Source organism: Synechococcus sp. HIMB2401, assembly GCF_042883245.1.
In the GTDB taxonomy this organism is placed as follows: Bacteria; Cyanobacteriota; Cyanobacteriia; order PCC-6307; family Cyanobiaceae; genus Parasynechococcus.
Window position 1 is genome coordinate 368210 of sequence record NZ_JBDJKK010000001.1, and the last position, 49449, is coordinate 417658.

General features: G+C 60.1%; 79 protein-coding genes (1 of these 79 running past the window's edge). 43 read left to right on the top strand and 36 right to left on the bottom strand.

The genetic code is table 11. The features are described 5' to 3' along the window. Positions 1-85: 85 nt before the first annotated feature. Positions 86-247, top strand: coding sequence for a hypothetical protein (locus AAXE93_RS02325; RefSeq protein ID WP_170950619.1), 162 nt, complete (start codon positions 86-88; stop codon positions 245-247). A gap of 3 nt (positions 248-250) precedes the next feature. After that, complete coding sequence (locus AAXE93_RS02330) at positions 251-427, top strand: hypothetical protein (RefSeq protein WP_170951021.1); 177 nt, start codon at positions 251-253, stop codon at positions 425-427. Here the strand turns inward: AAXE93_RS02330 and AAXE93_RS02335 are convergent. Then, positions 421-570, bottom strand: a complete 150-nt coding sequence (locus tag AAXE93_RS02335) for a hypothetical protein (protein WP_170950618.1) — start codon at positions 568-570, stop codon at positions 421-423. The two genes, AAXE93_RS02330 and AAXE93_RS02335, sit on opposite strands and share 7 nt — an antisense overlap. Before the next feature lie 108 nt (positions 571-678). On the opposite strand from AAXE93_RS02335, the gene AAXE93_RS02340 reads away from it, so the two are divergent. After that, positions 679-2352: a protein adenylyltransferase SelO family protein gene (locus tag AAXE93_RS02340; protein ID WP_390127774.1), complete on the top strand. Its 1674-nt coding sequence runs from the start codon at positions 679-681 to the stop codon at positions 2350-2352. Then, positions 2349-2885: a DUF924 family protein gene (locus AAXE93_RS02345; RefSeq protein ID WP_390127776.1), complete on the top strand. Its 537-nt coding sequence runs from the start codon at positions 2349-2351 to the stop codon at positions 2883-2885. Before AAXE93_RS02340 ends, AAXE93_RS02345 begins: the two co-directional genes overlap by 4 nt. On the opposite strand, the gene AAXE93_RS02350 is transcribed toward AAXE93_RS02345, so the two are convergent. After that, entirely contained in the window at positions 2874-3053 is a 180-nt protein-coding gene (locus tag AAXE93_RS02350; protein ID WP_186510404.1) for a hypothetical protein, read from the bottom strand. The two genes, AAXE93_RS02345 and AAXE93_RS02350, sit on opposite strands and share 12 nt — an antisense overlap. 139 nt (positions 3054-3192) lie before the next feature. Here AAXE93_RS02350 and AAXE93_RS02355 point away from each other — a divergent pair, with 139 nt between their 5' ends. From AAXE93_RS02355 to AAXE93_RS02370, 4 genes are all read left to right on the top strand, one after another. After that, positions 3193-3510 carry a DUF3303 domain-containing protein gene (locus AAXE93_RS02355; protein WP_025362236.1) on the top strand — a complete coding sequence of 106 codons (318 nt, stop codon included), beginning with the start codon at positions 3193-3195 and terminating at the stop codon, positions 3508-3510. 30 nt (positions 3511-3540) lie between these two features. Then, positions 3541-4734 carry a glycosyltransferase gene (locus AAXE93_RS02360; protein ID WP_390127779.1) on the top strand — a complete coding sequence of 398 codons (1194 nt, stop codon included), beginning with the start codon at positions 3541-3543 and terminating at the stop codon, positions 4732-4734. Beyond that, positions 4704-5006 carry a hypothetical protein gene (locus AAXE93_RS02365; protein ID WP_390127782.1) on the top strand — a complete coding sequence of 101 codons (303 nt, stop codon included), beginning with the start codon at positions 4704-4706 and terminating at the stop codon, positions 5004-5006. Before AAXE93_RS02360 ends, AAXE93_RS02365 begins: the two co-directional genes overlap by 31 nt. Positions 5007-5095: 89 nt before the next feature. Further along, entirely contained in the window at positions 5096-5341 is a 246-nt protein-coding gene (locus AAXE93_RS02370) for an RNA-binding protein (protein ID WP_006850138.1), read from the top strand. Between the two features lie 24 nt (positions 5342-5365). On the opposite strand, the gene AAXE93_RS02375 is transcribed toward AAXE93_RS02370, so the two are convergent. Next, positions 5366-5632, bottom strand: a complete 267-nt coding sequence (locus tag AAXE93_RS02375; protein WP_390127785.1) for a hypothetical protein — start codon at positions 5630-5632, stop codon at positions 5366-5368. A 112-nt stretch (positions 5633-5744) separates the two neighbouring features. Between AAXE93_RS02375 and AAXE93_RS02380 the strand changes: the two genes are divergently transcribed. After that, positions 5745-5915 (top strand): hypothetical protein, encoded by a 171-nt coding sequence (locus AAXE93_RS02380; RefSeq protein WP_390127787.1) that lies wholly within the window; start codon positions 5745-5747, stop codon positions 5913-5915. Between the two features lie 196 nt (positions 5916-6111). Here AAXE93_RS02380 and sodC read toward each other — a convergent pair whose 3' ends face one another. Next, positions 6112-6648 carry a superoxide dismutase [Cu-Zn] SodC gene (sodC, locus tag AAXE93_RS02385; RefSeq protein WP_390127789.1) on the bottom strand — a complete coding sequence of 179 codons (537 nt, stop codon included), beginning with the start codon at positions 6646-6648 and terminating at the stop codon, positions 6112-6114. A gap of 85 nt (positions 6649-6733) precedes the next feature. On the opposite strand from sodC, the gene AAXE93_RS02390 reads away from it, so the two are divergent. Beyond that, complete coding sequence (locus AAXE93_RS02390) at positions 6734-6970, top strand: hypothetical protein (protein WP_115082512.1); 237 nt, start codon at positions 6734-6736, stop codon at positions 6968-6970. 457 nt (positions 6971-7427) lie between these two features. Next, the gene (locus AAXE93_RS02395; protein ID WP_115132735.1) at positions 7428-7781 is read left to right on the top strand and encodes a hypothetical protein; all 354 of its coding nucleotides are present in this window, start codon (positions 7428-7430) and stop codon (positions 7779-7781) included. 54 nt (positions 7782-7835) lie between these two features. Here AAXE93_RS02395 and AAXE93_RS02400 read toward each other — a convergent pair whose 3' ends face one another. Next, entirely contained in the window at positions 7836-8231 is a 396-nt protein-coding gene (locus AAXE93_RS02400; protein ID WP_390127792.1) for a YccF domain-containing protein, read from the bottom strand. Positions 8232-8296: 65 nt separating this feature from the next. Between AAXE93_RS02400 and AAXE93_RS02405 the strand changes: the two genes are divergently transcribed. The 3 genes from AAXE93_RS02405 (at position 8297) to AAXE93_RS02415 (ending at position 9767) form a co-directional block, all read left to right on the top strand. After that, positions 8297-9157, top strand: a complete 861-nt coding sequence (locus AAXE93_RS02405; RefSeq protein ID WP_390127795.1) for an SDR family oxidoreductase — start codon at positions 8297-8299, stop codon at positions 9155-9157. Positions 9158-9327: 170 nt separating this feature from the next. Then, positions 9328-9474, top strand: a complete 147-nt coding sequence (locus tag AAXE93_RS02410) for a hypothetical protein (RefSeq protein WP_390127797.1) — start codon at positions 9328-9330, stop codon at positions 9472-9474. Beyond that, positions 9474-9767, top strand: a complete 294-nt coding sequence (locus AAXE93_RS02415; protein WP_390127799.1) for a hypothetical protein — start codon at positions 9474-9476, stop codon at positions 9765-9767. Before AAXE93_RS02410 ends, AAXE93_RS02415 begins: the two co-directional genes overlap by 1 nt. Here the strand turns inward: AAXE93_RS02415 and AAXE93_RS02420 are convergent. Together AAXE93_RS02420 and AAXE93_RS02425 are read right to left on the bottom strand one after the other, a co-directional pair. Then, complete coding sequence (locus AAXE93_RS02420; RefSeq protein WP_390127801.1) at positions 9752-9973, bottom strand: hypothetical protein; 222 nt, start codon at positions 9971-9973, stop codon at positions 9752-9754. The two genes, AAXE93_RS02415 and AAXE93_RS02420, sit on opposite strands and share 16 nt — an antisense overlap. Before the next feature lie 148 nt (positions 9974-10121). Next, the gene (locus AAXE93_RS02425; RefSeq protein WP_390127804.1) at positions 10122-10508 is read right to left on the bottom strand and encodes a DCC1-like thiol-disulfide oxidoreductase family protein; all 387 of its coding nucleotides are present in this window, start codon (positions 10506-10508) and stop codon (positions 10122-10124) included. On the opposite strand from AAXE93_RS02425, the gene AAXE93_RS02430 reads away from it, so the two are divergent. Beyond that, positions 10508-10873 carry a hypothetical protein gene (locus AAXE93_RS02430; protein ID WP_390127807.1) on the top strand — a complete coding sequence of 122 codons (366 nt, stop codon included), beginning with the start codon at positions 10508-10510 and terminating at the stop codon, positions 10871-10873. The genes AAXE93_RS02425 and AAXE93_RS02430 overlap by 1 nt on opposite strands. 12 nt (positions 10874-10885) lie before the next feature. On the opposite strand, the gene AAXE93_RS02435 is transcribed toward AAXE93_RS02430, so the two are convergent. From AAXE93_RS02435 to AAXE93_RS02450, 4 genes are all read right to left on the bottom strand, one after another. Then, on the bottom strand, positions 10886-11146 hold the full coding sequence (locus tag AAXE93_RS02435; RefSeq protein WP_390127809.1) for a hypothetical protein: 261 nt from the start codon (positions 11144-11146) through the stop codon (positions 10886-10888). A 215-nt stretch (positions 11147-11361) separates the two neighbouring features. Then, positions 11362-11610 carry a hypothetical protein gene (locus AAXE93_RS02440; protein WP_390127811.1) on the bottom strand — a complete coding sequence of 83 codons (249 nt, stop codon included), beginning with the start codon at positions 11608-11610 and terminating at the stop codon, positions 11362-11364. 519 nt (positions 11611-12129) lie between these two features. Next, positions 12130-13515 carry a serine hydrolase domain-containing protein gene (locus tag AAXE93_RS02445; RefSeq protein ID WP_390127814.1) on the bottom strand — a complete coding sequence of 462 codons (1386 nt, stop codon included), beginning with the start codon at positions 13513-13515 and terminating at the stop codon, positions 12130-12132. 61 nt (positions 13516-13576) lie between these two features. Further along, positions 13577-13819 (bottom strand): hypothetical protein, encoded by a 243-nt coding sequence (locus AAXE93_RS02450; RefSeq protein WP_390127817.1) that lies wholly within the window; start codon positions 13817-13819, stop codon positions 13577-13579. Positions 13820-13989: 170 nt separating this feature from the next. Between AAXE93_RS02450 and AAXE93_RS02455 the strand changes: the two genes are divergently transcribed. Further along, positions 13990-14580 (top strand): nucleoside kinase, encoded by a 591-nt coding sequence (locus tag AAXE93_RS02455; protein WP_390127819.1) that lies wholly within the window; start codon positions 13990-13992, stop codon positions 14578-14580. Between the two features lie 450 nt (positions 14581-15030). On the opposite strand, the gene AAXE93_RS02460 is transcribed toward AAXE93_RS02455, so the two are convergent. After that, entirely contained in the window at positions 15031-15294 is a 264-nt protein-coding gene (locus AAXE93_RS02460; protein ID WP_390127821.1) for a hypothetical protein, read from the bottom strand. 182 nt (positions 15295-15476) lie between these two features. After that, positions 15477-15725, bottom strand: a complete 249-nt coding sequence (locus AAXE93_RS02465) for a DUF1651 domain-containing protein (protein WP_390127823.1) — start codon at positions 15723-15725, stop codon at positions 15477-15479. Between the two features lie 402 nt (positions 15726-16127). Here AAXE93_RS02465 and AAXE93_RS02470 point away from each other — a divergent pair, with 402 nt between their 5' ends. Further along, positions 16128-16412, top strand: coding sequence for a 2Fe-2S iron-sulfur cluster-binding protein (locus tag AAXE93_RS02470; RefSeq protein ID WP_390127825.1), 285 nt, complete (start codon positions 16128-16130; stop codon positions 16410-16412). Here AAXE93_RS02470 and nth read toward each other — a convergent pair whose 3' ends face one another. Beyond that, entirely contained in the window at positions 16413-17066 is a 654-nt protein-coding gene (nth, locus tag AAXE93_RS02475) for an endonuclease III (RefSeq protein WP_390127827.1), read from the bottom strand. Between the two features lie 188 nt (positions 17067-17254). Here nth and AAXE93_RS02480 point away from each other — a divergent pair, with 188 nt between their 5' ends. After that, on the top strand, positions 17255-18133 hold the full coding sequence (locus AAXE93_RS02480; RefSeq protein WP_390128656.1) for a metal ABC transporter substrate-binding protein: 879 nt from the start codon (positions 17255-17257) through the stop codon (positions 18131-18133). Beyond that, positions 18133-18888 (top strand): metal ABC transporter ATP-binding protein, encoded by a 756-nt coding sequence (locus AAXE93_RS02485; protein WP_114989297.1) that lies wholly within the window; start codon positions 18133-18135, stop codon positions 18886-18888. The genes AAXE93_RS02480 and AAXE93_RS02485 overlap by 1 nt, the downstream gene beginning before the upstream one ends. A 1-nt stretch (position 18889) precedes the next feature. On the opposite strand, the gene AAXE93_RS02490 is transcribed toward AAXE93_RS02485, so the two are convergent. Continuing rightward, positions 18890-19840, bottom strand: a complete 951-nt coding sequence (locus AAXE93_RS02490) for a glycerol acyltransferase (protein WP_390127829.1) — start codon at positions 19838-19840, stop codon at positions 18890-18892. Positions 19841-20285: 445 nt separating this feature from the next. On the opposite strand from AAXE93_RS02490, the gene AAXE93_RS02495 reads away from it, so the two are divergent. Beyond that, on the top strand, positions 20286-21110 hold the full coding sequence (locus tag AAXE93_RS02495; protein ID WP_011364450.1) for a metal ABC transporter permease: 825 nt from the start codon (positions 20286-20288) through the stop codon (positions 21108-21110). 24 nt (positions 21111-21134) lie between these two features. Here AAXE93_RS02495 and AAXE93_RS02500 read toward each other — a convergent pair whose 3' ends face one another. From AAXE93_RS02500 to AAXE93_RS02520, 5 genes are read right to left on the bottom strand one after another with little or no spacing between them, the layout of a single operon-like run. After that, on the bottom strand, positions 21135-21290 hold the full coding sequence (locus AAXE93_RS02500) for a hypothetical protein (RefSeq protein WP_186497687.1): 156 nt from the start codon (positions 21288-21290) through the stop codon (positions 21135-21137). A gap of 13 nt (positions 21291-21303) precedes the next feature. Continuing rightward, on the bottom strand, positions 21304-21504 hold the full coding sequence (locus tag AAXE93_RS02505) for a hypothetical protein (RefSeq protein ID WP_006851769.1): 201 nt from the start codon (positions 21502-21504) through the stop codon (positions 21304-21306). A 55-nt stretch (positions 21505-21559) separates the two neighbouring features. Next, entirely contained in the window at positions 21560-22348 is a 789-nt protein-coding gene (locus AAXE93_RS02510; protein ID WP_390127832.1) for an ABC transporter ATP-binding protein, read from the bottom strand. Then, positions 22338-22769, bottom strand: coding sequence for an NUDIX domain-containing protein (locus AAXE93_RS02515; RefSeq protein ID WP_390127834.1), 432 nt, complete (start codon positions 22767-22769; stop codon positions 22338-22340). The genes AAXE93_RS02510 and AAXE93_RS02515 overlap by 11 nt, the downstream gene beginning before the upstream one ends. Then, on the bottom strand, positions 22769-23284 hold the full coding sequence (locus AAXE93_RS02520) for a hypothetical protein (RefSeq protein WP_390127836.1): 516 nt from the start codon (positions 23282-23284) through the stop codon (positions 22769-22771). The genes AAXE93_RS02515 and AAXE93_RS02520 overlap by 1 nt, the downstream gene beginning before the upstream one ends. A 17-nt stretch (positions 23285-23301) precedes the next feature. Between AAXE93_RS02520 and AAXE93_RS02525 the strand changes: the two genes are divergently transcribed. Beyond that, complete coding sequence (locus AAXE93_RS02525; RefSeq protein ID WP_114989292.1) at positions 23302-23493, top strand: hypothetical protein; 192 nt, start codon at positions 23302-23304, stop codon at positions 23491-23493. On the opposite strand, the gene AAXE93_RS02530 is transcribed toward AAXE93_RS02525, so the two are convergent. After that, the gene (locus tag AAXE93_RS02530; RefSeq protein WP_114989374.1) at positions 23477-23662 is read right to left on the bottom strand and encodes a hypothetical protein; all 186 of its coding nucleotides are present in this window, start codon (positions 23660-23662) and stop codon (positions 23477-23479) included. The genes AAXE93_RS02525 and AAXE93_RS02530 overlap by 17 nt on opposite strands. Before the next feature lie 65 nt (positions 23663-23727). Between AAXE93_RS02530 and AAXE93_RS02535 the strand changes: the two genes are divergently transcribed. The 9 genes from AAXE93_RS02535 (at position 23728) to AAXE93_RS02575 (ending at position 29763) form a co-directional block, all read left to right on the top strand. Continuing rightward, the gene (locus AAXE93_RS02535) at positions 23728-24222 is read left to right on the top strand and encodes a hypothetical protein (protein ID WP_390127839.1); all 495 of its coding nucleotides are present in this window, start codon (positions 23728-23730) and stop codon (positions 24220-24222) included. Beyond that, positions 24219-24440, top strand: coding sequence for a chlorophyll a/b-binding protein (locus tag AAXE93_RS02540; protein WP_115009146.1), 222 nt, complete (start codon positions 24219-24221; stop codon positions 24438-24440). Before AAXE93_RS02535 ends, AAXE93_RS02540 begins: the two co-directional genes overlap by 4 nt. 3 nt (positions 24441-24443) lie before the next feature. Next, a complete protein-coding gene (locus tag AAXE93_RS02545; RefSeq protein WP_390127842.1) occupies positions 24444-25100 on the top strand; it encodes a class I SAM-dependent methyltransferase in 657 nt (218 codons plus the stop codon). A 78-nt stretch (positions 25101-25178) separates the two neighbouring features. Continuing rightward, the gene (locus tag AAXE93_RS02550) at positions 25179-25361 is read left to right on the top strand and encodes a hypothetical protein (RefSeq protein WP_115132715.1); all 183 of its coding nucleotides are present in this window, start codon (positions 25179-25181) and stop codon (positions 25359-25361) included. Positions 25362-25745: 384 nt separating this feature from the next. Continuing rightward, on the top strand, positions 25746-26255 hold the full coding sequence (locus AAXE93_RS02555; protein ID WP_390127844.1) for a hypothetical protein: 510 nt from the start codon (positions 25746-25748) through the stop codon (positions 26253-26255). A 4-nt stretch (positions 26256-26259) separates the two neighbouring features. Next, positions 26260-26529 (top strand): hypothetical protein, encoded by a 270-nt coding sequence (locus AAXE93_RS02560; RefSeq protein ID WP_390127846.1) that lies wholly within the window; start codon positions 26260-26262, stop codon positions 26527-26529. Beyond that, positions 26526-26720 carry a hypothetical protein gene (locus AAXE93_RS02565; RefSeq protein ID WP_390127848.1) on the top strand — a complete coding sequence of 65 codons (195 nt, stop codon included), beginning with the start codon at positions 26526-26528 and terminating at the stop codon, positions 26718-26720. Before AAXE93_RS02560 ends, AAXE93_RS02565 begins: the two co-directional genes overlap by 4 nt. Positions 26721-26776: 56 nt before the next feature. Further along, positions 26777-29290: a DUF3987 domain-containing protein gene (locus AAXE93_RS02570; RefSeq protein WP_390127850.1), complete on the top strand. Its 2514-nt coding sequence runs from the start codon at positions 26777-26779 to the stop codon at positions 29288-29290. A gap of 269 nt (positions 29291-29559) precedes the next feature. Continuing rightward, complete coding sequence (locus tag AAXE93_RS02575) at positions 29560-29763, top strand: hypothetical protein (protein WP_390127852.1); 204 nt, start codon at positions 29560-29562, stop codon at positions 29761-29763. 21 nt (positions 29764-29784) lie between these two features. On the opposite strand, the gene AAXE93_RS02580 is transcribed toward AAXE93_RS02575, so the two are convergent. Further along, positions 29785-30339, bottom strand: coding sequence for a tyrosine-type recombinase/integrase (locus AAXE93_RS02580; RefSeq protein WP_390127854.1), 555 nt, complete (start codon positions 30337-30339; stop codon positions 29785-29787). A 600-nt stretch (positions 30340-30939) separates the two neighbouring features. Here AAXE93_RS02580 and AAXE93_RS02585 point away from each other — a divergent pair. Together AAXE93_RS02585 and AAXE93_RS02590 are read left to right on the top strand one after the other, a co-directional pair. Beyond that, complete coding sequence (locus tag AAXE93_RS02585) at positions 30940-31419, top strand: hypothetical protein (RefSeq protein ID WP_390127856.1); 480 nt, start codon at positions 30940-30942, stop codon at positions 31417-31419. Then, positions 31416-31853, top strand: coding sequence for a hypothetical protein (locus tag AAXE93_RS02590; protein WP_390127858.1), 438 nt, complete (start codon positions 31416-31418; stop codon positions 31851-31853). Before AAXE93_RS02585 ends, AAXE93_RS02590 begins: the two co-directional genes overlap by 4 nt. Positions 31854-32084: 231 nt before the next feature. Here the strand turns inward: AAXE93_RS02590 and AAXE93_RS02595 are convergent, their stop codons facing one another. Then, entirely contained in the window at positions 32085-33179 is a 1095-nt protein-coding gene (locus tag AAXE93_RS02595) for a hypothetical protein (RefSeq protein WP_390127860.1), read from the bottom strand. Further along, complete coding sequence (locus tag AAXE93_RS02600) at positions 33179-34222, bottom strand: hypothetical protein (protein WP_390127861.1); 1044 nt, start codon at positions 34220-34222, stop codon at positions 33179-33181. Before AAXE93_RS02600 ends, AAXE93_RS02595 begins: the two co-directional genes overlap by 1 nt. Before the next feature lie 268 nt (positions 34223-34490). Here AAXE93_RS02600 and AAXE93_RS02605 point away from each other — a divergent pair, with 268 nt between their 5' ends. Both AAXE93_RS02605 and AAXE93_RS02610 read left to right on the top strand, forming a co-directional pair. Continuing rightward, a complete protein-coding gene (locus AAXE93_RS02605) occupies positions 34491-35210 on the top strand; it encodes a lipase family alpha/beta hydrolase (protein WP_390128658.1) in 720 nt (239 codons plus the stop codon). 18 nt (positions 35211-35228) lie between these two features. Continuing rightward, positions 35229-35573 (top strand): molecular chaperone DnaJ, encoded by a 345-nt coding sequence (locus tag AAXE93_RS02610; RefSeq protein ID WP_115132713.1) that lies wholly within the window; start codon positions 35229-35231, stop codon positions 35571-35573. Between the two features lie 25 nt (positions 35574-35598). On the opposite strand, the gene AAXE93_RS02615 is transcribed toward AAXE93_RS02610, so the two are convergent. After that, complete coding sequence (locus tag AAXE93_RS02615; RefSeq protein WP_006849913.1) at positions 35599-35721, bottom strand: hypothetical protein; 123 nt, start codon at positions 35719-35721, stop codon at positions 35599-35601. A gap of 611 nt (positions 35722-36332) precedes the next feature. Between AAXE93_RS02615 and AAXE93_RS02620 the strand changes: the two genes are divergently transcribed. After that, positions 36333-36482: a hypothetical protein gene (locus tag AAXE93_RS02620; protein WP_186510432.1), complete on the top strand. Its 150-nt coding sequence runs from the start codon at positions 36333-36335 to the stop codon at positions 36480-36482. A gap of 1 nt (position 36483) precedes the next feature. Here AAXE93_RS02620 and AAXE93_RS02625 read toward each other — a convergent pair whose 3' ends face one another. The 5 genes from AAXE93_RS02625 to AAXE93_RS02645 all read right to left on the bottom strand — a co-directional run bounded on the left by AAXE93_RS02625 (position 36484) and on the right by AAXE93_RS02645 (position 38538). Continuing rightward, positions 36484-36738: a hypothetical protein gene (locus AAXE93_RS02625; protein ID WP_390127864.1), complete on the bottom strand. Its 255-nt coding sequence runs from the start codon at positions 36736-36738 to the stop codon at positions 36484-36486. Between the two features lie 17 nt (positions 36739-36755). Then, positions 36756-37109 carry a hypothetical protein gene (locus AAXE93_RS02630; protein ID WP_390127866.1) on the bottom strand — a complete coding sequence of 118 codons (354 nt, stop codon included), beginning with the start codon at positions 37107-37109 and terminating at the stop codon, positions 36756-36758. Between the two features lie 247 nt (positions 37110-37356). After that, positions 37357-37917 (bottom strand): DUF1543 domain-containing protein, encoded by a 561-nt coding sequence (locus AAXE93_RS02635; protein WP_390127868.1) that lies wholly within the window; start codon positions 37915-37917, stop codon positions 37357-37359. Further along, positions 37914-38312, bottom strand: coding sequence for a hypothetical protein (locus AAXE93_RS02640; protein ID WP_390127871.1), 399 nt, complete (start codon positions 38310-38312; stop codon positions 37914-37916). The genes AAXE93_RS02635 and AAXE93_RS02640 overlap by 4 nt, the downstream gene beginning before the upstream one ends. A 25-nt stretch (positions 38313-38337) precedes the next feature. After that, positions 38338-38538, bottom strand: a complete 201-nt coding sequence (locus AAXE93_RS02645; protein ID WP_390127874.1) for a hypothetical protein — start codon at positions 38536-38538, stop codon at positions 38338-38340. Positions 38539-38696: 158 nt separating this feature from the next. Here AAXE93_RS02645 and AAXE93_RS02650 point away from each other — a divergent pair, with 158 nt between their 5' ends. Beyond that, positions 38697-38855, top strand: coding sequence for a hypothetical protein (locus tag AAXE93_RS02650; RefSeq protein ID WP_186497711.1), 159 nt, complete (start codon positions 38697-38699; stop codon positions 38853-38855). A 2-nt stretch (positions 38856-38857) separates the two neighbouring features. Here the strand turns inward: AAXE93_RS02650 and AAXE93_RS02655 are convergent, their stop codons facing one another. Then, on the bottom strand, positions 38858-39187 hold the full coding sequence (locus AAXE93_RS02655) for a hypothetical protein (RefSeq protein ID WP_390127878.1): 330 nt from the start codon (positions 39185-39187) through the stop codon (positions 38858-38860). A 37-nt stretch (positions 39188-39224) separates the two neighbouring features. Here AAXE93_RS02655 and AAXE93_RS02660 point away from each other — a divergent pair, with 37 nt between their 5' ends. From AAXE93_RS02660 to AAXE93_RS02670, 3 genes are all read left to right on the top strand, one after another. After that, positions 39225-39545 (top strand): hypothetical protein, encoded by a 321-nt coding sequence (locus tag AAXE93_RS02660; RefSeq protein WP_390127880.1) that lies wholly within the window; start codon positions 39225-39227, stop codon positions 39543-39545. A gap of 317 nt (positions 39546-39862) precedes the next feature. Further along, positions 39863-40690, top strand: coding sequence for a PfkB family carbohydrate kinase (locus tag AAXE93_RS02665; protein ID WP_390127882.1), 828 nt, complete (start codon positions 39863-39865; stop codon positions 40688-40690). A gap of 60 nt (positions 40691-40750) precedes the next feature. Next, entirely contained in the window at positions 40751-41047 is a 297-nt protein-coding gene (locus AAXE93_RS02670) for a hypothetical protein (protein ID WP_390128660.1), read from the top strand. A gap of 119 nt (positions 41048-41166) precedes the next feature. On the opposite strand, the gene AAXE93_RS02675 is transcribed toward AAXE93_RS02670, so the two are convergent. Both AAXE93_RS02675 and AAXE93_RS02680 read right to left on the bottom strand, forming a co-directional pair. After that, positions 41167-43668 carry a ligase-associated DNA damage response DEXH box helicase gene (locus tag AAXE93_RS02675; protein ID WP_390127884.1) on the bottom strand — a complete coding sequence of 834 codons (2502 nt, stop codon included), beginning with the start codon at positions 43666-43668 and terminating at the stop codon, positions 41167-41169. Beyond that, entirely contained in the window at positions 43668-45323 is a 1656-nt protein-coding gene (locus AAXE93_RS02680; RefSeq protein WP_390127886.1) for an ATP-dependent DNA ligase, read from the bottom strand. Before AAXE93_RS02680 ends, AAXE93_RS02675 begins: the two co-directional genes overlap by 1 nt. Positions 45324-45442: 119 nt before the next feature. Between AAXE93_RS02680 and AAXE93_RS02685 the strand changes: the two genes are divergently transcribed. Beyond that, positions 45443-45703 (top strand): hypothetical protein, encoded by a 261-nt coding sequence (locus AAXE93_RS02685; protein WP_114989278.1) that lies wholly within the window; start codon positions 45443-45445, stop codon positions 45701-45703. Here the strand turns inward: AAXE93_RS02685 and AAXE93_RS02690 are convergent. Further along, positions 45700-46686, bottom strand: a complete 987-nt coding sequence (locus tag AAXE93_RS02690) for a ligase-associated DNA damage response exonuclease (RefSeq protein ID WP_390127888.1) — start codon at positions 46684-46686, stop codon at positions 45700-45702. The genes AAXE93_RS02685 and AAXE93_RS02690 overlap by 4 nt on opposite strands. Before the next feature lie 67 nt (positions 46687-46753). Between AAXE93_RS02690 and AAXE93_RS02695 the strand changes: the two genes are divergently transcribed. Next, complete coding sequence (locus AAXE93_RS02695; RefSeq protein ID WP_390128662.1) at positions 46754-46987, top strand: hypothetical protein; 234 nt, start codon at positions 46754-46756, stop codon at positions 46985-46987. Here the strand turns inward: AAXE93_RS02695 and AAXE93_RS02700 are convergent, their stop codons facing one another. Beyond that, positions 46988-47419, bottom strand: coding sequence for a hypothetical protein (locus tag AAXE93_RS02700; RefSeq protein WP_390127890.1), 432 nt, complete (start codon positions 47417-47419; stop codon positions 46988-46990). A gap of 66 nt (positions 47420-47485) precedes the next feature. Beyond that, the gene (gene nadA / locus AAXE93_RS02705) at positions 47486-48418 is read right to left on the bottom strand and encodes a quinolinate synthase NadA (protein ID WP_390127892.1); all 933 of its coding nucleotides are present in this window, start codon (positions 48416-48418) and stop codon (positions 47486-47488) included. Between the two features lie 53 nt (positions 48419-48471). Between nadA and AAXE93_RS02710 the strand changes: the two genes are divergently transcribed. Beyond that, complete coding sequence (locus tag AAXE93_RS02710; RefSeq protein ID WP_390128664.1) at positions 48472-49320, top strand: TIGR04168 family protein; 849 nt, start codon at positions 48472-48474, stop codon at positions 49318-49320. Continuing rightward, positions 49314-49449, top strand: partial view of a hypothetical protein gene (locus tag AAXE93_RS02715; RefSeq protein WP_390127894.1) — the 5' end (the start) only. 950 nt of this gene lie beyond the right edge of the window; 136 of the gene's 1086 nt are visible here — the first part of the coding sequence; it begins with the start codon at positions 49314-49316; its stop codon lies off the right edge, out of view. The genes AAXE93_RS02710 and AAXE93_RS02715 overlap by 7 nt, the downstream gene beginning before the upstream one ends.

Here is a 49449-nt window from a genome sequence, read left to right on the forward strand (position 1 = left end):
GTTTGGCTCCCCGCAGCAATGCGCCTTTACACGGGTTGCCGTCGCTGATCGTCCCCACAACAGTGAGGTCAGCACTGGAGATGAGATGGAGTTCAAAAGCCGCATTTTTGCCACTTCGCGCGGGTCCACCATCGACGCCATTGGCGACGGCAAATATCTGGTGTGCAATCCGGCTTATTGCTTCATGGTGCATGGCCTGCGCCAGGCCCATGAGGCCGTGCAACGTCAGGAAAAGCCCGCGCTCTGAGCCATGGCTGAATACCGAATTCACTGCAAGCACTGCGGCTATGAGGGGCAGGCCAACTCCCGTTGGATCCCCTTCGTGCAGGTGCAGAAGCGGGGGCAGGATTGCCCCCATTGCGGTCGCCCCACCCTGCTGGAGCCCTGGTGCAGGCTGCGGGCTGAAGCGTCCATGCCTGATTACTGAAAGGTCTGCCAGCTGCTGGTGAGCCACTGGGGAGCCACGCTCCACCAGATGGCCGTGGCCACAAAAATGGCGGTGAGCCCGATCAGGCTGGTGATCAGCTCCTCTTGCCGGTTGTCGGAGCGAAGTTTCCTGGCTTTGCCCACGGTTGTTCTTGGATGCTTCCCTCGGTGTAAGGCCTCGGCTCGGCATTGGCCATCGGTCAAAACACCCGGCCGCAGCTCTGGCGATGATGGGTTCAGCGTCAGGGTCCGATGAGCACCGCCACGTTTGCTGAGTTCGCCGAACGGGCTGATTATTCCCTGCTGGAAGCCCTCACGCCTGACCCGGAGTCCACGGCGGATGGGGAGGACCACTGTCCCCGCCAGGTGCTCTCGGGCCACTACGTGCCGGTGACGCCCACCCCGATTCCCGAGCCCCAATACCTGGCGCACAGCCGCAGCCTGTTCAGCGAGCTGGGTCTCAGCGATGACCTGGCCCAGGACGATCAGTTCCGCCGCATGTTTTCCGGTGATCTCGGTGTGGCCACCGGTCCGATGCGGCCCTGGGGCTGGGCCACCGGCTACGCCCTCTCGATCTACGGCACCGAATACACCCAGCAGTGCCCCTTCGGAAATGGCAATGGCTACGGCGATGGCCGTGCCATGTCGGTGTTTGAGGGGGTGTTCGAAGGGCGCCGCTGGGAGATGCAGCTCAAAGGTGGCGGTCCCACCCCCTACTGCCGTGGCGCCGACGGGCGCGCCGTGCTCCGCTCCAGCGTCCGTGAATTTCTGGCGCAGGACTTCATGCATGCCCTCGGTGTGCCCACCTCCCGTTCGTTGACGCTCTACGTCTCTCACGCCGAGACGGTGCGTCGCCCCTGGTATTCCGAGAACTCACGTTCGATGGACCCGGACGTGATGGTCGATAACCCTGCCGCCATCAGCACCCGGGTGGCGCCATCGTTTCTGCGGGTGGGTCAGCTGGAGTTGTTCGCCCGCCGTGCCCGCAGTGAGGCCCATCCCCGGGCGCATCAGGAATTGCACCAGATCGTGGTGCACTTGATCGAACGTAATTACCGCCAGGAGATCGACCCTGGCCTGCCGTTCAGCGACCAGGTTGTGCTGTTGGCGCGCTTGTTCCGTGATCGGCTCACGACCCTCGTGGCGAACTGGATCCGTGTGGGCTACTGCCAGGGCAACTTCAACAGCGACAACTGCGCTGCCGGTGGCTTCACCCTCGACTACGGCCCGTTTGGCTTCTGCGAGCTGTTCGATCCGCGCTTTCAGCCCTGGACCGGTGGCGGTGCCCACTTCTGCTTCTTCAACCAGCCGGTGGCTGCGGAGGCCAACTACCGCATGTTCTGGAAATCCCTGCGCACGCTGATGGAGGGCCAGGCGGAGGTTCAGGCCCAACTGGATCAGTTGCTGGAGCAGTTCCCCGCTGCCATGCAGGAGGCCATGCAACGGATGTGGAGCAGCAAACTCGGCCTGCCCAGTGCTGACGACGCTCTGGTGCAAGAACTGTTGAAGCTCCTGGTGGAGTCCAGTGCCGATTATTCGATGTTCTTCCGTCGCTTGTCGGATCTGCCCGAGCAGATTGATCCGCTGCGGGACTGTTTCTATCTGCCCCTTTCGGATGCCCTCCAATCCCAGTGGAACGACTGGTTGCTGCGCTGGCGTGTCCAGTGGCCCAGTGGCGTTGATCCGGCCCTGATCTCTGCTGGCATGCGGCGGGTCAATCCGGCCATCACCTGGCGCGAATGGTTGATCGCTCCGGCCTACCAGCAGGCCGCCGAAGGCGACACCTCCTTGATGACTGAACTGCAGCAGCTGTTCAGCACCCCTTACGACACCCCGTCCGCCGACATGGCCGCCCGCTATGACCGCTTGAAACCGCGGGAGTTCTTCAGTGCCGGTGGGGTGTCCCACTACAGCTGTTCGTCTTGAGCGCCGACGACGTTCTGGAGTTCTGGTTCCAGCAGTGCCGTCCCTGGCAGTGGTTTCGTCGCCGCGACAGCTTTGATGCCCTGGTGCGAGAGCGATTCGGCGAGTCCGTTGAGCGCGCCCTCGCTGGAGAGCTGGACCACTGGAGCTGTGGGCCCAGCAGTGGTCTGGCCCTGGTGCTGCTGCTGGATCAATTCACCCGTCAGATCTGGCGTGGTGAAGCCAAGGCTTTTGCCGGAGATCCTCAGGCTCTGAAGCTGAGCCTGGCAGCGCTGGAGCGGGGATGGATCGCAGCGGAACCGCAACGACCGCGGCGGCAGTTCTGGCTGATGCCTCTTCTGCACAGCGAAGACATCAGCGTGGTGGCCCAGGCCATCCCTTTGCTGGAGCACTTCGCGGACGCTGCCACCACCGATGTGGCCCGCCGCCATCTCCTCCAGCTGCAGCGCTTTGGCCGCTATCCCCATCGCAATGCTGCTCTTGGACGGGTGAGTTCACCGGAGGAAATGGTGTTCACGCAGCAATCACAACCTTGAGGGTTCCTCGCCTTCGTCTTTCATCAGTCGCAGCGCTGCATTCATCACGGCAGCTTTCACGGCTCGGCGCTCCAGTCCCTGGCGTTCGAAGTGCCGAACGATGCGCGACAGGTCCCACCAGACGGCCACTTCCACTTCATCCATCTCATTGGCGACGTGGAGAGTCATGGTTGCGCTGGGTCTTAATTCAGCTGTAGCCCCGTGCCAGCACCGCCTGAGGCGTCTGCGGAATGACTGCTGAATTCAGTTGCAATTCAGCCTGAATGGTCGTTCGTGGCTAGGCAGCAAGTGGATGCCTCCCTTCACCGTGCAGCACTACTTGATTGTTTGGACGTTCCCGACCGTTGAGGGTGCGTGGGAGTCATGCCCTGGCTTTGCTGACTACATCAACTCGGGAGCACCGGGAGATGCCTTCGATGGCTTTGCTCTCAAATACCGCGTATGCGAACCGATCAGCGGTAGTGGTGTCGCCATTGCCGTGGCCAGTGACATCGGCAAGGTGTGGGCGCATCTCGGGCCCTGGATCAAGGACTTCGGCATTCAGTTCGAGGTCACTGCCGTGGTGTCCGATGCCGAATTTGCTGCGATGTGGCCGATGGTGGAAGCTGCAGCATCCGTCAGCTAAGACGGCTCCCCATCACACCATGGCCCGGCCTTGACGCTTGCCCTGCTTGAGCCCCTGCTGTTTCTTGCTGCGGCTGGTTCAGCTGCAGCGGGATTGCTGATCCTTCAGCTGGGGCTGCAACGGGTGTTTTCAGTGGCACCGCGCTTGAAGCTGGGCCAGGACGTTGCTGCTCCGGACACGTCGCTGACCGTGGTGATCCCCGCCTTCAACGAGGCCCACAACATTGAGGCCTGTATCGCCAGCGTTCTTTCCAATCAGCCCCCCTGCCGGGATTGGTCGGTGCTGGTGGTGGATGACGAGTCCAGCGATGCAACGGTGGACAACGCCCTCCGGGCTGGCTCTGCAGCGCCCCACTTCCGGCTGATCAAGGCCGGCCCCAGGCCCGTCAACGAACGCTGGGTGGGCAAGAACTGGGCCTGCAGCAGGGCCGTTGACCAGGTCTCCAGCGATTGGCTGTTGTTCATCGATGCCGATGTTCGGCTCAAGCCCGATGCCCTGAAACGGGCCCTGGCTCAGGCCCTTGATGAGCAGGCCGATCTGCTGAGCCTGGCGCCGCGGTTGAGTTGCGGATGCCTGGCGGAATGGATGGTTCAGCCGATCATGGCCAGCCTCCTGGGCCTCGGCTTTCCCATCCTCGAAACCAACGACCCGGCATCGCCGGTGGCGTTTGCGGCGGGGCCCTTCATGTTGTTCAAGGCCTCCACCTATGCGCAGATTGGTGGGCACCGGGCCCTGGCTGGCGAGGTGGTGGAAGATCTGGCCCTCGCCCGCGCCATCAAGGGAGGAGGCCATCGGCTGCGTTATCTCCTGGGGCTTGATGCGGTCGATCTGCGGATGTACAGCGACCTCGCGGCGCTCTGGGAGGGCTGGACCAAGAACTGGTTTCTGGGCCTGGACAAGGATCCCGTCAAAGCCCTTGGCGCCGCTTTGGTGGTGGTGTTGATGTTCACCGTGCCCTGGCTGTTGCTGCCGGCATCGCTCCTGCTGCTCTGGCTCCAACCCCTGCTGGCTTCGGCTTGGTGGTGGGTGTTGGCGCTGGCGAGCTTGGCCATCCTTCAACAGCTGCTGCTGCGGCTGTGGACGCGCAGCAACTTTGATGTGCCCCTCAGCTACTGGTGGCTGATGGGAGCCGGTGGGTTGCTGGTGGGTGCGATTGGCCCCGTCTCGATCTGGCGAACCCGCACGGGACGCGGGTGGACCTGGAAAGGCAGGGCTTTGAATTAGGCGTGGTGTCCCTTTTTGCGGGCATCTTCAGCCCGCCGCCGGATTGCCGCATGCCGGAATGCCTTTTCCAGCTTGGTCAATTTGGGTTGTTTGTCTTGCAGGGCAGCCTCGCCGCGGGCTTTGGCTGCGTTGATGAAATCGTCCGATTTGGTACCGCTGAGTCCACCCATTTCCATGCCTCAACTGAATCAAGCCTGGTTCCGTTGCGGCTTCATTGGGCTCGAAGCAAAGGCTTTCTATCGAATTCAGGTTTGAACGGAATTGCTTGGTAATCCTTGATCCCATCGATGAGCCATCCCCTCTGAAGGCTCGGCATCTGGCCGCTGTGTGCGAAGGTAAGCAGTCTTGATCAATTCTTTTTTTGACGATCTTTATCGGAAATCTCTCCTGGGACGCTGAGCGGGAGGATCTCATTCATCTGTTCGGTCAGTACGGCGAAGTGAGCAAGTGCTCCTTGCCCCTCGACCGGGAGACGGGCCGCAAGCGTGGTTTCGCTTTTGTTGACCTCAGCAGCGAAGCCGATGAGCAGTCGGCAATCGACGACCTGCAGAACGTTGAGTGGATGGGTCGCGCCATCTCAGTTCGCAAGGCCGAACCTCGCCGCTGAGCTTTACAAGAGCTTGTCTTCACCTCACTGTCCAAAACCACGTTCGGTTGTGGATGGTGAGGGTTTGTCGTGCGTTGTGTTGGGCTGTGGCTGTTGAGAGGCCTGCTGTTGTGAGGCTTGGTTGAACCGACTGTCGAGCCAACGCGAAACGATGTAGATCCCAATGAACATCGGGATGTAGATCTGATAGGCACTTTGTTGTTCAATCTCGAGCTGATTGACGACGGTGACAGCTGCGGTGCTGAGCACGAGGTAGATCCCGACGCGCCGAAACAGGGGTGATTTGAACAACGTTGTGAGAGCTCAAGCGTTTGATCATGTTCTCCTGCCGTTGAACTCCCTCAACTGGGGGATGTGCCGGACGTGCTTTACCTGCTGAATGGGGAGGCAATGCAACGCTCCGATGCCACCCGCCTATGACCTGATCATTGAGCGTGGAGGCTCGATCGTGGTGGAAACCATCGAGGCCTGTGACGAAGATGCTGCCTGGCGCGCTGGCCTGATGTTGCACATCGAGGCGCTGATGGCCGTGGTCTGCAGGGACGAACACGACCCCGAATCGACGCGGCCTTAGGGTTTTCTTAAGAGTTGGAGCGATGTTGTGATCGGTTTGATCGCCTCAGGTTTGTTCCTGGTGTTTCCCTCAATTCCCGGAGCGGATCTATCCCTGTTCCAACAGCTGAACAGGGAACTCGGTGCCCTCTGTCAGGAGCCACCCGCTTAGGCCATCAGGGTCTGTCGCCTCCATGCCCGCCTGGTGAACGGCTGAGTCAGCGCTCGTCCGGCACCACACCACAGGCAACCCGTGCTCCACCTCCACCGAGGGGGGGCTCGTCCCTGTAGGTGTCGCCGCCTGCATGAACAATCAGGGCTTTCCCCTTCAGGTCAGCGGTGCTGAGCCGAGGCGCCACCACGCTGGTGTTGGTCTTGCCGTCGTCATCCACCACCAGCCTGCTGAGATCGCCCCGGTGACCGTTTCCGAAGGGACCGAGGTGTTGACCCGTTTCGTCAGGGTCCCAGTGACCTCCTGCAGCCAAGCCGGCAACCGCGGTGCCTTCGGCGGTTTCGCCCACCTCGCAGCTTCCCGTGCTGTGGAGATGGAAGCCATGTTCCCCAGGGCTCAGCCCCGCCAGATCGGGATAAATCACCAGGCCTTGGTCGGTGTCTTGCGCTGTGACGCTGCCGATCGATTCGCCAATGCCGTTGGCATCAATGCGTTGCAGGGTCACTTCCAGGGCTCCGCACCAGCCCGGAGTGAGCGTGAGCAGGCCGATGAGCAGAACGAGCTGGGCGAGCAGGCGACGCATCACAGAACAGCGTGTTCTTGAATTGTCGCCCCCGGTTGGTGCCGTCTGCGGTGAAGATGGTGCGTCGTTCAGCTGATGCTTGGTAATGCGTTGGGAGTACACCCAGTTGCGCTTCGTGCCCCGGGGGAAGTCGTGGACCGGGGAAATCGAGGAGCTCTGGCTAGATGATCGCCAGCTGATCTCCAGAAGCCATCCGCAGCGTGACGTCACACTGGTGGGCTTGATGAATGAATTGGGTGAACAGGGCTGGGAATTGGTGACCTACGCCCAACCCTTCACCGGCTACCACGGCGGTTGTTACACCTTTAAGCGAAAGAAGTGATCAGGTGTTTCATAGGGTTCAGAGCGGGCTGGCGCTGATGTGCTGGGCCATGCCCATGAATCCAATCACGAGAAGTGCAACTGCAACTGTTGAGGCAAGGGATGCCAAGCCCATTTGTGTTTGATGGCTCAGGCTTTTCATGCATCAACCTCGTTTTTCAGATGCACGAGAATGCATTGCTCGTAGCAGCTGCCATCGTCGAGATTGCAGAGGGTTAGGCATTCAAAATAGGCATTCACTTGTGATTCGGTGACGCAGGCTTGAGCTGCGTTTGGTGATTCCAAATTTGTATTCAGCATGTCATTCTCAATTCGCAGGGAGACACTATGCTGATTTTCTTTTTTAGGCAATGAAATTATTGCGGCGGGTAAATACCTAGATGTAATTACCTATTTCGCTTCGATTGTGATGGTCGATCTTTGTTTTTGTTTGATCCCCTGCTTCTTATGGTGAGCCGATGAGCAAGGGCAACCCCGCTGAACGGCTCGAGGACGAGCTCGATCGTGCCAAGGCTCGTGGCCGTTGGCTCAGTGACGATGAGCAGGCTGCGCTGGATCGTGAAGCTGATGCCGAGGCCCTGCTGGTGGAGGCCAAGCAACAGCGTGATCGCAAGCTGATGGTCCTCACCGGGGTCTGCTTGTTGATTCCGCCGTTGTGGCCTGTGGCCCTCGGGCTGACCCTGTTCCTTCTCTATCCAGACACCATGGCCAGGATCGGGCTGGCCGCCGCGATCACCTTGCTGCTGGGAGGATTGCTGTTGGCCGGCGTGCTCGGTTTGGCGATGGTCTGGCTGATTCAGTTGCTGTTCTGATCAGATCTGTTGGGATCAGATCTGTTGGGATCAGATCTGTTGGGATCAGTTTCTTCATTTCACCACCGTCATGCCGACGGGGGCCAGGGCAATCAAAGCCAGCTTGATGTGCTGAATGCCAAAGGGAATGCCGATGATCGTGACAAAACAGGCCAGGGCACTGCTGAGGTGACCCAAGGCCAGCCACCAGCCGGCCACAAGAAACCAGATCACATTGCCGAGCGCACCCAGGGGACCCGTCCCCAGATCGCCTCGTCCCCTGAGCTGACGACGGCTCACGGCTTCGGAGCCGAAGGGCCAGAGCGAGAAACAGCCGATCACCCAGCACGACCGTGCCCACGGCAGGCCAACGAGGGTGATGGCGCAGATCAACGCGGCCAGCCACCAGGCCAGAGCCATGGGAAGTCCGCCGAGAACAACCCAGAGCAGGTTGAGCATCATCGAGATCATGTCTCCATTGTCACGGCAAGCCCAAAGCTCATTCGTTAAATTCTGTAAAAGGTGTTTGACCAGGCATGGCGGGCAGTTTCGGGATTGTTGGTTGCGGTTATGTGGGATCCGCTGTCGCCACCCATCTCAGGCGCCAGGGCCATGAGGTTGTAGGCACCACCACCAGCCCTGGACGGTTGGCTGAACTCTGCGATTTGGTCGACCACCCTCGCCTCTACAGCGCGGGCGATCCGATGGCGGATGCCAGCTTCCTGGATCGGCTCGATGGCGTGCTGATTGCGATGGCGCCCACCACCACCACCTTTGAAGAAGATCAGTACGAGAAGGTTTATGGCCAGGCGGTGCCGGCCATTGTTGAGGCGCTGCGTCAGCGCCAGGGGCGCCGGCCGCTGCATGTGACTTACTTGAGCAGTGCAGGGGTGTATGGCGATCAGGCCGGCGCGATCTGCAATGAGCTGACCCCTCCGGATTGTTCCAACAACGCCAACGCTCTTCTGGCCAGCGCCGAGACGTCTGTTCTTTCCTTGAACGACGCTTCAATCCAGGCCTGTGTGCTGCGCCTCGGTGGTATTTACGGTCCTGGCAAGGACATCCCCTCGTACATCCGCAGTGCTGCTGGGCAGTCGGTTCGCAAGAACGGCAATCACATCAATGCCTGGGTTCATCTTCACGACATCATTCGCGGTGTTGATTTCGCCTTCGGCCGGCGGCTCCAAGGCATCTACAACCTTGTGGATGATCTCCAGTTCACCCGGCGTCAGCTTTCCAATGCCTTGTGTGATGACTTCGGATTGCCCCCTGTGATCTGGGACAACCACGATCGCCCCGGTGCACGCATCTTCAATGCCCGTGTCAGCAACGCCCGGCTGCGTGAAATCGGATTTCAGCCCAGCGTCAGCTCCATGCTGGAACCTGTTGCGGCCTGAGGTTCCATCCCCGCATAGCGAAGCTGTTCAATCTTCGCGGTGGATTTGATTTTTCGATACAGATTGAGCATCTGTTTCTCATTTTTCGTTGTTGATGTAAAGCAGGATTGCGGAATCCACGTTCAACTTGCTGCGTTGATTAGACCCTACGCATTCAACGCGGTGGCGCTGTGAAAGACGACTCGTTCTGCATCGAATTTGCCTCCTCCTTGGCCTTGATGTTGCTGGAGCTGAATGCTGAACTTCTCGAGCTCGCAGACGAAGCCTCCAACGTCACAGCCGATCTTTCTGTTGTTGAGCTTGAGCGTGCCTGCTGATGCTGGATCGCATTCGTGCCGTCTTTGCTGAAGCCCAAGCCGAGGGCATGGATCAGCTGTACGACGTCATCAATGCGGCGCGTGATCTTGCACCGGATTCAGACTTTCAGGCCTGTTACGACCTGGTGATGGCATCCGGTGGCCCGGAAGTGGAAACCTGGATCAACTTCACGGTGGCCACAGCCACCTGCTTCGATCTTGACGATCAACCAGAGCCGGAACAGTTTCTTTTCGTTCTCGAGGAGTGTTGTGATGCCCGTCGGGAGAAGCAGCGGGCTCAGCCTTCCGAATAACGCAGTGCCTTGAGGCTCATCACCAGATGGGTGCGAAAACTTCCCAGCGCCATCACCTGCTTGGGCGAACGCGTGTCGCTTACGGCATCGCCCTGTCCTTCAATCCAACGGAGCAACTCCTGGGTTTGGTCAGCCCATGCACTCAGTGCTGCGCGGAGCAATTCGTCGTCGCTGAGTTGCCCTTCAGGAACGGCGGATGTGTCCATCGCCGCTTTCAGTAAGGCGTTGAGTTGCTGATGGCTCAGCGCGTCAGGAACAGAGGGATCGGGATCGATGCTTAAGAGAATCTTTAGGCGTGTCTCGACCGTAGTTCAGGGGTATCGGTTGCGACCACCCGTGTTTTGGCTCATTGCGTCAGCGTGATCGAGCTTGATCCGGGTCAACGCTCAGCCCGCGGGTGGCGAGGGCCAGGCGCCTGGCTGCCAACAGGGCTGGATAAGCCAGTGCTGAACGTTGGTCGTCACTGAACAGCTTGGCCAGCAGCCCGAGCAGGGGATCGCTGGGGTTCATGCGCCGGCTGAGTTCTGCAATGGCTTCGCTGCCATGCCACTTCTGCTCCCCTTCGATCAGCACGGCGCCATTGCGCAAAGGCAGGCCGAGGGCATTGAGCTCACGACGGATCTTGTGATCGGCGCGTCCGTCAACAATGCGCAGGTTGGGAACACCCGCCTGGAGCTCACTGCGGAGGGCGAACTCTCGACAGAATGGGCATCCGCCGTCGTAGATGAGGGTCAACAGCATTGCTGAATTCTGTCGCGAAGGGCCTGGCCCTGGCGTTGTTGTTGCTCTGCTTGTTGGTGGCTCCCCAGCCGTCATGGGCCGATTGGATCTGCGATGGGGATCGGCTCAGTGTTGAGATCACGCGGGGAGCCGTTGATCTCACCGGGTTGGCGGAAGGCATTCCCAACACGTTGGAGGGAACCCTGCCGGGGGACGGAGTGCTGCTGCGCTGGCGCGATGTGGAGTTGCAGCTACCGCGCACCAACAATGCAGGTGCCCCCAGTTACACCGATGGCCGTTGGTGGTGGCGGGTCGTTGATCAATCTGCGCCGGAATTTTGGGAACGCCGCGGCACGGTGATTCGCCACCAATGTGAGCTGATCTGAGCCTTCGTCCTGCTACCGCCGTTTTCGCTTGCGGCGGTTGGCCTTGCGGGTTCCTCCATAGCGATAACCAGCTTGTTCGCGAAAGTTCGGCCAGCAGGTTTCGCACACCAGGATCCAGTCCGCGAGTCGGGCGGTGCTCACCCGGAAATGCACGTCTCCCGGCTGTCTGCAGTGATCACAACAGAATCTTTTGTTTTTCCACAGTTTTTCAACCGACTCCTCGAGCGCATCGGTGCCCTGAAGCTTCTCCTGAGGATTGCTTGCTTCGTTCACAGCAGGGAGCGCTTCGTTGCCACTTGAGGCGTTTTCGAAATCACTGATGCATTTGTTGCTTGAAAACAACGGCCAGCACAGCATTCTTCACATTGAACGGCAGGATGTGCCGGGGACTGCTGAGCATCTGAGGCTTGTTTTCCACGCCGATGGCCAAAACCACTGTGCTCTCCAGGATCAGTTGTTTTGGCCCTGTGGAAAAGCTGTGTATAACTCTACGAATCGCTTGGAACTTGGGCGTTGATGGAGGCTTTTAGGGCGGCCATCTCGTGGGCGGTGAGGTGAGCTTCGACGGCCTCAGGGGTGTTGTTCAGATAGTGGATCCATGCCTCGTAGCACTCTTCCTGCGTTGCTGATGGGTTCTGACCTTCACCAACTCCTGCGCTGATCAGAAGCTCTTCAATCCTGGCCAGCCGAGCTTCGATCCGGCCCAAGCGGCTGCCGATGGCATCGTCCTGTTGCATCACCTGCGGATGGGCGGTGGGTCCCGTGATTGTTGCGGAGAGCGCCTGGGTTGACGCTGTAGTACATGTGCACTAAAACAGATGTACTGCTCCGAAACCCATGGCTGCGAGTTCTCCTTACGCCACCTTCTGCGCTGACGAGTGGATGCGTCATTCCTTGATCCGACCCCGCAAGGCGTTTCCGGCTGCAGCCTCAGCCGTGGCGAAGCCTCGTGCCAGGCCCACCGCTTCTGTTCGAGCCTGTGATGCTGTGCAGGGGGAGCTTTTTCTCTTTCCCGTCGTCATCTGCTGAGTCTTGGTCTCTGCGACAAACATTTGCAGGAGTCGCTGTTTGCCCCCTGTTCTGCCAGGGTGATCAGTGGTTTTTATTGCCAGACCATGCTGTTGTTCGCTTCCCAGACAGCTCCAGGCGGTCCGACTGTCATTCTTCCGGCTCTGTTGATCACCGGACTTCTCGTTGCAGCATCCCAGGCGTTCGTTCCCAAGGGCGGCGACAAGAACTGAGCCCTGCCGTTCGCCTTATCGAAGGGCTGAGAGAACATCAGCCCCGAAAGCATTGGCATCAAATCCAGGCTTTTTGGGTGTCTGTCCCAGTCGCACGATCACCGCGCGCTGGGATGGAGCCACCAGAAGAAGTTGTCCCTGATAGCCCTCAGCTGAATAGCTGTCATTGGGCAGATCGGGCCTTGATTTGCGGCGGCTGAGCCACCAATGCGCGCCATAGGCCTGCTTGGATCCCCGCGAAGCCTTCCGTGCCTGCCGAACCCAGGTTGCAGGCAGAAGTTGCTTGCCGTTCCAGCGGCCCTGATCCAGGTACAACTGGCCAAAGCGGGCCCAATCGCGTCCGCTGGCCCACACCAGTGATGAGCCCACCAAGGTTCCACTGTTGTCGCTTTCGAGAACAGCAGTCGTCATCCCGAGAGGATCGAACAACGCTTGGTTAGGAAAGCTCCAGTAGTGCTGATCGTCATCGATTGCGTGTCTCAGGATCCGGCTGAGGATGTTGGTGGTTCCGGATGAATAGCTCCACTTTTTTCCTGGTTTTTTGCTGAGGGGTTGGCTGGCGGCGAACCCTGCCATGTCGGCTTCCTGGGTCAGCATCCGCACCAGATCCGAGTTCAGCGTTCCCGTCGATTCCTCGAAAGCCAGCCCGCTGTTCATTCGCAGCAGCTGATCCAGGCTGATCCTTTGGCGTGGATCCTGCGGACCGCTCCATTCGGGCACCTTCGGTGGCTTGTCTGGATCCAGTAGCCCTTCTTGGATGGCCCGTCCGATTAGGGCATGGGTGATGCTTTTGCTCATCGACCAGCCAATCAGTGGCATGTCGGGCTGGATGCCTTGGGCGTAGCGCTCGGCGATCACCCAGCCGTTCTGCACCACCACAACGGCGCGGGTGCGTTTTGGTGTGAGTGGCTCGTTCTCTTCAAAGGCGCGATCGAGGGCGTTCTTTAGCGCTTGTTCGTCAATCTCTGGCGGTTTTGCAGGGGCTGTGGCGATCAGGGGCCAGGGGGAGCCAATGGGCTGGGACGTCGCGAAGCCAGGCTCGTTTCGCTGGTGCAGTCGGGGCGAGGGATGCCCGTTGATCTGCCATGTGCAGCCCCGTTCACCGTTTTGAATCGCTTCAGCTCGAATCAGCCCAAACAGGGCGCTTGCTTCAACGCGCCCAGCGTTTGGTTCGATCCGGGTTTGGATCATCCCCTTGCCGGCGGCCAGGTCTTGCTTGAGCACCTGGTCTGGATCCATCCCCGCCACCAGCACGCTGCTGCAGAGCTGTTTGGCACTGAAACTTGTCCCTGCTTTTGCGAATGTGATCAGCTTCCGCAACGGAGGTTCCAGGCCTGCGGTGGCGCTGAAGGCGACGGCCGCCATTGAGATCACCACAGTGCGCCACTGCTGCTTTGTCACCCTCAACGGCCATGAAAAAAGCGGGGGTGTCCCCGCTTCAATCATGAATGGAGCGTTGGCTTCAGTACACGTCGTAGCTGACGCCGCGGTAACGCAGTTCCCGTCCGCCGCTTGGGTGCTGTTGTTGGTCGATCGGTTCGTAGGCGACGCCGCGATAGCGCAGCACCTTGGTTTTGGTTCCTACCGGGGTGTGGACCCGGTCGGTGTGGCCTTGGCGGCGGTAGGCCCGTGCCATCTGTGTTCTGGCCGATTCGATGGCCTGATTGCGCACAGTCCGTGCCTTGATCAGTTGAAGTGTGTTCATCTCTCTCTTGCGCGGTGCCCACGCCCCCGTTGCCTGGCGTGGATCTGACTGCGGCCTGTTGATGAGGCTCAACGTGGTTACACCCTAGCCTCAATCTGTATCAACGGCTACTGTTTTTTCTGCTTCTTTTTGGGTGGCGTTGCCAGCATGGTCCTGGATGAAGACAGCGCTTGTCTGAGGCAGTTCCTCTGGTGTGCATCTGCGGGCCGTCTGCGTCCGGCAAAACAACCCTGGCCGCCCGTCTGGCTGAGAAGCTGTCTGCAAGGGGGCGTCATCCCCTGTTGATCGCCTGCGACGACTACTACCGCTGTGGTTGGTCGCCCAACTCGCGCTATGGCTTCGACACGGTGGATGCCATTGACGCGGATCAGCTGAGGTTGCAACTCAGCGCTGTTCGCTACCGCCAGTTGGACGCGCTGCGCAGCTACGACATGCGCAGCCGCAAGGTCAGCTTCAGGTTGTTGCAGCAGCCCTATGACCTGGTTCTGGTGGAAGGCTCCTACGGGCCACAGCATCTGTTGGAGGCTGTGCCCATCTCGCTGGTTGTGTACGTCGAAACCCCACTGCTGCAGAGGTTGATCAAGCGCCTCTGGCGTGATGTTCGCGACAGGCAGAGGCCGGCTTCCTATGTGATTCGCCAGATGCTGCGCGAAATGCTCCCGGGTGAGCGTCGCTTCATTCACCCTTTGAAGCGTCGCGCAGATCTTGTTGTTCGGGGCTACAACTTCGATCTGGAGCCGATTCTCAGCAGAATTGGATAGCTGCTTAAGCCTTGATCAGTCTCAGTGGCTTGATTCTGCGTAGGCCTGTGCATCTGGAGGCTGATTGGCTGGTGGTTTGCCCTGGCTGATTCCATCAGCAAGTCTGCTTTTTAGGGCGAGACATCTTCTTTTTAGGGCGAGACAGCAGGCGCGAGATTTTCGCCATCCATCGACCCGGTGCCGCTTGTTGCGTCGAAACAACCGCTGCTCTTTGCTTGGCTGACGCAGGGTTTGGGCCTGAAGGTTCTGATAGCGCCCAGCGGAAATCCATCAAGGATCGTGGCTTGCCGGCCGGGGACTGAGCCAGCACCTGCTGGCGAAGCTGACGTTGATTGCGCAACAACCTCAAAGGCACCTTCTTGCACCATGGCTCAAGCAGGTCCTGTTCCGCCAGCAGGGGCCTCTCGTTCATCACAGGCGTCAGACAGTGCCCGCCCAGGGGCGACAGGTTCAGACCTTGTTTCCTTCGTCGTCCCAGTACTCGATTCTGTTCACGCCAAGATCGTCTTGTTTGAGTTTGGCGGCGATCTCCTTGGCCCTCGCCCTCAGATACAGCTCATCGGTCACCAGGCTTTGGTAAACGATCTCCTCCAGGGTTTCTGCGGGAGCTTCTGAGACGATCTGCTTCACGTCGTCCTTGCTCAGCTTCACGTCAGTTCGAATGCTGACGATCTGCTCGAAGTTGAACTCGATTTCGTTGATGACCGATTCCATGGGCTCCCTGACAGGCAAAAAGAAACCCCCGCCAAAGGCAGGGGTTCTAAAACATCTCGCAGGAGTGTGTCCTTGTTTCCACCCTGTGAGACGTTATTCCTCACACAATTCCAATATGCCAATCCGATGCGTGCGCTGGGATTGCTGATGGACAGCCTCGCAGTTGGCCCCAGCCACCTGTCTCAAAGTTCAACCGCGTCGCCCCAGGCCGGAGATGTAAGGCGCTTCCAGCCCTGGGTCTGCAAGGACGCCCAGAGTTGTTCTGCTTCGGCCTTTCGCAGGTGTCGGCGTTCCTTCAGCAGCGGAGGGCCGTCAGGTAGGCGCCGGCCTCTGTCGATGAAGACCTTCGGTTCATGGATCCATCCTTTCTGATCGCGATGGAATCGCCAGATCCAGCGGTCGTCGCTGTCAATTAGCCAGCCCTCTCCCATGACCATGCTGCAAGTACATCAGTACTAGCAATGGTGGGTTTGGCTGGTCAAGTGGTCTTCTGGTTCAGGCCCAGGCCAAAAAAAAGGAGCAGGCCCCTCAGCCCACCCCCTCCGTGACGCATGGAAAGCACCACTGCTTTCGTGATGCACTTTCCAAGACGATGGCGCTTTGGTGGGTATCGATCCGCACGCTTTTAGGCATTACTGCTTAGTAAGAACTGTTCTCATTCGCGGGATGATTCCGTAGGCGCGAGCATCACTGCCAACGCTTCGGGGAGTTGAACGAGCGCAGGTTCCCTCGCCTGCGCCTCCCCCAAGCATTCATGGGAGCAGGGTGCGGATCCGGCTGCCTTGGCGCCGATGGGCTGATCCAGCTACCAACCCTTCAGGATCTTCCGCGTCATGGCCTCCTTCAACATCAGCATCGAGGGTGGTGCCAGCTTTTCGTGCCCTGATGACACGTACATCCTCGATGCAGCCGAGGAGGCTGGCGTGGATCTGCCCTATTCCTGCCGGGCCGGCGCCTGTTCCACCTGCGCCGGCCGTTTGGTGAGTGGCTCAGTGGATCAGATCGATCAGAGCTTTCTCGATGATGATCAGATCGGCCAGGGGTTTGCCCTCCTTTGTGTGAGCTACCCCACCGCTGATTGCGTGATTAAGGCCAACGCTGAAGAGCTGCTGTCTTGATCAGGGCTTGCGTGTGATCACAGGGCGGCGCCGTTTCGGATAGAGCTCACGGCACATGGGGCAGACGGTTCCGTCGCAGCCCCGTGCTGTGCAGAACTCACGGCCCCAGAAAATGATCTGCAGGTGCAGTCGGTTCCAGTGCTCCTTGGGGAACAGGCGCTTGAGGTCCTGTTCCGTGCGCGCCACACTGCTGCCGTCGCTCAATCCCCAGCGCTGGGCCAGCCGGTGGATGTGGGTGTCGACGGGGAAGGCAGGCACGCCGAAGGCCTGGGCCATCACCACGCTGGCTGTCTTGTGGCCCACGCCGGGTAAGGCTTCGAGTTCCTCAAAGCTCTGCGGAACGTCGCCGTCGTAGGACGTCACCAGAATCTGGGCAAGGCGGCGCACGTTTCTGGCCTTGGTTTTGGCCAGCCCGAGTTGCCGGATGAACGCCAGGATCTGCTCCTCCTCGAGTTCTGCCATGGCGGCGGGTGTTGGCCCAGCGGCAAACAGCGCCGGCGTCACCTCATTCACCTTCTTGTCTGTGCACTGGGCACTCAGCAGAACAGCGATCAGCAGGGTGAACGGATCACTGTGATCAAGGGGGATCGGTGTTTCCGGGTATTGCTCGTGGAGGCGCTGCAGAATCACCTCCACCCGCTCAGACCTGCGCACGGGTGTTCAGTGGGTGAGGTGATCTTGGTGCTTCGGTGATTGCATCGCTTCGTTGCAGCCTTTCCCTGCCATTGCCGAGATTGTTTTAGTACCAACTGATGCGATTCTCGATCAGGCCGCGTCGGCACGCATTGCCCCTTTTGAACTGGAACCGTTCGGCAGGAGTGCTGCTGGTTGTGGTGGCCGTGATGCTGGCCTCCTGCCGCAGCCGAGATCAGGACGTCAGCACGGATTCACGCCCCCAGGTGCTCACCACCTTCACGGTTTTGGCCGATCTGGCCCGCAACGTGGCGGGTGATCGGTTGCAGGTGGCTTCGATCGTCAAGCCCGGTGCAGAGATCCACGGCTACCAACCAACCCCCAGTGACATCGAACGCGCCAGCAAGGCGAATCTGATTGTTGAGAACGGGTTGGGGTTGGAGTTGTGGGCCCAGCGTTTCACGGCTGCAGCGGGGGATGTGCCCACCATCACTCTTTCGGAAGGGATGGAGCCTCTGCTGATCACGGAGGACGCCTATTCCGGCAAGCCCAATCCCCATGCCTGGATGTCCCCCCAGCGCACGATGGGGTACGTGGACCATCTGGAGCGGGCCTTCAGCCAACTCGATCCAGCCGGGGGGGAGGACTTTGCCGCTAACGCGTCGGCCTACAAAGCCAAGCTCCAGGCCCTCGATCAGGAGCTGCGCACGGCGATTGCCGCGCTGCCGGCCCAGCAACGGCTGCTGGTGAGTTGCGAGGGAGCCTTCACTTATCTGGCAGCGGATTACGGACTTGAGGAGGCCTATCTCTGGCCGGTGAATGCCGAAAGCGAGATCACACCCAAACGCATGGCACGGTTGATCGACACGGTGCGAGAGCGCGAGGTGCCAGCCGTTTTCTGTGAAAGCACCGTGAGCGATAAAGCCCAACGGGAGGTGGCAGCGGCGGCAGGGGCGCGATTCGGTGGAACCTTTTACGTGGATTCCCTCTCGCCTCCGGATGGGCCTGCCCCCACCCTGTTGGAATTGCAGCGGCACAATGTGGGTCTGATCCGCAAGGGCCTGGACCTGTCCGAGAGCAACCGCTGATGCGCATTCAGGCCGACCAGCTCTGTGTGGACTACAACGGCACCGTTGCCCTGTACGACGCCAGCCTGCACCTGCCAGCCGGTTGCATCTGCGGTTTGGTGGGCATGAACGGTGCCGGTAAATCGACGTTCTTCAAGGCTCTCACTGGGTTTGTTCGCCCTTCGCGCGGCAGAATCCGCATCAACGGCAGCAGCGTTGCCGAAGCCCAGCGGCATCAAGCGGTGGCCTATGTGCCGCAGAGCGAAGGGGTGGATGCCCAGTTCCCCGTGTCGGTGTGGGATGTGGTGATGATGGGCCGCTACGGCGCGATGAATGCGTTGCGGATTCCCCGCAGCTCCGATCGTGTGGCTGTGCGGGACGCCTTGACGCGGGTTGATCTGCTGGAGCTGGCCGATCGTCCCCTTGGCACCCTCTCCGGTGGTCAGCGCAAGCGCACGTTCCTGGCTCGAGCCATCGCCCAGCGCGCTGACGTGCTGCTGCTGGATGAGCCCTTCAATGGGGTTGATGTGCGCACGGAGCAGCTGATGGCTCAGCTGTTTCTTCAGTTCCGCGACGAGGGCCGCACGATCCTGATCTCCACCCACGACCTGGGCCACGTTCGTGATTTTTGCGATCTGGTGGTTCTGATCAACAAGACCGTGCTGGCCTACGGGGAAACCTCAGAGGTGTTCACCCCCGAGAACCTCGCCATGACTTTCGGTGGCGTGCCGCCCGATCTGCTGACGGGCAACAGCTCCCCGGAGGAGACGTTCTAAATCAGAGCTCTCCCGCGTCCGTCGTCATGGTCCGAAAGGCGTCGGGCATCAGGGCAACGAGAGCCTGCTCCAGGTCTTGCATGAACACCTGCATCGCCTCGCGACGGTTGCTGCGGTACTGATTCAGGCGAGGCCGCACGGGCAAGGCTCGTCCGAGTTGCACCTCCACCCGTTGTGGGCCGAGGCTGGGCTGACCCTTCCAGGGCTTGTCTTCGATCCAGCCGATCGCTTCCTCCACCAGCAGCAACATTTCGGCAAAGCGGTCAAAGTCGGGTCGATCACTGATGTAATGGCCACTCACGCTGGTGAAATGCTCCACCAGTCGCATGCGAGTGAGTTGGAGGTCGGCTTCCCGTGCCTCCCAGTCCGCCAGGCTCCGCTCCAGTGGCGGAAGCTGATCAACACCCTCCCGGTAGATCCGATCCCAGGCGGCCTGCTCGATCCGGCGGCAGCGCTCCTGGAGATTGCCGACGGCACGCAGGCCGAAATGGGTCTCGGCTTTGGCCAGGCCATGCCGGCGGTAGGCATCAATCCGTTCGCTGAAGGTCTGAGCTGGATCGGGCTTCAGCCGTTCGAGCTGCTCAAGGGCTTTGAGCAGATTCATGCCGATCTGGATCAGCCGGTCGCGGCTGCTGGTCTCGGGATTGTCCGGGCCGGCGTCGGGGGAGGAGATGCCGAGATGGCGTTCGAGGCAAGCCAACCGCGCTTCGAGGGCGATCCAGTTGGGGTGCCTCCAGCTGTAGTGAATGCCGATGGGCAACACAACCAGTGGCCGCTCGTCGTTGGCTTTCTCCAGATCCTCAGCGGCCCAGAACGCCAGCTGGGCCACCCCCGGCTCCAAGGGCGCCATCTCGCCGGGGAGGTTGTTGGTGGCTCCTTCCGGTGCCACCACCAGCGGGTAGCGCCCCTGGGCCAGAGCCCCGCGGGCCTGGGCCAGCGCTTGGCGATCCAAGCGGTCGCGGGGGATTGCGATGCCGCCACTGCGTGCAACAGCCAGCCGATCACCGGGCCAGCCCAGATCGGAATGCCGCGGTCGTAGAGAAACCGCAGCTGGATGGGTCGTGGCAGCTGCAGCTTGAGTCGCCGTGCGGCCCGGGGAATGCCGTTCCAGAACAGATCCGCCATCACCACAGGATCACGGGTGCTGGGGTGCCGAAAGGCGATCAGCAGATTGCAGCCCCCCGACTGCTGGGCTGCAAAGGCCTTGGTCAGGGCTTCTGCCGCATCACGATGGCTCAGCTCAAGGCCCTGACTGCGGAAGAGCAGCGGAAGCAGACGGCTGACCACGGCTTGAACCATCCGGCTGGGACGGGTGGGCAGCCGGCGCAGTGCGGGACGAGCGTTCTGGGTGGAGGCGCGGGGCATCGAACCGACTGCAGCGCGCCCATACTGATCCGATGGAGCTTTTGCTGGAACCCCTCAGTCACGCCTTCATGGTGAAGGCGTTGATGATCAGCGCCCTGGTTGGGGGTGTTTGCGGGCTGTTGTCCTGCTTCATGACCCTGAAGGGATGGGCGTTGATGGGTGATGCCGTCTCCCATGCGGTCCTCCCTGGCGTGGTGGTTGCCTATGCCCTGGGCCTTCCCTTCTCCCTGGGGGCGTTCGTCTTCGGTGTGGGCTCCGTTGCCGCCATCGGCTTTGTGAAGCAGAAGTCGAGGGTGAAGGAAGACACCGTCATCGGGCTTGTCTTCACCGGTTTCTTCGCTCTGGGGCTCGTGCTCGTCTCCAAGACGCGCAGCAACATCGATCTCACCCACATCCTCTTCGGCAATGTGCTGGGGATCTCAGCGGGGGATGTGCAGCAGACCCTGGTGATTTCGGTGCTGGTGCTGGTGCTGCTGCTGCTGTTCCGGCGGGACCTGATGCTCTTCTGCTTCGATCCCACCCATGCCCGATCGATCGGGATCAACACCGGACTCCTGCACTACATGCTGTTGGGACTCCTGTCCCTCGCCGCCGTTGCCGGTCTGCAGACCGTGGGAATCATCCTGGTGGTGTCGATGCTCGTTACCCCCGGTGCCACGGCCTATCTGCTCACCGATCGGTTCGACCGGATGACGCTGCTGGCCGTCACCAGCAGCGTGCTCTCCAGTGTGCTGGGGGTGTTCATCAGCTACTGGACCGACAGCTCCACAGCCGGTTGCATCGTGCTGGCGCAAACCGCGCAATTCGTGCTCGCCTTCCTTCTTGCACCTGGGCAGGGGGTGCTGCGGCGTCTCTGACCAGTTGATGAGTGGATCAGTGGATCAGCGCTCGTCGTCGTCCCAGTCGTAGGTGTCGTTGAAGCGCTGAACGCCGGCTTCTCGAAAGTGAAAGTCCCTGGCGGAACGACCCTGATCAGATGCCGTTTGCTTGGAACCGTCCTGGTCCCACGGCTCGCGGTAATCAAGATCGTCTCGCATGTTCTGGAACGGCTCAGGAGGCTTCGCTGTCATCCCACTTGGCTTTGCCATCCAGCAGTTCGATCAGCTCCTGGAGCTTGCCCATGGTGACGCGCACATCGGCACCATCGGGCAGAACACCATCGGCCACCACGTTGTAGTGGTCACGGCACTGGTTGCGCAGCTCCTGCAGGCGCTTCTTGGTGATGGTCTTTTTCTGTTCTGCCGTTGCCATGGCGATTGCTTGGTCTGGCCCTCATCCCTAGCAGAGCAGGGTGCTGCCTACCGATCTACCCCGGAAGAACCTGGCGAAAGCCCTGGGCTTCCACCACGTTGAGCGGGGTGTTGAACAGTTCACTCAGTTCGGCGGGCCGCAACATCTCCCGTGGGCTTCCATCCCCAACAAGACGTCCCTCTGCCAGAAACAGCACCCGTTCCATCTCCGGAACGATCGTGTCCACCCGATGGGTGACCTGCACCACGGTGGTTCCCGCTTGGATCAAGCGCCGCAGGATCGCCAGCAACTGATGGCAGGCCTGGAGGTCGAGGGCACGGCTCGGCTCATCCAGCACCAGCACCTCGGGTTGGTGAATCAGGGCGCGAGCGATCAACAGGCGGCGCCGCTGTCCGTCCGACAGCTCTCCGCAGCAGCGTTCACGGATGCTGTGGAGGTGCAGTTGATCGAGCAGATCCCGCGCCTGCTCCCATTGCCGCGCGCTGGGCTTCTGATCCCGGCCCAGCCGGGTGGCCCCAAAAAAATTGCTCACCACCGCCTCTTCAACAGCTGTTTTGGGATGAAGCCGCTGTTCCATGTCGCTCGACACCACCCCAAGGCGGCTGCGCAGCGCCCAGAGGTTCACCGTCTCGCTGCCAAACAACCGCAGATGAGCGTCGGGGCGAACGATGGGATACAGGCTGCGGTCGATCAGTTTCACCAGGCTGCTTTTGCCTGCGCCATTGGGCCCCAACACCGTTGTGGACTGCCGCAGTTTCAGTTGCAGGTTGAGCTTGTGCAGCACCGGCCGATCGCCCAGCCATGCCTCCACATTGCGGAGATCCAGCCAGGTTTCAGTGTTCATGGCCCTCCTTCAGCAACCGATCGATCACGATCGACAGGCGCGGAGCGACAGGCCGGAGCTCCTGCTGCCGCTCACTCCAGATGGCGTCACGCACCAGATCACTGAGGGGGACCAGCTTCATCTCCTGGCCCTCCTTCAACTGCAGTTGGCTCACGGGCACGCTGAGCGTTCCGCGGAACACGTGGGCCACCCGGTTGCCGCTGTCATCGCTGAACCATGGTTCGAGCGGCACGCTGGGTGACCAATCGATCTCTTCCTGCAATTCGCGGTGCACGGCTTCGCTGGCTGTTTCTCCCGGATCGAGATGGCCGCCAAACAACCCCCAGTGGCCCGGATAAATGATCGAGTCGATGTCGTCGCGCAGTTGGAGCAGCCATCGGCCTTCCCGCTCGAGCATGGCCAGGGCGACGGCGGGCTTCATTACGCCTCCGGTGTCTTGCGGGACCACTGGGCCAGTCCACCGCCCCGCCCCCGCGCTGTGAGTGTTCCCTGCTGCTCGTTCAGTTCAATCAGGGCAAAGAAGGGCAAGCGTTGGGGTTCCGGTGACGGCAGGCTTCGCTGCAGCAGCACCTGATCGGACCAGCTCAGCTCCAACGACGTGAAGCTGAACATCAGCAGTGGTCTGGAACCCTTCAGCTGGGCCTGGCCGCTGAACCGCAACCGGAAACCGGCTAGGCAGACCTGATTCACGATGCTCAGGCCCTGGTCGCCGTGGCTCAAGGTCAGGCTGGCCTGCAGCCAACGCAGCAGCGTTGCGGTGCCGGGCGCCGGTGGATCCCCGCTGCGCGTCCAGGTCTGCTGCAACATCCAGCAGCCCGGCAGCTGCTCGATCTGAATGCCGCTGCCCTCACGGCGGCTCTGGTCTTCCCTCGCCAGAAGAGCTGCGGCAGGAGAACCAGGCAAGGCTGAGATCATGGTGCTCTGCAACACCCCCATCTTTTCGGAGTCGGCCCATGCAGCGCGACAAGCGCCGGACACCTCCCATAACGGACCTGCTTCTACGGGGACTGCGCATCGGGGCCAGCACCGTTGCCCTGGTGGAACTGCTGCGCAGTGATTGGATCGGAGGGGGGCTCGCCAGCTTGGCCTGGCTGGTCTTCGTTCAGGTGGAGCGTCGCCGGGCGCCGCTCAAGCCTCCGTCCTGAGGATCGAATCGATGCAGTTCGGGTGCTGTCGGATATAGGCGTTGAACTCCATGGCCAGCAGGCGGGCCTCAAAGGCATCGGTGGCGTAGAAGCAGGATTCCAGCTTTTCTCCGTTGGATGTCTTGTGTCGGACGGTGTAGGCAGCCCGTCCCTGAGCAATGCTGGCCATGGACTGATGAAGCAGTGGTTTCAAGCTGGCACTCCTGCCCTGAGGAATTCCATAACCATTCATTCATGTTTGCGTTTCAACGCTTCGTAAAGCTGTTTGAAGCGACCGACAGTCCGTCTCACCTCTCTGCCCGCATCCCGCTGCCCATGGCCTCCCCTGCTCTGGCCTTCAACGTTGCTCTCGCGTCATTCCTATCCCTCATCGCAGGGCCAGTTCAGGCGGAATGGCAGCCGATGCAGGAGCCGGCGGTTTGGCAATCCCGTCGCGGCGATCTGCTGCCGGGCGACGGCTGGATCTTCATGGAAGCCCTCGACACCCCCGCGATCAAGGCGGCTGAATACATCCGGGCCCCCCAGATCGTGGACGGTTCCGTTGAGGTGGAAGCAGGCCTGCTGATTCAGCGCGCTGGCCAGTACCGGTGGACCCAACGGGTTCTGCCGATGCGTGCCAACTGTGCCAAAGGTCAGCTGGAGCAACGCCAGGCCGATGGTGCCTGGACCGTCTACCCCGGTCGCGATGGAACCGTGGTTAAGGTCCGCTGGATCTGCGCATTGCAATGAGTCGGCCTGCTTTTCGTTACGAGGAACCGGAACGCTTCGGCGAGTCGCTCACCACAGCACGCCCCTGGAACCGGTCTGCCCTGACCGATGTGGAGCGGCTCAATGGCCGGGTGGCCATGCTCGGTTTCTTGGCTGCTGTGGTGCTTGAAAAGGCCACGGGCTTGGGAATCGCCGGTCAGCTTGGTGCAGCTCTGCGCTGGTACCTGCAGCTGGGTTGATTGATGACGGTTGTTCCTGTTCTGAAGGACTCCCAACGCTTCAAGTTGGATGCCACCGACGACGCGATCTTCTACAGCGAGCCGCGTTTCGTTCACCATCTGGATACGGGTTTTCGTGCTCGGCTGACCGCCCTCTACCGCGAGCGCATTCCTCCCTGTGCCCAGGTGCTGGATCTGATGAGCAGTTGGGTGAGCCACCTGCCTGACGACGTCAGTTACGACAACGTCATCGGCCATGGCCTCAATGCTGAGGAGCTAAGTGCCAACCCCCGATTGGATCGGCACTGGGTTCAGAACCTCAACCGCGACCAAACCCTTCCGGTTGAGGATGCATCGATCGATGCCACCTTGATCGTGGCCGGTTGGCAATACCTGCAACACCCCGAGCCGATCGCCGCTGAGCTGTGGCGGATCACCCGCCCCCGGGGCCAGGTGATTGTGGCGTTTTCCAATCGAATGTTCTTCACCAAGGCTCCCCAGGTCTGGACCGACGGTGATGAAGGTGATCACCTGCGTTATGTCGCTGAGGTGTTGATGGCCCAGGGCTGGCCCCAGCCGGAGATCGTTGCCGAAGACACTCGCGCCGAGGGTGTGATGGGCTTGTTCGGCGGTAAGGGAGATCCTTTCTTCGCCGTTGTGGCCGAGAAACCTCTCTATTGATTCCTCGACTTTCCTTTGCCTTGCAGGGATGGACGTTGTTCTGAATTGCGGCAGCGTGAGGCGAGAACCAGGATCTCCATGAGCTTCACCCTTCCGGGTCTTCTCCCCTGGCGCTTCAGGATCGTGTTGATCGGTCAGCAGGTGGTTCTTGAGGCTTCGTCTGAGGATCAGCAGCTGAGCACGGTTCTTGAACCTGGTGGAAGCCGCATTCGGCGTGGCTACGACCTGATCAAGGCTCCGCAATGTGCGTTGATCCGGTGAGCAGCACGTCTCGCCTCACCCAGCCCGTCGTCATCTTCGGTGGCTTTCTGAATAACGGGAGTCACCAGTAATAACAAGCCCTTTGGGCTTGATCCTGCAGAGTTGGGCCTAGTTTGGGCCTAGAACCTCTGTGCTGTTGCGCGGCAGGAATCTGCGTGTATCTTCAGCTCAGGTACCCCTCGGGGGACCTCTACCGGAAGCACCTGACAGCACCCCGGTTAGTAAAAGGCCAAGGCCTTCCACCAGGGAGTGATCCCTGAGTCCGCCCAGCAGAGGTTTAGCGGCGCAGCAATGCGGGATGCACAACGATTTGAAGTCAGGACAACCCAGCGAGCCCACCCTTAGCTGCCCGGTTGTGGATCAGAACAAAGATCCCAACAGCTAATGGCTACATCACCTCGCGTCCGCGCGCTTGCCGTGCCGGAATACCTGCGTCCCCGTATTGAGGCGGCGCACAAGCGCATCGCGGAAGAACATCCCCGTGCGCTGAGCCCTCAAGCGGTGCTCAACGCCTTGATCATCTGTGGCTTAGAAGCCATCGAGTTTCAACACCTCGCCAACGGCAACGGGGCCACGGCCACTGCCCTGCAGACCATGGCCGCCCTGTGGGCGAAGCGTTCCGATCAGAAAAAGGCTCTGGCTTTTGTGCACTGGGTCACCAATGAGGCAACCCCCAAGGACTCGGTGAGCCACAAGCTGGCCGATGCGATCGAGATGTTCGACCCGGACTTGCTCCAGTTCCTGAACGTTGAGGACTCGGCGGAACCTGACCCTGCGATTCTCGAGGCGTTTCGTGCGGCATACCGCGGTGAGGCGAAGCCCGATGTCGTTGAACGCGTCTACGACGACAGCGTTCAGGGACCTCTGACGGCCAGCGAGCAGGGGCGCGACTGAAATGATGGAGGTCGAGCTTCGGCTTGAGCTCTTGCATGCGGAGGTGAGGGAACTCACCTCTGTTATTCAGCAGCTCGTAGCTACCACTCCCCAGCGCACGAAGACGTGGCTGGAACCCCGTGAGATCGCCCCAATGCTGGGCATCTCAGTCCGCACCCTCGCGGTATGGCGGACGAATGGACGCTTCCGTCCGATCTCAATCCGCAAGCAAGGCTCCGGGTATCAGTTCCACGCCGACTGGGCGTTGGCTGATGCCCAGGAGGTCTCCCGTTGACGGAGACGTTCCTGCCGCCGCTGGGCAGCCGCAACACCGTGCCCGCTGAGGACTGCGAAAGCGCAGCTCGGTGGGAAGCGTTGCGGGCCCACTACTACCGCCAGGTAGAGGTCCATCCCGAGTTCGCCGACTACTGCCTGGCGCTGGCTGCGTATTACGCCCAGCGGGATGCAGATCGGCCCACGGCCTGAACAAGGAAAAACCCGGCTGAAGGGAAGCCGGGTAGCCCACTAAAGCCGCCCTAATTATGCCTAAGAATCAAGTCCAGGAGGGCGTTTTGCCCCTCGTTGAATACGAGCAGGTGGAGCGCTACCTCGAGCTCATAGGTCGCCAAGACGACCTCAACGACATCGTTGTGGCGGTGTTTCCACCCGAGCCGGACAAGCCCTGCATCCACATTCCGGTGAACCCCTGCATCCCGTCCCACTGGGGGGCGGTGGAGCGTGAGTTGGCCCGGCACAAAAAGCACAGCCTCGGCATCGTCGTGAACCCGGCGAAGCCCAAGCCGGATGACTGGGGAGACAATCCGGACCACTACAACCGCCAGGGCAGTCTGCGGAAGTGGGGGGCATCCAACGACCACATCTCCCACGCCCAGTTGATCTGGGTGGAGGGTGATGGGCGCTTGCCTCCCGATGAGCAGGTCCGCCAGATCCGAGACGCGGGGTTGCCGGTGCCCTCGTTCACCAACTGGAGCGGCGGAAAGAGCTGCCACGCGTATTGGAAGTTGGACCACCCCATTACCCCCGACAAGTTTCGGGAGATGCAGAAGCGGCTGATCCAGCTGCTGCTGCGGGTGGCACCCGACCTCAAGGTGGACAAGTCAGTCCACAGCCCCTGCCAGGTCATGCGACTGCCGGGCGGCTTGCACCCAGAACGCAAGGAGCGGACGACGATTCGGAGTATCTCCGGTCACGTCTACAAGCTCGCTGCGTTGGAGGCAGTGCTGCCCCCGGAGGAGGCACCATCGGCGCCGCTACCACGACCTGAAGAATCCCACCGCAGTGAACCGCGGAAGGGTTGGCTGCAGCGTGAGCTTGGGCCGAATGACCTGGGTTGGTTCAATTCGCGCACCCGTGATGAGCAGCACCGCCTGGCGGTGGAGATGCTCAACTTCCTCCCCCGACGTGAGCAGAAGGGGAACGGAGAGCGCAACACCTGCATCAAGTGCCTGGCTGGTCTGGTTAACCAGTTCGGCCATGACGAGGCCATGGTCATCTGCGAGAAGAGCAGCTGGCGCTCCGAGCATTGGCAGCCGGAGGTGGAGATCCCGACGATCTACAACCCCAGCAACACCTTCGGCAGCGTCATATGGGAGGCCCGGCAGGGGGGCTGGCAGTTTCCGCTTGAGGCGCCGGTAGCGCCGAAGCAACCTGAACCAACCACCCCTGCGAAGGCCGTGACCCTCGAGGGGTTGTTCCCCACTCGCATCGCAGAACGACTGCGGCGGGTGACCAAATACCTCCCCTATGACGACCCGCTGATCGCGGTGACGTATCTGGCGGCCATCGCTGGTGTGCAACGGCTGGGGGCCGGGGTGGTCTGCAATCCCCTGAGTGACTTCACGGTTCCGCTGAACCTCTTCGTGGCTGCTGTCGGCAAAACAGGCACCAAGAAGACGCCACTGAAGAAGACCCTCGTCTCCGGTCCCCTTGGGGAGATCCACTCCGACATGCGGGAGGAGTTCCTCCTCGAATGGCGCGAGTGGAAGGCGGGGGGAATGGACGGTCCAACTCCTCAGGAAGCCCTTCTGTGGGTGAAGGATGCAACCGGTGCTGCCCTGGAGCAGCAACTGGTCATCCAAGAGAAGAAGCAGCTGGGGCTGCTGTTGCTGCGGGATGAGCTGGCCGGTGTCTTCTACGGGATGGACAACCCCGAGCAGTCCGGCAATGAGGAGCAGGCGCTGCTCGAGATCTATGACGGTGATGGCATCGCATCGCTGCGGGTCAGCACCAGCAACAGGGTCTGCACTCGGACCCAGCTGAGCATCTTCGGGAACATCCAGCCGGAGGTCCTGGAGGAATTACAGCAGGGCCGCGACCACAACGGCAAATGGGCGCGCTTCCTCTTCGCTCCACTACCTGGGACGCCGGTAAGGCTCCCCACGTCGTGGGATCAGGAGGAGATGAACGCCTTTAACGATGCCAAGCGTTTGCTCCGGTGGGTGTCACGAGATGTGCGGAAGTTGCCCGCGCTCAACTATTGGATGACAGCCGAGGCGATGGCTCACTTCGCTGACTACGAGTTCTCCAAACAGGAGCAGGCTCAGGTCGCGAAGCTGCCGTCACAGGCGGCCATCCTCAACAAGTCGGCGGGCAAGGTTGCCCGTGTTGCTGGTTTGCTCCATGTCCTGGAGCTGGCTGACGTTGGCTACAAGCCAGGAGCCAAGGAGGGCATCTGGCGCAACAAGGCCGAAACCGAGATCTCCATCACAAGGCTGCTGGCGGCCATCGAGCTGGTCGAACACCTCGACCGCTGGGCGCTCACATTCCAAGCCGTTACCAACGCCTCGGATGAGGAGCGGTACATGCTCAGGCTGCAGGAGCTGGCCCTGAAGTCCAAGGGTCCAGTGCCGATGAGTGAATTGCAGCGTGGCCTCAGCAGCAAGGAGCGGAAGCGGTTGAAGGGTGACTCCATCCGCAAGGTGCTCCAAGCGTTAGCCGAGGAGGGCTATGGGGAGATTTCAGAGGGTCCGAGGGGCGGGCTGCAGTACAAGGCAAACCCCGATGCCTCCAAGTTGGAGGAAGGTTGGACCGGGTGAAGTCCACCCCCAGAACTGCCGGGCCCCAACCACTTCAGAGGAAGGGTGGATAAGGAGGAGTACCCCCCTCTCTTTTCTTCCTACCTCTGTGGTGAGGGGCCCAGCTGTGGAGGTATGCCACCCCCCGCCAACACTCCAACTCATCCCCCACCTCCATTCCGCCCCAACGGTTGTTGGGTTGGACTGAAGGCCGGAAAGGTTGGAAAATCGGTCCTCTTAAAAAGCCGATTCACCCCAGGAAAATGGGTGTGAAGGCGTGATGGTTAGCCATGAATCACCTGATAGCGCTGCAGCAACTCCAGGCCCGGCTGGACCGTGTTGCTCCTGCAGTGGTGCCGCCCACGATGCGGTGTTTCACCATTCACGACGGCGAGGACGATCAGTTGCCTGATGACCTTGGCCGTTGGGATCTGGTTGTCCGCATTGAGGGGCCGCGGCCCTTTCATAACGATGCGGCCATTCAGAGGTTCTGAGTCGGCCCTTAATAGGGCCGGTTAGCCAAAGGCTTCGACCACGGCGACCTTGTGTTCTTCGCTGACGGCCAAATAACGCTCCAATGCCGCCAGCGACGTATGGCCGCTGATGCTCTGGAGATGTCGCAGGCTGATGCCCTTGTCATTGGCCGCCGTTAAGCAGCTCCGCCGGAACGAGTGGGTGCTGACCCCTGAGAGGCCCAGCTGTTCACACGTTGCCCGCAGCTGTTTATCGAACGCTTGTCGGCTCATTGGTCTGCCAACCAGTCCACCCGGGACGATGAAGTCCGTGGGTCTTGGGTTGGTCTCAGCCTTCCACCGTTTGAGTACATCAAGGAGCTGAGGAGCCATTGGCACCTCCCTCGATGTTTTCGTTTTGGTGGTGGCTGCAGTGAAGAGGATGTGTGTATCAGAAATTTCTGCCCACCTGAGCATCCGAGCCTCGCTGACCCTCGCAGCTGTGAACCGGAGGATTGTGGCGAGGACTCGATGAGGCCCAGCAGGCAGCGCATCGATCAAGTTGTCCAGGTGCTGAGGACTCAAGACCGACGCCTGGCCGAAGCGGTTTTGCTTCATTGATCAGGAGTGGTGCAAGTGAGCAGAGCAACGTCTGCAGAACAGGTCTGAATCGGTTGCTCTTCCTTACAGAAAAGCACCTGGCGCTCGCTTTCGGGTGGTTTTTATTGCAATCAAGAGCACAAGATCTCTAATTGCCAATCATGCGATCTAATGCGATTACTGATATCACTGATGTGAATATTTTTCTATTGTTTTATTGTGATTATTGATATCACTATCTGTAATCTGTGGGGGTGGGATTGCGATTTCTGCTTATCTAATTGTCGCGCGGGAACTTGTCACAAATAATATGCCAGCGATTGAGGTTATTTGTCAACATCTGGCGTAGAATTGCGGTGTTGCACAGCTTTTGATGGATTCCGATTGGAACCTATCTAAAGAAGATTGGGCGCTGCTGAGTAGGTGCAACAAATGCGCCGCAATGCTGTTCCCCCAGAGCCAGCAGATGGCCGATCGGTGGGCTGAGGGTGCCTTCCACCGCTCCAAGGATGAGGGGGTGTCCCCCGAGTGCTTGAGAGACCGAAGAGCCCCCGGCATTACGCAGTTGATCGCCAACCGCAGGCCAAATCCAACCCTTCGTCAGATGTATCGCCTCCCATGACCAACCAAGCCCAGCGGTTCATTGAGCTCCACTCCCGGGCGTTCCCTGGAGTGCCGATTCCGCCCCTGCCTCGTCATCCCGGTGAGCTGGGATTGAGCGTTCAGTTGGCTCTGCGGGATGCAGATGCTGGCTGGTGGCAGAACCAGTTCGGTGGACGAGATGACAACGGTGAAGCGGCCCGGCTGCCTGCAGATGTTGAGCAGCGGATGCTGGCTGGCACCCCTTATCCCGAGGACGAGGGTGCTCTGCGGGCAGCAAACATGGACTACTACGCCAACGCTGCAGGAGCGCAGCGGGAGCAGGTGCTAGACCGCGCCCGGCAGGCAACCCGTGCTCGTGAACAGGAGCTGTACGCCGCCGAGCGTGCTCGAGCGCAAGCGTGGAATGAAGCATCACTGCTGCAGCGGATGGCGATGTCTCCGGTGTCTGCAGAGCAGGCTGCGGCTGCAAGGGCTCAGTGGGGCATCAGCGGATGACGGCCTTAGCTCGCCACACCGGCAGACCAACCCGGGAGGAGTCCGGTGAGATCCCACCCAAGGTGAGGGCTGCCCTAACCCTCAGGGCTGCAGGCCATAGCTGGAAGCAGTGCTCCGACATGACCGGGGCCAGCTACCGCAACCTCCTGAAGTGGAAGGATCTGCCGATAGCTGAGGCCTACGTCGAGGAGAAGGTGAAGGAGGCCCTGGCGGGCACCTACAACAAGCTCATCAGCGCGGGCCCAGCTGTTGCGGATCGACTGCTGTCGATCGCGTTGAATCCAGAGACGAAGTCCTATGCCGCGGTGAGCGCCTGCGAGGCGGTGATCCGCAGCATCGAGCGAGGGGTGCTGGACCGGGAGATGCGGGAACACATCACCAAGCTCCGTGAGCAGATGGCCCTGCTGGAGCAAGGACGACCAATCGACGTTTAGCCCTTCGGTTTCCTCACATCGCAGTTCAAGTCGATCGTCCGATCTGGATCCCAAGGCAGCTCGATCCGTTTGACGAACTCGCCGTCGACCCACATGTATCCGAGGTCGACTTTCTTTGGTTTCTTTCTTTTCCTAGGTCGTTCCATGACCAAATCCTCCGCATACAACATAGATGCGTGAGCCGTAAACGTTCGATTTTCTAGGTGCCCGGTTGGGGGAGAAGGAGAGAAGTTATGTCTCCTCATACCGGAGGAACAATTCACCTTCGTAGCCCAAAGCTTGCATGCGCTCTATCCAAGCCTCTTCATCAGTAGGTGTGTATCCATCACGCTTCTCATAATTTTCATCTCCGTCTAGAGGCTGGAGGTTTCTCCAGTTAAAACAAACTGATTGTTGCTCTGGGACGGATAGATCAAATGATGCGCATGGGCGGACATGGTCTACATGCCAATCACCCATATTTTCCCAGCTCATCCACTCTTCGAATTGAGCTTCTATAAATTCGACAAAGGACTGCAAGTCGCAACCTACAAGCTTCATCGTAGTGCTGTCTTTAGTGGTTTTTTGATTCTTTAGGGCCTGATAAATACGAGATGCGAGGTTGCGTCTCAGCCTGAAGGCTGGGTCTGACTTCGTTCTTTTTCTTAAATAAGCAGCGTGTTCAGTCATAAGCCGATCTCTGTGTTCGGCATAGAAAGACCTAAACGAATTTCTGAGGCTGGCTCTTCCTTTTTCTGTTTTCGCCCAAGCTGCTCTCTGGGCTTGTGCTTTGGCGCGAACCTCTGGGTCTGCCCAGCGTCGCTTTGAATACTCGCGAACTTTTGCCTTTCCTTCTGGTGTGGCCCTCCTGCGAGCTATTTCTAATCGTTTGCATTCCATGCAGCTTCCGTCGGACTGTCTCGGAACCTGATGCCCAGCAGGACAAGGCTCTGCACTGAAATATTGGGTGACCCCTATTTGGTTCGCTTCTGTTCTTGTGAGTGGTAGTTCAAACCATTCTTTTGGTACGGCACCTAGGAGTGCTTCTCTGCGCTTGATTGCATCTTCACGCCTTTTCTCTTCGGAGTTTTGGTTGGTGCTTATTGCTGTATCCGCCTTTTTCTGGTTTGCACAGTCGATACAAGAGCAAACTGTCTTCCTGCTTTTTCGAGATCCATGAAAAAGATGACTTCCTGGGATCTCGTATCTCATCTTTCCGCAACTGCATAAGCCATTCCAGTAAGCAGCTCCGCTCTTTTCTCTTTTATCCGAAATGGAAACGATTGTTATAGATGTTGTTCCATCTGAGTACACCTCACCAACTCGATTCTTGGGTTTCCCTGCCATCAGCTCGCCTCCGCCAGTCTTGCCATGGCAGCTCTTAGGTCAGTAGCTGTCATCCAGCGTTGATATCGCTGCTCGTGCATCTGCAGGGAGTGCCCCATGCTCTGGGCGCACAGGCTCTGGTTCACGTTGGCCTCGATGGACCGCACGGCCCAGCGGTGCCGCATGTCGTAGATGTCGAATCGATAGTCGTCTCCGAAGACCTCGGCGATGGTCTCCTTGTAGATCTGCGCCTGGCGGGCGCCGCGCCATGCAGCCACCCATCTCTCGCTGTCAGCGGAGTCGAACTGGTTGGGTTTGATCCACCTGGCTTCCTCGAGCGGCCCCGTGGGGATCTCCACCTCATGAAGAGCCCAGCGGTCGATCCATTCCTTCGGATACGCGAAGCAGGTTCTGAGGGCTGGGAGGCGCAGCTTTTCCTTGATTGAGAGGCAATCGGCGGTGCCGTCCTTATGCAGCTGAAGGCTGGGCACCTCGCCGGGTCTGCACCCGAATGTCGCCATCGCAGCGAGGCACCATCCCCACTTCGTGGGCCTGATGACATCGATGAGTTGCACCAGCTGCTCATCGGTCGGGAGCTCTCGCTCTTGGGGCTTGTAGTTGCCACGCAGTGAGCGGAGCTGTTCGCTGCCTTCCACCCCTGACTTCTTCAGCAGCCGCTCGAACTGCATGCAGGTCATCTGCCTGGTCCTGCTGTCCGGTTCCGTTGTCTCCAGCAGGGTGCGCTGCAGAAGACCAAGGCTCAGGACACCGTTTGCGGGCAACCGGTTGAGGATGTGCTGATAGCGCTGCCAGGTGAGCTCGGTGTTGGGCAGTCGCTTCCGGGTCTGCCAGTAGTCCTTTTCATATATGGCGATCGCTTCGGCAACGGTGATCGGCTTCTCAGGGACGACCTGGCCCGGCTGATGCTTGGCCCGCAGCACCACCGTGGTGGGATCGATCCCCTCGCTGATCGCTTGGTGCATCGCGGTGGCGATCTGCTCCGCTTCGATCAATCCGCCGGGCGTTGCAGGACAACCGAGGCCAGCCTTCCGCTGTTTCCTCACTCCAGCTGCATCGGTCCAGGTCCCTCTGACACCGATGGTCCCCCTGCCGGGCACGACATACAGCGTCAGCTTTGCCCCGCGATTGCGCAGGGCTTGGTTAGTAGTGGTGAGGTCCAGATCCAACCGGGCTGACTCTTGGTGGCTTATTTGGGGATTTGGCGAAAAATGGGCCTGATTTGGGCCTAATTTCTTGCCGGCATCATCCCGCATAATCCGGAAGGAGGCCACCACCTCATCCCTACCTAATCCCCAAGAACCGTTGTCAGAGCTGAAGAAATTAGATCCTAAAACGGTTTCGCTGAATCAGCCCGTCGTCATCTTTGGTGGCTTTCTGATCACGCAGGAGGCCTATCGCCCCCTCGCTGATTGGATTGATCAGGCCACCGGCGCTGCGGTGCACATCGTGCGTGCGTCCAAATTGGATTGGCTGGCCACCAGCTGGGGTTTCGGTTGGCGTCGCCTGCTTGATCGCGTTGATGCCGCTGTGTGTGAACTTCAAAGCCAGTCGCCTACAGGGCGCGTCACGTTGATTGGTCACAGCTCCGGCGGGGTGATGTTGCGGCCCTATCTGGCTGATCAGACCTTTCTGGGACGCCGTTTCAACGGTGCAGCCCGGTGCAATCGCCTGATCACGCTCGGCAGTCCCCATCAGGCCCTGCGTGCCACACCATTGCGGGCTCGCGTGGATCGTGAGTTTCCGGGTTGCCCTGAAGCCGATCGGGTGGACTATGTCGCGGTTGCCGGTCGGCTTGATCCGCTGGGAGCGAATGCATCCAATTTTTCGCGCCGCAGCGCTGCCCGCAGCTATCGCCAGATCATGGGCGACCCGGATCTGCAGGGGGACGGTCTGGTTCCTCTTCCATCAGCCCTGCTGCGGGATGCCCGTTCGATTGAGCTGGCTGATACGGCCCACGGCGGATTGTTCGGCCAAAGCTGGTACGGCTCCACCGATCGCATCGAGCGCTGGTGGTCGCAGCTTGGAGACTGAACCAGGCGATCAGGCATTGTGGCCTGCTTTGGCGATCAGCTTGTGCAGGAATCGAAAGGGTTTGGTGGTCAGGCCAGGTCGGCCAAACGCAAGTCCAGCAAGAAGCGCAAGCCAGGAACGTCAAACCATCGCAGGGATCAATGCCCGATGGGGCGCGACCCCGGCCTCGAGGCGATTCAGGCCAGACAGTGCCTCGGCCTGCCGCTTACTGGGCGGTTAACTGTTGCCCAGGTGAAGCGGGCACACAAGCTTCTGGCTGTTCAACACCATCCCGACAAAGGGGGCGACCCTGAGGTGATGACACGGTTCAACACCGCCCGCGATGTGCTGCTTGAGCCCGAGATGGAGATGCTTGCTGCCTGACGCCCTTGACGTGCGTCCAAGTGGGTCAGCTGCCGCTGCTGCGGCCCAGCACCAGCCAGGTGATCAGCATCAAGCCACTCAGGCTGACAACGGTGTAGATCCAATCCGCGTATGGCGTCCAGAACAGTCCCGCAACCGGGGCTGTCATCGGTCCCAGACCAGCAGGAGCACCACAAACAAGGCCCCGAACACGAGGAAGGGTGTGAGCAGCGTCAGCAGAGTCTGTGTTTCGATCGTTCTGGTTGCAGCAAGCGGATCATCCGGCGGTCTGTTTTGATCTGTCAAATCTCCATTATTCACTGAGATTGAGGCCAGAGCTCGCGGCCAATCAACCTTCAGCGGGATCGAGCAGTGGGATGAAAAACCGTCAGCGTCAAATTCTTGTTGCTTTTTCGGCCTCGATGGGGCTTGGCTTGCTCGGCGGGTTGGCGTTCAACGTCACGTCCCAACTGATCCGGCCCGGCAAGATTGACTTGGGCCCGGCATCGCCGGGAGCGCCTGGCCAATCTCCTGCGTTGCCCGAGCAGAACACAGGCTCATCCGATCCAGGCTGTGTTGTTCCTCCTGGAGGTGGTCCGCCTGTCACGACGAATTTCCAGCCCTGTTGATTGCATCGTGAGGACGGGTTTTATGGCCAGAGTTTCAAAAGAAAAGATAAAAAAGTGCTCTGGTGATACCCGGAATTGTTTCGTTTGTTCGCTCCGATACCGAAGTTGAAGGCCAGCTGAGGTGATTGTTTGCTTATCTTTCAGCCCATGCATGAACAGCGATCAGCGTCTCAGTTATCTGCACTTGATGAACAAAGCTGCTGAATCCGAAGACAGACAGAGCTATTTTTATTATCTCAAGCTGGCTGAACAAACCCTGCAACGCCAGGATCCCGAGGTGATCTGGAAGCCTGCAGGTTGATTCAGCGAATCATGTTGGCCTTGAAAAAACCGAATCCAAGGCCAAAGGATGATGATTGATCGCGATGCAGCGTCACTGAAACATCGAAATCGAGAAGATCGGATTGTTCGATGTCTTTACGCTTCAAGTTGTGAGCGTTCTCCGCTTCGAAGCCATTGATGATTTCATCGCGATTTCTTTCCAGGTAATCCACTACCTGCTTCAGCACATGGTCGCGCCAGGCCTCGCTGGCGTCTTTGCTGATTCGATCAGACATGGTGGATGACGCGGTGTCTAGAGATGGAACCCGTGCCCAACGTTGACGCGGGTGCCGTGGTGATGCGGGTGAACCGGAACCATCCAAGGCGTTGGTGTGACAATGACGCGCCGGGGCATCGGTGAAAACATTGGCCCGTACAGCGGGGAATAGCTGCGGTAGTGCCTTCGGTAGTGGGGGCGGTAGCTGTTTTCGATGGCCCTTCTGTAGCCATGCTTGTAGCCCCTGTTGTAGGCCTTCTTTTTTTTGTTTTTGCGGGAGTGGTGGTGATGGTGGTGATGAGCACTATGGGCTTCCGCGGCAGGACTCAGCCCGACACCGGTGATGACCACCACGAACGCAGCGATGCCAAGACGTTGAACAAGCGACATAAGGCGTCGATGGACTGAGGAAAACGTATTTCGGCTCTCCCTGGAAAACGTGTCAGCACCTCGGCCAGATGCGACTGGATGCGTCTTGAGGTCGTGATTCCCTATTCGGTGTCTGTGCGTTGTTCGAGCACGAAACGCAGGGCCCACAGTCCGGCGTAGGAGCCCGTCAGCACGAGGAGGATCAAGATCAGCACGACACATCCTCAACGTGGTGGTTTGTTGTAGCTGAGCCGTGTTGGTTCTGTGGTCAGATCTTCCAGTAGCCGTACCAATCAGGATGGGCTGGGCCATCGTCAACTTGGCCGTCGTCAACTTGGCCATCCGCGATCAGTTTCAAGTGCCACTGGCCATTGCCGTGAATCGGCAGCAGATCATCGAGCGCACTGTCCATTTCGACAGGGTGAAGATCGTCCTTGTGCACCTGCTCCTGTCCTTTCAGCCAACGCTGCCGTGCCAGCGCCTTGGCGGAGGCTGAAGAACGGGCCACGATCACCCCGAAGGCATGCTGTTCCGCCATCGAGGTGGGGTCATAGGCGCCAAGGTTGACGAACCACAGCTGCGGACCATCAACACTGGATGGATCCTGCGCTTGCTCAACAACCTCAACGCGATAGCCATCGACATGGACGATGCAGCGGTAGCTGTCGATGTGCAATCCACGGCGGAGGCCGATCCATTCCTGCCGCAGCGCCGGCAGCGTTGCGTCGATGGTCTCGCCCACGACCCAGCGCACATCGTGCTGCTCCACATGGCAGCCCTTGCAACGGCCCCCCAGCACCACCAGGAACAGCTTCTTGGCGCTGCTCATCGCTGGGCCGGTGATGACTCATCGGCATGGGCGACGACCGCACGGCAGTGGGCGATGAACTCCTCGCCGTTCCTCTCCCCTTTGGCTTGCTTGGTCTGCAGGCTGAGAATCTCAAAGGTCGCGGTGGTGCTGCTGCTCACCGGGGAGACGGTCGGACTGCGGCTTCCATCATGAAGGCGATTGTCCAGCGGCAGTCCGTCGTAGGGATCCGTGCCGTCACAACGAAGGAAGGCTGCATAGATGGCATCGATGGCCTCCCTCACCTGATAGGTGGCCCCTCGCTTCCTGGCGCGCTTGGTGATCGTCACCGCCATGCGGTTCAGCAGCCGCTTGTAGCTGTCGGGGTCGATGTCCAGCCAACTGGGGGGCGTGACCGACAACGGATTGCGTTCCATGCACCCCTTTGGTGGCTCCAGGTGTTCAGACTTTTTCGAGCCAGGCCAAGAACAACCGGCGGATTTTCTCTTCGTTGGTCACCCGTTCGCTCAGAGATGCCGTGACTGCGCCGGGGTGCTCGCGCTGCACGATCTGCTCAGCCTCGTAGGCATCCGCCGCTTCAACAGGCTTGAAGCCAGCGTCAACGGCCGCTGGAGCGCAAGAGAAGACGGGGTAACGGCTCATCGGGTTGCTGCAACCTCCAACCGATAGCAACGATTCTGCGATCGAGGGAATGGCTGCGGGGAGCTCACTCCCACATCTGTTGAGTTCATGCGTCTTTCTTAAGTCCTGAGCCTCATAGGGTGCTGATCCATACCTTTGGTGGTTCTTGCTGAGGAACCGTGGCTTTTGATTCTGGAGATAAAACGGATCGCTTCATTGCCGCAGCCAAGACACGGGCGGAAGCTGCATTGAACGAGCCTGCACCAAAACTGACGGCCTTGGAAAAGGGAATGTTGGAGTCGCTGCGACGGGGTGGAAGGCCCGTGCGTCATGGCTGAGCTCAGCGCATGAGCAGCCAAACGGCCAAAGCACCGCAACCAAACCCCTTGATGAACTGGGCCCAGGTGAGGCCGTAGGTATCGAGGGAAAGCGTTCTCATCATCAGATTCAGAACCTCTTTGTGTTTCCGAATCAAGGGTGAGCTGTTGGCCGTGTTCAGTTGCGGAATCTGTTTGAGCTTGATCTCCCCGAGCTTGGCCAACGTTGCTGGTCGCGTGTGCTGCTGGAGCATAAGGCGCGCCTGTTGGTCCGAAACGAACAAACCTTTCTTGGGTTGCTGTTCATCGGGTGACACGTTGCTAGGCAGTGGAAGCCCCTCCAATTGATTCATCTTGAAAAGAGTCGTCAGTCTGTCGAAGGGATTCCTGGTGAGTGCACTGCTGGTGTCCCCCGCTTTTGCCCAAAAGGTTTCGAAAGAAAACGTCCGTGCGCTGAACACCGCCAGGATGCAAGCTGAGTCCATCAACGGTGGACTCAACAACTACAGAGCTTCGAAATGCATGTACGCCACCGGTAAGGGAGGTGGCAATTGCTTGAAGAATGCAAGCGATGGCTACCTGTTCGTGTTTGATGGTGGCTCTCCAGGCTGGCAAGAGGCTGGTGGTCAACCCACTGGTGAAACTGAAATTCTTGTCTCTCGAGATGGAGCTTCGGTTGTTGATGTTGTCTACAACGGTTCACCCCTTTAACTGAAGAATTTTTCCAAGAATGTGGTTTGAATGGCCCCGCTGTAAAGGCGGGGCTTTTTTGTGGCTTGATTGAGCTTCATGTCATGCGGGCATTCGAAGAACTGCAGTCGGTCTAAATAATTAATCGACTGGAAGATGTGAATCTCAGCAGTGCACAAGATGCTGTGAATACTGGGGTTCAACTCATCAAATACAGCAAGAGAAAAACTCATGCAAACGATAAATATCGGATCTGAGTGCCTCGTTCTCCATCCGCGCCCAACCTGTTGTTGAGCTGTTCCTGCAGAGAGGATGGGGCCCAGCAGCTTCAACGGCCCTTGTCTTCCGGCTCAGCCCTGCCGCCCCTGCGCTTGGCCGTTGTGGGTCATGTCGAATGGGTGGAATTTCTGGCGGTGGATCAGTTGCCCCGCCCCGGGGCCATTGGTCACGCCTTGCGGTCTCTGCAGGAACCTGCTGGTGGTGGAGCCGTCGTTGCGGTGCAGATGGCACAGTTGCAGCAGCAACCCGTCCAGTTCTTTACGGCTTTAGGTCGCGATTCGGTCGGTGAAGCCTGCGTTAAGCGACTCGAGGATCTGGGCCTTGAGGTTCATGTCGCCTGGAGGGAGGTGCCAACCCGTCGTGGCGTGAGCATGGTTGATGGTGAGGGGGATCGCGCGATCACGGTGATTGGCGAGCGGCTGACCCCATCACTGGATGACGACCTTCCCTGGAACGCCCTCGGCCAATGCGACGGCCTGTTCGTCACGGCCGCTGATGCTCCTCTGTTGAAAGCCTGCCGTTCTGCTGCAGTTTTGGCGGCGACCCCGCGCGTTCGTTTGCCCGTGCTTCAGCAGGCCGGGGTGCCCCTCGATGCCTTGATCGGCAGTGGCCTTGACCCGGGTGAACGGGTGGAGTCGGGGCAGTTGAACCCAGCTCCCCACACAGTGATTCGCACGGAAGGTGCCGCAGGCGGTGTCAGTCGTCCAGGCGGCCGCTATGACCCATCACCCCTTCCGGGGCCCTTGGTCGAGAGTTATGGCTGCGGCGACAGCTTTGCGGCAGGCGTGGTCACGGGTCTTGCGGCGTGCTGGCCCCTGGCGAAGGCCATTGCTTTGGGTGCCCAGTGTGGTGCGGCCTGCGCGACGCGATTTGGGCCCTATGGATGAGTGCCCGCCACGCGCGATGGCTCTCAAGATCGACAAAAATGCACTGAAACACCTGTTGTTATGGCGCCCACCAAAAGAGAGATCCTTGCCGCATCGGCAGGCTGGGTTGCCGTCACGTTGAACGTGGTTCCGGGCTTGGGTGCCGGCTATCTCTACCAGCGCCGCTGGAAGGCGTACTGGATCACGTCTGCTATGGCGACGACTTGGTTTGTCCTGGGTGGAGTGCTGGGACAGGGGGCTGAGGCTGCTGAAGAAATCCAAAACCAATGGATTGGCTTGCTTGGACTCGTTGCTCTCGCAGCTGGAACAGCAGTAGAGGCTGGGCTCGCAGTGAAGCAATCGCGTCAACAGAACTGAGGCGGGTTGAGGCCAGAACACTCAGCTTCTGATCAGATCGACGTCAGGGTTTCCGATCTCCTCGCCTGGGTGTCTATGGCCTCAGTGCCACCCGCTCTTGGTGGGGCTTGCAGTGATCGCTACCCCTCGCGCCTGATCGCCTCGTCCTTCATCCGCTGAACCCGCTCCAAAACGGATTCATTGCTCATCCTGTTGTTCAGCCGTTCCACCAACAGTGGAAAGGCCAATGGGCTGGGCCGCGGAGTTTCAACGTGCAGCCATTCCTGGCTTGCAGCGCGCTCCAAGGCCGCCTCCAGGCGTGAGATCTCCAACTGGTCATCGAGCACCTCCTGCTGCGCCTGCAGCAGCAAGCGGTTGTTCGGCTCATGGCGGCTGAACACATCGAACAGCAGCGATGCACTGATCTGAAGCTGACCGGTGCTTTTGCTCGATCCAGGGAATCCCCGGTTCATCAGGCCTGCGATCTGGGCGATGGCGCGGAAGCGTCGCCGTTGCAGCTCGGAAAGATTCAGTGCGTTATTTAGATCCCGCTCCAGCTTTTGGCGATCGAGCAGCAGATCGATGTGGTCTTCCAGCAACTCCGCCATGGGGTAGCTCTTCGGTGCCAACAGCTCAAAGCCGTAGTCGTTCACCGACACCGTGATCGTGCCCCGCTCCAGACGGGTGAGCCGCGACGCCCAGAGGAAGCCGATGCCCTCATGCACGAACCGCCCTTCAAAGGGGAAGGCATACAGATGTGTGCCTTCCCGGGTGCGACAGGTCTCAATCAGCAGCTGTCCCACCGTCGGCAACACCGAGATGTCCTGTTGCCGATCAAACAGGGGCTTCAGAGCCTGTAGTTCAGCGTTGTCGAGATCACCACGGCTGGCGCGGTCCACCTCCAGACGCAAGTGATGGGTCAGCAGATCGGAGAGGGCCATCTGTCCCCCAGCCCAGGCAGGCACCGTGCGCGTTTTCTTGGAGCTCAACTTCACGTAGGCGGTCATGTCGCGCAGCCGCACGAATTCCAGCTGGCGGCCGGAGAAGAAGAACACATCCTTCGGCTTCAGCTGGCTGATGAAGGTCTCCTCCACATGGCCGAGCACAGCACCACGCACAAAGCGCACGGTGATCGCCGGTGCGGCTGTGATTGTTCCAACGTTGAGACGGTGCAGCCGGGCGATGGCCTTCTCGCGAACCCGGTAGCGCTGGCTTGTCTCCTCCCACTCGAGCTTGCGGTAGCGGGGGTAGGCACCGAGGCACTCTCCGCCCTGCTCCAGAAACAGCATGCACCAGTCCCAATCCTCCTGGCTCAGCTCGGCGTAGGCCGCACAGCTGCGCACGGCCTGCAAGGTCTGCTCCGGATGGAAGCCAGGGCCGCAGGCCAACCCCGTGAGGTGCTGCAGCAGCACATCCAGAGGGGCTTTCGGCGGCTTGCGTTGTTCCACCAGCCCCTCCGCCAGTCCCCGACGCACAGCACTGAGTTCGAGCAGCTCGAGCGCATTGGTGGGCATGAACAGCACCTGGGATGTTCCGCCGGGCAAGTGCGCTGACCGCCCCGCCCGCTGCAGCAGTCGCGCCAGATTCTTCGGGCTTCCGATCTGCACCACCTGTTCCACGGGTTGGAAGTCCACCCCGAGGTCCAGGGAGCTGGTGCAGACCACCCAACGAATGCCGCCGGCCTTCACGGAGGCTTCGATCGCTTCCCGCTCGCTGCGATCAATGGCGCTGTGGTGCAGGGCCAATCCCTCTTCCATTTCCGGGCAGGCGAAGCGCAGACACTGGTGCCAACGCTCCGACTGATTGCGGGTGTTGGTGAACAGCAAGGTGCTGATGCCGGGATTGAGTCGGGCCACCAGCTCCTCGTACATCCGCAACCCGAGGTGTCCGGCCCAGGGGAAGCCATCGATCGTCTCCGGAAGGATGCTCTGAATCTCCGTGCTGCGGGCAGGAGCGCCCCCGATCAGCTGTGGCTCACTTGCTGTTCCCAGGGCATGGCGTGCTGCCTGCTCGAGGTTGCCGATGGTGGCACTAATGGCCCAGGTCTGGAGCTGGGGGCGCAGCTGGCGCAACCAGCTCAGGCACAGCTCCGTCTGGCTGCCCCGTTTGCTGCCCATCAACTCGTGCCATTCATCGAGGATCACCGTTTCGAGTTGGCCAAACAGCTCTTCGGCCTTGGCGTTGCTCAGCAGCAGGGCGAGGGACTCCGGAGTCGTCACCAGAATCTGTGGTGGTGCCTTGAGCTGTTTGGTGCGTTCGCTGCTGCTGCTGTCGCCATTGCGGATGCCCACCCGAATCGGCCAGCCCATCGCCTCGATCGGTTCGCGGATCGCCAGCGACAAGTCGCGGCTGAGGGCCCGCAAGGGCGTGATGTAGAGCAGTCGCATTCCCTTCAACGTCTGCTCCTCCGCCAACATCCGCGCGATCGGTCCCATCACGGCTGCGAAGGTTTTGCCAGACCCTGTGGGCACTTGGATCAAGCCATTCCGCCCTGCCAGATAGGCGCTCCAGGTCTCCTGCTGAAACGGCAGCGGTGTCCAGTTCCTTTGCGCGAACCAGTCATGAATCGGCTCCAAGCGAGGGTCGTCGGTTGATGGTTTGGCCTTGGCCTTCGCTTTTGCCTTCTTTTCTGAAGCTGCCATCAGCGGTTCTCGATCAATGCCATCGCGGTCTGTAGTGAATCCGCTTCATCGGCGGGTTTGTCGCGTCGCCAGCGCAGGATCCGCGGGAAACGCACGGCGATGCCGGATTTATGGCGTTTTGAGGGGTGGATGCCCTCAAAGCCGATTTCAAACACCAGCTCGGTTTTCAGGGACCGTGCCGGCCCGAAGCGCTGCAGGGTGTTGCGTCGGATCCAGCGGTCCAGCTCGAGGATTTCGGCATCGTTGAGGCCGGAATAGGCCTTGGCGAAGGTCACCAACTGCGGCTCTTCAGCGTTGGTCCAGAGGCCGAAGGTGTAGTCGGTGAAGAGGTTGGCGCGACGCCCACTGCCGGCCTGGGCATAGAGGAGCACCGCATCGAGGGTCATCGGCTCCAGCTTGTGTTTCCACCAGTTGCCGCGTTTGCGGCCGCTCAGGTATGGCGATTCCGCCTGTTTGATCATCAGCCCTTCGGCGTTGTGCCGACGGGCCTGGTTGCGCTGTGTCTCCAGTTCCTCCCAGGAGTCGATCGACCAGGACGGGATCTGCTTCAGCCGCCACGACTCGGGATGCTCGATGCTGCCCAGCAGCGCAGCCAGCTGCTGCTGGCGCTGCCGTAATCCCTTCTGGCGGATGTCCACGCCTTGATGCTCCAGCAGGTCGTAGGCGATGAACCGCATTGGGCAATCCCGTTTCAACGTTGCTCCAACGCTTTTGCGGCCCAGCCGTCGTTGCAGCTGATCAAAGCCAAGCGGTTCGGCGGCGTCCTGTTGCCAGCAGATCAGCTCGCCGTCCAGAACGCTGCCGGATGGCAAGGCCTTGGCCACCTCCACAAGCTCAGGGAAGCTCTCGTTGACCAGCTCTTCTCCACGACTCCAGAGGTAGACGCCGGAGCCGCGATGAATCAGCTGACCGCGGATTCCATCCCATTTCCACTCCAGTTGCCAATCCCTCGCCGATGTCTCCAGCAGTCGGTCGGGTTCCAGGGGACTGGCGAGATAGAAGGGGTAGGGGGTGCCGCTGGAACGGTGTTCATCCGCCGTCGCGCAGGCGGTGAGTTGCCTGAAACGCTCTGCGGAGGGCTCAAAGCCGCCCATCAGCCGTTGCACCACAAGGCTTTCTTCGAGATCAAACGCTTCGGCGATGGCCCGGCTGATCAGGCCTGTCGACACGCCGACACGGAACCCCCCCGTGAGCAACTTGTTGACGATGAAGTGCTGGTCGAGCGGGGTTCGGTGCCAGAGCCAGATCACGGCATTGGCCTGATCGTCGTCGCTTCTGGTGCTGATGGCCGGCAGCAGGGTGTCCATCCACCAGCTCAGGGGCATGTCTCCATCACCGCTGGGCAGATCCGGATCGCCTGCTTCGACGCGCTCTTGCACGGCGGGCCAGAGCAGGCTGATGGTTTCAGCTGAGTCGCCCACCTGGCCGTAGCAGTCGTCGATCAGCCAATCCGGAAGACCACCGCGGTCCCGCAGGATGTCGCGGAGTCGGCGACCGGTGATCAGGCGCCTGCGGCGCTTGCCCAGCAGCAGCATCAACGCCCAGGCCGCCTCCCCTGGTTCGACCCCCTGAAAGTGATCCACCAGCGCTTGCACCTTGGCCTTGGTGCCCGTGACCTGATCCAACTGATTGAACAGGTTCTGAAAGGCACGCATGCGCGCTGGAACGGGATGGATGGAAAGCCCCGTCATCCTGACAAGACATTTTGTGAGCAGTGCTGGAAATCCGGCGGAGACCTGTGTTGATCTGAGCCACAGATTCCTGAATCAGCCGGATGGCACTCCTCTGGGACAACCTCGCGCAACAACTCAGCAGCGTGCGCGCTACTGCCTCAGCCACGGCCGTCGTCACCCCCGTGGCTGGCTCCGGCACATCGGATGATCCATCCGACCGTCGTCGTCGTCTTCAGAAGGCGCTCGAGGCCGTGAAAGACAGCGGCAACGCCATGATGATCGAATCGCTCACAGCCGCGATCGAAGGTCGCGAAGCAAACCTCAACCTCCCCGAGCTGCCGGACGGCATCGCCAAGTTCTAGTCCGACTCCCCTTCGAACAGGGTGTCCAACGGCTCTGCATCCACACCCTCCACCTCCCGCAGGTAACGGGCCAGAACGTCACTCTGTCCATGGGTGACGTACACCTTGCGGGCGCCGCTGTCGCGAACGGTCTGGATCAGTCCAGGCCAGTCGGCATGATCACTGAGCACGAATCCCCGCTCGTAGCCCCGCCGTCGACGGGCTCCTCGCACGGCCATCCAGCCGGAGGCAAAGGCGGTTTGGGGTGACTTGAAGCGACGCATCCAGCTGGAGCGATGGGCCGACGGTGGCGCCAGGATCAACCGCCCTTCGAGCGGATCCTTGCGGGGCAGTTCGCTGACGGGACGACTGGGGGTCATCGGAACCCCTGCCTCGCGGTAGTGGCGGGTCACGGTTTCAACAGCGCCGTGCAGCAGCACCTCCTCCTCCACGCCGATGGCCTTCAGTTCAGCCAGCAAGCGTTGGGCTTTGCCGAAGGCATAGCAGAACAGCAGGGATGGTCTGCTGCGATCACGGCTCCACCAGGCATGGATCTCCTTGGCCACCTGCTCACCGCTTTGCCAGCGATAGATCGGCATTCCGAAGGTGGCTTCGGTGATCAACACATCGCAGCGCACTGGTTCGAAGGGGTCACAGCTGGGGTCGTCATCCCGTTTGTAATCCCCACTGACCACCCACACCTCACCCTCTGATTCCAGACGGATCTGCGCCGAACCGAGCACATGTCCGGCGCTGTGAAACGACACCTTGCATTGCCCCAGCCAGTGTTCTTCGCCGTAGGCCACTGGGTGAAGGGTGATGTCTTTGCCGAGCCTCTGGCGCAGCACCCCTTCACTGGAGGCCACAGCCCAGTACTCCCCGCATCCGGGGCGGGCGTGGTCGGCATGGGCGTGGGTGATCAGGGCCCGGGGAACCGGACGCCATGGGTCGACCCAGGCCTTCGCGGCACGGCAATACAACCCCTCCGGTGTGCGTTCGATCAAGCTCCGCCACCGATCGCTGCAAACAGTCTGAAAGGCCCATACCTTGAGCGCGTTCGACCCGCTTGCCATCAAGCTGCTCGCTGCCGCTCTGTTTGTTTCAGCCCTGGCTGTGCCCAGTTCCGCTTTGGCTCAGAAAAAGATTCCCAAGGCCCAAGGCCACAACCAATGCCCCCTGGGTTATGTCAACACCCTGGGCACCACCTGTGTGTCTCCGATCTATTACGAGATGAAACCCACCAACAGTGAAGCCTGCCCCTCCGGCTGGATGAATGTTGGCGCTGGCTATTGCCGTAAGAAGTAATCAATTCAGTGGCTGAGGCCTTAGGCCACTCCAGCGCTCCAGGGTGTTGACAGATTGAACACCCTGGAGTCGCGTTGATCCCGGCCGTGTCCAGGTGGGGATGGATCGAATGTTTTCATCCCTGCACTGCCTGAGCTGGTCGGGGTACTTGTCGGGCAGACCGCATTCCACGTAGTTCAGGTTGGCTCCGGCCTGTTTGCCGAAGAGCTTCATCTGTTCTTTGCAGGCGGGGCACCAATGGGCTCCAAAAAACCTGGCGCCCACCGTGTTGAGTTGCTCGGCCAACTTGATCGTTTGTGCTGTGGACTCCGTTGCGGGCTCAGGAATCGGTTGGTCCCACGGTTGTGCAGCCGCTGCCGTGCACAACGTCCCTGCCATCGCTGCCACCAAGGTCAGAACCCCGATGCCCTGGGGCTGGATGACGGGGGCCATGAATCGCAGGGGTTGGATTGTCGAAATTTATTCGCGTGCCGCGTCGTTCTTTGATCTGTTGGTGCGTTACCGGCTCATTTCGAGCATGCGCTGCAAGGGTTTCATGGCCTTCAGACGCATCGATTCATCCATCTCGATCGCAGGCGTGAGGGTCTCCAGGCATGCCTTCAGTTTTTCAAGGGTATTGAGCCGCATGTAGGGGCAGGCATTGCAGCTGCATCCATCGATCCCTGGAACGTCGAGCAGGGTTTTTTCAGGGACCCGTTGCTGCATCTGATGCAAGATCCCCGGTTCCGTCAGAACGATGAAGCTGTTGCAGGAGCTTTGTTCGGCGTAATTCAAAAGCTTGCTGGTGGATCCAATGAAATCCGCCAGGTCCAGCAGATTCTGCTGGCACTCGGGGTGGGCGATCACTTCAGCCCCGGGATGTTCGTGCTTGAGGGCCAGCACAGCTTCTTCGCTGAAGGTCTCGTGAACGATGCAGCGTCCCGGCCAGAGGGTCAGCTCGCGACCGCTCTGTTGCTGAACCCAGCGCCCCAGGTTCTGATCGGGGGCGAACAGCACGGGCTGGTCGGCAGGCAGCTGATTCACCAGATCAACGGCATTGCTGCTGGTGCAGATCAGATCGCTTTGCGCCTTCACTGCGGCCGTGCAGTTGATGTAGCTCACCACGAAGTGGTCGGGGTGCTCTGCCCGAAAGCGGGCGAACTCATCGGCGGGGCAGTCGTCCGCCAGAGAGCATCCGGCCTCCAGATCCGGCAGCACCACCGTCTTTTCCGGGCTAAGAATCTTGGCGGTCTCCGCCATGAAGTGCACGCCGCAGAACACGATCACGTCTGCATCGGTGCTGGCGGCCTTGCGCGACAGCTCCAGGGAGTCACCAACGAAATCGGCGATGTCCTGAATCTCCGGCTCCTGGTAGTAGTGCGCCAGGATCACGGCATTGCGGTCCTGGCGAAGCCGGTTGATCGCCGCAACAAGGGCGGTGTCAGCGCTCATCAGGACTGGTTCGGGGCAGGATGGCCACAGCCTAGGCATTCGCTCTGAAGCACCTGCGACTTGCCATTGCCGGTGATCTGCACGGCGCCTGGGGCGACGCGGATGAGCAGCTGCTGCAGCGGCTCAAGCCCGACGCTGTTCTTTTCGTTGGTGATCTTGCTGATGGGGATCTGCGTCTGACGCGCCGGATCACGCGGCTTCCCTTCCCCGTGGCCGTGATCCTGGGGAACCACGACCGCGGGCGTGATCGCAGTGGCGGCATCCTCGAGCAACAACGCGCTGTGCTCGGCGATCTCCATTGCGCGTGGCGCTCAATTCAATGGCCGGAGCTCCCGTTGACGGTTGTGGGTGCGCGTCCATGCAGTGCTGGTGGAGGTTTTCACCTATCGAAAGCGGTGGAGGCGGTGTACGGCCCGGTGTCGCTTGAGGCTTCAGCCGAGCGGATTGTGCAGGCCGCCGCTGATGTACCCGCCGATCAGCCCCTGATCGTCATGGCCCACTGCGGTCCCTCAGGCTTGGGATCCGAGGCCGCCAGTCCCTGCGGACGCGACTGGAAGACGCCAGCAGTGGACTGGGGGGATCAGGATCTGGCCCTTGCTCTGGACCGCATGGCCAAAGACCGACCTGCCGATCTGGTGATCTTTGGGCACATGCACCATGCCCTCAAGCGCGGCTCTGGTTTCCGCCAGACCCTGTTGCGTCATCGCCATGGAACCGCGCTGATCAATGCCGCCTGTGTGCCCCGTTCAGGTGTGGATGGGCAAGGTCGAACGCTGCTGCATCTCTCCTGGGCTGAATTCCAGGGGGCCCGCCTCACCCAGCTCGCCCATCGCTGGTACACCCCAGAAGCTGAGTTGATCCATCAGGAGCAGTTGCCGATCGATGCTCCGTTGCCGTGCTGATTTATTTCTGCAGCAGCAGCCATGGCTTCGGCCATGCGGCTCGCGATGCTGCGGTGCTCCAGCAACTGCGCCGCCTGCGTCCTGAATGGACCTTGGTGATGAGCTCGGGTCTGCCCTCCCCCGTACTCA

Excerpts from the sequence above, each read along its gene's own strand:
- AAXE93_RS02415 (WP_390127799.1), top strand. The coding sequence starts at position 9,474 with ATGCTGGATCGCATTCGTGCCGTCTTTGCTGAAGCCCAAGCCGAGGGC.
- AAXE93_RS02530 (WP_114989374.1), bottom strand. The coding sequence starts at position 23,662 with ATGGCCAGCATTGCTCAGGGACGGGCTGCCTACACCGTCCGACACAAG.
- AAXE93_RS02460 (WP_390127821.1), bottom strand. The coding sequence starts at position 15,294 with ATGGAATCGGTCATCAACGAAATCGAGTTCAACTTCGAGCAGATCGTC.
- AAXE93_RS02510 (WP_390127832.1), bottom strand. The coding sequence starts at position 22,348 with ATGAACACTGAAACCTGGCTGGATCTCCGCAATGTGGAGGCATGGCTG.
- AAXE93_RS02700 (WP_390127890.1), bottom strand. The coding sequence starts at position 47,419 with ATGGCCCCCGTCATCCAGCCCCAGGGCATCGGGGTTCTGACCTTGGTG.
- AAXE93_RS02495 (WP_011364450.1), top strand. The coding sequence starts at position 20,286 with ATGGAGCTTTTGCTGGAACCCCTCAGTCACGCCTTCATGGTGAAGGCG.
- AAXE93_RS02405 (WP_390127795.1), top strand. The coding sequence starts at position 8,297 with ATGGCGGGCAGTTTCGGGATTGTTGGTTGCGGTTATGTGGGATCCGCT.
- AAXE93_RS02525 (WP_114989292.1), top strand. The coding sequence starts at position 23,302 with ATGCAGCGCGACAAGCGCCGGACACCTCCCATAACGGACCTGCTTCTA.
- AAXE93_RS02645 (WP_390127874.1), bottom strand. The coding sequence starts at position 38,538 with ATGAGCCGTTACCCCGTCTTCTCTTGCGCTCCAGCGGCCGTTGACGCT.
- AAXE93_RS02325 (WP_170950619.1), top strand. The coding sequence starts at position 86 with ATGGAGTTCAAAAGCCGCATTTTTGCCACTTCGCGCGGGTCCACCATC.
- AAXE93_RS02545 (WP_390127842.1), top strand. The coding sequence starts at position 24,444 with ATGACGGTTGTTCCTGTTCTGAAGGACTCCCAACGCTTCAAGTTGGAT.
- AAXE93_RS02440 (WP_390127811.1), bottom strand. The coding sequence starts at position 11,610 with ATGCAACAGGACGATGCCATCGGCAGCCGCTTGGGCCGGATCGAAGCT.
- AAXE93_RS02420 (WP_390127801.1), bottom strand. The coding sequence starts at position 9,973 with ATGGACACATCCGCCGTTCCTGAAGGGCAACTCAGCGACGACGAATTG.
- AAXE93_RS02390 (WP_115082512.1), top strand. The coding sequence starts at position 6,734 with ATGCGTTGGGAGTACACCCAGTTGCGCTTCGTGCCCCGGGGGAAGTCG.
- AAXE93_RS02585 (WP_390127856.1), top strand. The coding sequence starts at position 30,940 with ATGACCAACCAAGCCCAGCGGTTCATTGAGCTCCACTCCCGGGCGTTC.
- AAXE93_RS02520 (WP_390127836.1), bottom strand. The coding sequence starts at position 23,284 with ATGGGGGTGTTGCAGAGCACCATGATCTCAGCCTTGCCTGGTTCTCCT.
- AAXE93_RS02350 (WP_186510404.1), bottom strand. The coding sequence starts at position 3,053 with ATGACTCTCCACGTCGCCAATGAGATGGATGAAGTGGAAGTGGCCGTC.
- AAXE93_RS02680 (WP_390127886.1), bottom strand. The coding sequence starts at position 45,323 with ATGCGTGCCTTTCAGAACCTGTTCAATCAGTTGGATCAGGTCACGGGC.
- AAXE93_RS02655 (WP_390127878.1), bottom strand. The coding sequence starts at position 39,187 with ATGAATCAATTGGAGGGGCTTCCACTGCCTAGCAACGTGTCACCCGAT.
- AAXE93_RS02620 (WP_186510432.1), top strand. The coding sequence starts at position 36,333 with ATGAACAGCGATCAGCGTCTCAGTTATCTGCACTTGATGAACAAAGCT.
- AAXE93_RS02340 (WP_390127774.1), top strand. The coding sequence starts at position 679 with ATGAGCACCGCCACGTTTGCTGAGTTCGCCGAACGGGCTGATTATTCC.
- AAXE93_RS02555 (WP_390127844.1), top strand. The coding sequence starts at position 25,746 with ATGGCTACATCACCTCGCGTCCGCGCGCTTGCCGTGCCGGAATACCTG.
- AAXE93_RS02485 (WP_114989297.1), top strand. The coding sequence starts at position 18,133 with ATGCGCATTCAGGCCGACCAGCTCTGTGTGGACTACAACGGCACCGTT.
- nadA (WP_390127892.1), bottom strand. The coding sequence starts at position 48,418 with ATGAGCGCTGACACCGCCCTTGTTGCGGCGATCAACCGGCTTCGCCAG.
- AAXE93_RS02635 (WP_390127868.1), bottom strand. The coding sequence starts at position 37,917 with ATGAGCAGCGCCAAGAAGCTGTTCCTGGTGGTGCTGGGGGGCCGTTGC.
- AAXE93_RS02425 (WP_390127804.1), bottom strand. The coding sequence starts at position 10,508 with ATGCTGTTGACCCTCATCTACGACGGCGGATGCCCATTCTGTCGAGAG.
- AAXE93_RS02670 (WP_390128660.1), top strand. The coding sequence starts at position 40,751 with ATGGCGCCCACCAAAAGAGAGATCCTTGCCGCATCGGCAGGCTGGGTT.
- AAXE93_RS02640 (WP_390127871.1), bottom strand. The coding sequence starts at position 38,312 with ATGGAACGCAATCCGTTGTCGGTCACGCCCCCCAGTTGGCTGGACATC.
- AAXE93_RS02595 (WP_390127860.1), bottom strand. The coding sequence starts at position 33,179 with ATGGCAGGGAAACCCAAGAATCGAGTTGGTGAGGTGTACTCAGATGGA.
- AAXE93_RS02560 (WP_390127846.1), top strand. The coding sequence starts at position 26,260 with ATGGAGGTCGAGCTTCGGCTTGAGCTCTTGCATGCGGAGGTGAGGGAA.
- AAXE93_RS02570 (WP_390127850.1), top strand. The coding sequence starts at position 26,777 with ATGCCTAAGAATCAAGTCCAGGAGGGCGTTTTGCCCCTCGTTGAATAC.
- AAXE93_RS02465 (WP_390127823.1), bottom strand. The coding sequence starts at position 15,725 with ATGGGAGAGGGCTGGCTAATTGACAGCGACGACCGCTGGATCTGGCGA.
- AAXE93_RS02515 (WP_390127834.1), bottom strand. The coding sequence starts at position 22,769 with ATGAAGCCCGCCGTCGCCCTGGCCATGCTCGAGCGGGAAGGCCGATGG.
- AAXE93_RS02395 (WP_115132735.1), top strand. The coding sequence starts at position 7,428 with ATGAGCAAGGGCAACCCCGCTGAACGGCTCGAGGACGAGCTCGATCGT.
- AAXE93_RS02330 (WP_170951021.1), top strand. The coding sequence starts at position 251 with ATGGCTGAATACCGAATTCACTGCAAGCACTGCGGCTATGAGGGGCAG.
- AAXE93_RS02500 (WP_186497687.1), bottom strand. The coding sequence starts at position 21,290 with ATGCGAGACGATCTTGATTACCGCGAGCCGTGGGACCAGGACGGTTCC.
- AAXE93_RS02505 (WP_006851769.1), bottom strand. The coding sequence starts at position 21,504 with ATGGCAACGGCAGAACAGAAAAAGACCATCACCAAGAAGCGCCTGCAG.
- AAXE93_RS02580 (WP_390127854.1), bottom strand. The coding sequence starts at position 30,339 with ATGAAGCAAAACCGCTTCGGCCAGGCGTCGGTCTTGAGTCCTCAGCAC.
- AAXE93_RS02540 (WP_115009146.1), top strand. The coding sequence starts at position 24,219 with ATGAGTCGGCCTGCTTTTCGTTACGAGGAACCGGAACGCTTCGGCGAG.
- sodC (WP_390127789.1), bottom strand. The coding sequence starts at position 6,648 with ATGCGTCGCCTGCTCGCCCAGCTCGTTCTGCTCATCGGCCTGCTCACG.
- AAXE93_RS02675 (WP_390127884.1), bottom strand. The coding sequence starts at position 43,668 with ATGGCAGCTTCAGAAAAGAAGGCAAAAGCGAAGGCCAAGGCCAAACCA.
- AAXE93_RS02550 (WP_115132715.1), top strand. The coding sequence starts at position 25,179 with ATGAGCTTCACCCTTCCGGGTCTTCTCCCCTGGCGCTTCAGGATCGTG.
- AAXE93_RS02400 (WP_390127792.1), bottom strand. The coding sequence starts at position 8,231 with ATGATCTCGATGATGCTCAACCTGCTCTGGGTTGTTCTCGGCGGACTT.
- AAXE93_RS02590 (WP_390127858.1), top strand. The coding sequence starts at position 31,416 with ATGACGGCCTTAGCTCGCCACACCGGCAGACCAACCCGGGAGGAGTCC.
- AAXE93_RS02615 (WP_006849913.1), bottom strand. The coding sequence starts at position 35,721 with ATGACAGCCCCGGTTGCGGGACTGTTCTGGACGCCATACGCGGATTGG.
- AAXE93_RS02630 (WP_390127866.1), bottom strand. The coding sequence starts at position 37,109 with ATGTCGCTTGTTCAACGTCTTGGCATCGCTGCGTTCGTGGTGGTCATC.
- AAXE93_RS02480 (WP_390128656.1), top strand. The coding sequence starts at position 17,255 with ATGCTGGCCTCCTGCCGCAGCCGAGATCAGGACGTCAGCACGGATTCA.
- AAXE93_RS02575 (WP_390127852.1), top strand. The coding sequence starts at position 29,560 with ATGAATCACCTGATAGCGCTGCAGCAACTCCAGGCCCGGCTGGACCGT.
- AAXE93_RS02535 (WP_390127839.1), top strand. The coding sequence starts at position 23,728 with ATGTTTGCGTTTCAACGCTTCGTAAAGCTGTTTGAAGCGACCGACAGT.
- AAXE93_RS02470 (WP_390127825.1), top strand. The coding sequence starts at position 16,128 with ATGGCCTCCTTCAACATCAGCATCGAGGGTGGTGCCAGCTTTTCGTGC.
- AAXE93_RS02685 (WP_114989278.1), top strand. The coding sequence starts at position 45,443 with ATGGCACTCCTCTGGGACAACCTCGCGCAACAACTCAGCAGCGTGCGC.
- AAXE93_RS02625 (WP_390127864.1), bottom strand. The coding sequence starts at position 36,738 with ATGTCTGATCGAATCAGCAAAGACGCCAGCGAGGCCTGGCGCGACCAT.
- AAXE93_RS02450 (WP_390127817.1), bottom strand. The coding sequence starts at position 13,819 with ATGAACACACTTCAACTGATCAAGGCACGGACTGTGCGCAATCAGGCC.
- AAXE93_RS02380 (WP_390127787.1), top strand. The coding sequence starts at position 5,745 with ATGCCACCCGCCTATGACCTGATCATTGAGCGTGGAGGCTCGATCGTG.